Origin of the sequence: Micromonospora sp. NPDC005257, assembly GCF_042872445.1 — a bacterium.
In the GTDB taxonomy this organism is placed as follows: domain Bacteria; phylum Actinomycetota; class Actinomycetes; order Mycobacteriales; family Micromonosporaceae; genus Micromonospora.
In genome coordinates, this window is record NZ_JBIAKL010000010.1 from 278251 (window position 1) to 321835 (window position 43585).

36 protein-coding genes are annotated in these 43585 nt (G+C 73.5%); 13 read left to right on the forward strand and 23 right to left on the reverse strand.

The window, feature by feature from the left end; all coding sequences use genetic code 11:
- Window positions 1–395 precede the first annotated feature (395 nt).
- From ACFYO8_RS22480 to ACFYO8_RS22500, 5 genes are all read right to left on the reverse strand, one after another.
- On the reverse strand, window positions 396–734 hold the full coding sequence (locus tag ACFYO8_RS22480) for a phospholipase (RefSeq protein ID WP_354865035.1): 339 nt from the start codon (window positions 732–734) through the stop codon (window positions 396–398).
- Between the two features lie 13 nt (window positions 735–747).
- A complete protein-coding gene (locus ACFYO8_RS22485) occupies window positions 748–2145 on the reverse strand; it encodes a DUF4331 domain-containing protein (protein ID WP_354865033.1) in 1398 nt (465 codons plus the stop codon).
- 71 nt (window positions 2146–2216) lie between these two features.
- Window positions 2217–2510, reverse strand: coding sequence for a hypothetical protein (locus tag ACFYO8_RS22490; protein ID WP_354865032.1), 294 nt, complete (start codon window positions 2508–2510; stop codon window positions 2217–2219).
- A 151-nt stretch (window positions 2511–2661) separates the two neighbouring features.
- Window positions 2662–5187: a bifunctional FO biosynthesis protein CofGH gene (locus ACFYO8_RS22495; RefSeq protein ID WP_354865030.1), complete on the reverse strand. Its 2526-nt coding sequence runs from the start codon at window positions 5185–5187 to the stop codon at window positions 2662–2664.
- 182 nt (window positions 5188–5369) lie between these two features.
- Window positions 5370–6311: a hypothetical protein gene (locus ACFYO8_RS22500; RefSeq protein ID WP_354865028.1), complete on the reverse strand. Its 942-nt coding sequence runs from the start codon at window positions 6309–6311 to the stop codon at window positions 5370–5372.
- Window positions 6312–6410: 99 nt separating this feature from the next.
- On the opposite strand from ACFYO8_RS22500, the gene cofD reads away from it, so the two are divergent.
- Window positions 6411–7358, forward strand: a complete 948-nt coding sequence (cofD, locus tag ACFYO8_RS22505; protein ID WP_354865026.1) for a 2-phospho-L-lactate transferase — start codon at window positions 6411–6413, stop codon at window positions 7356–7358.
- Entirely contained in the window at window positions 7355–8440 is a 1086-nt protein-coding gene (locus tag ACFYO8_RS22510; protein ID WP_387257489.1) for a coenzyme F420-0:L-glutamate ligase, read from the forward strand. Before cofD ends, ACFYO8_RS22510 begins: the two co-directional genes overlap by 4 nt.
- Window positions 8441–8454: 14 nt before the next feature.
- Here the strand turns inward: ACFYO8_RS22510 and ACFYO8_RS22515 are convergent, their stop codons facing one another.
- Together ACFYO8_RS22515 and ACFYO8_RS22520 are read right to left on the reverse strand one after the other, a co-directional pair.
- A complete protein-coding gene (locus ACFYO8_RS22515; protein WP_354865023.1) occupies window positions 8455–9444 on the reverse strand; it encodes a winged helix-turn-helix domain-containing protein in 990 nt (329 codons plus the stop codon).
- Window positions 9445–9684: 240 nt separating this feature from the next.
- Entirely contained in the window at window positions 9685–10734 is a 1050-nt protein-coding gene (locus tag ACFYO8_RS22520) for a hypothetical protein (protein ID WP_354865021.1), read from the reverse strand.
- Between the two features lie 39 nt (window positions 10735–10773).
- Between ACFYO8_RS22520 and ACFYO8_RS22525 the strand changes: the two genes are divergently transcribed.
- The gene (locus ACFYO8_RS22525; RefSeq protein ID WP_354865019.1) at window positions 10774–11343 is read left to right on the forward strand and encodes an NUDIX domain-containing protein; all 570 of its coding nucleotides are present in this window, start codon (window positions 10774–10776) and stop codon (window positions 11341–11343) included.
- A gap of 60 nt (window positions 11344–11403) precedes the next feature.
- Here the strand turns inward: ACFYO8_RS22525 and ACFYO8_RS22530 are convergent, their stop codons facing one another.
- Window positions 11404–12495 carry a sugar phosphate nucleotidyltransferase gene (locus ACFYO8_RS22530; protein ID WP_354865017.1) on the reverse strand — a complete coding sequence of 364 codons (1092 nt, stop codon included), beginning with the start codon at window positions 12493–12495 and terminating at the stop codon, window positions 11404–11406.
- A 51-nt stretch (window positions 12496–12546) separates the two neighbouring features.
- Window positions 12547–13692 carry a glycosyltransferase family 1 protein gene (locus ACFYO8_RS22535; protein ID WP_354865015.1) on the reverse strand — a complete coding sequence of 382 codons (1146 nt, stop codon included), beginning with the start codon at window positions 13690–13692 and terminating at the stop codon, window positions 12547–12549.
- A gap of 150 nt (window positions 13693–13842) precedes the next feature.
- On the opposite strand from ACFYO8_RS22535, the gene ACFYO8_RS22540 reads away from it, so the two are divergent.
- The gene (locus ACFYO8_RS22540; protein WP_354865013.1) at window positions 13843–14532 is read left to right on the forward strand and encodes a TIGR03089 family protein; all 690 of its coding nucleotides are present in this window, start codon (window positions 13843–13845) and stop codon (window positions 14530–14532) included.
- A gap of 16 nt (window positions 14533–14548) precedes the next feature.
- Here the strand turns inward: ACFYO8_RS22540 and ACFYO8_RS22545 are convergent, their stop codons facing one another.
- Together ACFYO8_RS22545 and ACFYO8_RS22550 are read right to left on the reverse strand one after the other, a co-directional pair.
- Window positions 14549–16537 carry an acetoacetate--CoA ligase gene (locus ACFYO8_RS22545; protein ID WP_354865011.1) on the reverse strand — a complete coding sequence of 663 codons (1989 nt, stop codon included), beginning with the start codon at window positions 16535–16537 and terminating at the stop codon, window positions 14549–14551.
- Window positions 16538–16691: 154 nt separating this feature from the next.
- Window positions 16692–17207, reverse strand: a complete 516-nt coding sequence (locus ACFYO8_RS22550) for an acyl-CoA thioesterase (RefSeq protein WP_354865009.1) — start codon at window positions 17205–17207, stop codon at window positions 16692–16694.
- Window positions 17208–17230: 23 nt separating this feature from the next.
- Here ACFYO8_RS22550 and ACFYO8_RS22555 point away from each other — a divergent pair, with 23 nt between their 5' ends.
- Window positions 17231–17887, forward strand: coding sequence for a hypothetical protein (locus ACFYO8_RS22555; protein ID WP_354865007.1), 657 nt, complete (start codon window positions 17231–17233; stop codon window positions 17885–17887).
- Window positions 17888–17938: 51 nt separating this feature from the next.
- On the opposite strand, the gene ACFYO8_RS22560 is transcribed toward ACFYO8_RS22555, so the two are convergent.
- Window positions 17939–19102, reverse strand: a complete 1164-nt coding sequence (locus ACFYO8_RS22560) for an acyl-CoA dehydrogenase family protein (RefSeq protein WP_354865005.1) — start codon at window positions 19100–19102, stop codon at window positions 17939–17941.
- 248 nt (window positions 19103–19350) lie between these two features.
- On the opposite strand from ACFYO8_RS22560, the gene ACFYO8_RS22565 reads away from it, so the two are divergent.
- Window positions 19351–20778 carry a UDP-glucose/GDP-mannose dehydrogenase family protein gene (locus ACFYO8_RS22565; protein ID WP_354865003.1) on the forward strand — a complete coding sequence of 476 codons (1428 nt, stop codon included), beginning with the start codon at window positions 19351–19353 and terminating at the stop codon, window positions 20776–20778.
- A 163-nt stretch (window positions 20779–20941) separates the two neighbouring features.
- The gene (locus ACFYO8_RS22570) at window positions 20942–25849 is read left to right on the forward strand and encodes an SCO7613 C-terminal domain-containing membrane protein (protein WP_355014912.1); all 4908 of its coding nucleotides are present in this window, start codon (window positions 20942–20944) and stop codon (window positions 25847–25849) included.
- Window positions 25850–26318: 469 nt separating this feature from the next.
- Here the strand turns inward: ACFYO8_RS22570 and purE are convergent, their stop codons facing one another.
- The 6 genes from purE to mca form a co-directional block, all read right to left on the reverse strand.
- Window positions 26319–26810: a 5-(carboxyamino)imidazole ribonucleotide mutase gene (purE, locus tag ACFYO8_RS22575; protein ID WP_184682217.1), complete on the reverse strand. Its 492-nt coding sequence runs from the start codon at window positions 26808–26810 to the stop codon at window positions 26319–26321.
- Window positions 26810–27967 (reverse strand): 5-(carboxyamino)imidazole ribonucleotide synthase, encoded by a 1158-nt coding sequence (locus ACFYO8_RS22580; RefSeq protein WP_354864998.1) that lies wholly within the window; start codon window positions 27965–27967, stop codon window positions 26810–26812. Before ACFYO8_RS22580 ends, purE begins: the two co-directional genes overlap by 1 nt.
- Window positions 27968–28034: 67 nt before the next feature.
- On the reverse strand, window positions 28035–30071 hold the full coding sequence (locus tag ACFYO8_RS22585) for a thioredoxin domain-containing protein (RefSeq protein WP_354864997.1): 2037 nt from the start codon (window positions 30069–30071) through the stop codon (window positions 28035–28037).
- Between the two features lie 49 nt (window positions 30072–30120).
- Entirely contained in the window at window positions 30121–32652 is a 2532-nt protein-coding gene (locus ACFYO8_RS22590) for a putative bifunctional diguanylate cyclase/phosphodiesterase (RefSeq protein ID WP_387187270.1), read from the reverse strand.
- A gap of 199 nt (window positions 32653–32851) precedes the next feature.
- A complete protein-coding gene (locus ACFYO8_RS22595) occupies window positions 32852–33136 on the reverse strand; it encodes a hypothetical protein (RefSeq protein ID WP_354864995.1) in 285 nt (94 codons plus the stop codon).
- Window positions 33137–33184: 48 nt separating this feature from the next.
- Entirely contained in the window at window positions 33185–34066 is an 882-nt protein-coding gene (gene mca, locus ACFYO8_RS22600; RefSeq protein WP_354864994.1) for a mycothiol conjugate amidase Mca, read from the reverse strand.
- Window positions 34067–34307: 241 nt separating this feature from the next.
- Here mca and ACFYO8_RS22605 point away from each other — a divergent pair, with 241 nt between their 5' ends.
- The gene (locus ACFYO8_RS22605; RefSeq protein ID WP_355047160.1) at window positions 34308–34742 is read left to right on the forward strand and encodes a DUF4307 domain-containing protein; all 435 of its coding nucleotides are present in this window, start codon (window positions 34308–34310) and stop codon (window positions 34740–34742) included.
- Window positions 34743–34883: 141 nt separating this feature from the next.
- A complete protein-coding gene (gene greA, locus ACFYO8_RS22610) occupies window positions 34884–35384 on the forward strand; it encodes a transcription elongation factor GreA (RefSeq protein ID WP_354864991.1) in 501 nt (166 codons plus the stop codon).
- A 153-nt stretch (window positions 35385–35537) separates the two neighbouring features.
- On the opposite strand, the gene ilvA is transcribed toward greA, so the two are convergent.
- The 5 genes from ilvA to ACFYO8_RS22635 all read right to left on the reverse strand — a co-directional run bounded on the left by ilvA (window position 35538) and on the right by ACFYO8_RS22635 (window position 41412).
- Window positions 35538–36758 (reverse strand): threonine ammonia-lyase, encoded by a 1221-nt coding sequence (gene ilvA / locus ACFYO8_RS22615; protein WP_355014911.1) that lies wholly within the window; start codon window positions 36756–36758, stop codon window positions 35538–35540.
- Window positions 36755–37645, reverse strand: coding sequence for a DUF4328 domain-containing protein (locus ACFYO8_RS22620; protein ID WP_355047161.1), 891 nt, complete (start codon window positions 37643–37645; stop codon window positions 36755–36757). Before ACFYO8_RS22620 ends, ilvA begins: the two co-directional genes overlap by 4 nt.
- Before the next feature lie 50 nt (window positions 37646–37695).
- Window positions 37696–39108: an amidase gene (locus ACFYO8_RS22625; protein WP_355047162.1), complete on the reverse strand. Its 1413-nt coding sequence runs from the start codon at window positions 39106–39108 to the stop codon at window positions 37696–37698.
- Window positions 39109–39124: 16 nt separating this feature from the next.
- Complete coding sequence (locus ACFYO8_RS22630; RefSeq protein WP_387257491.1) at window positions 39125–40267, reverse strand: cystathionine gamma-synthase; 1143 nt, start codon at window positions 40265–40267, stop codon at window positions 39125–39127.
- A gap of 98 nt (window positions 40268–40365) precedes the next feature.
- Window positions 40366–41412, reverse strand: a complete 1047-nt coding sequence (locus tag ACFYO8_RS22635) for a YncE family protein (protein WP_387257492.1) — start codon at window positions 41410–41412, stop codon at window positions 40366–40368.
- A 249-nt stretch (window positions 41413–41661) separates the two neighbouring features.
- Here ACFYO8_RS22635 and ACFYO8_RS22640 point away from each other — a divergent pair, with 249 nt between their 5' ends.
- From ACFYO8_RS22640 to ACFYO8_RS22655, 4 genes are all read left to right on the forward strand, one after another.
- Window positions 41662–42075, forward strand: coding sequence for an HIT family protein (locus ACFYO8_RS22640; protein ID WP_387257493.1), 414 nt, complete (start codon window positions 41662–41664; stop codon window positions 42073–42075).
- A 76-nt stretch (window positions 42076–42151) separates the two neighbouring features.
- Complete coding sequence (gene msrA, locus ACFYO8_RS22645) at window positions 42152–42811, forward strand: peptide-methionine (S)-S-oxide reductase MsrA (protein ID WP_387257495.1); 660 nt, start codon at window positions 42152–42154, stop codon at window positions 42809–42811.
- Window positions 42812–42901: 90 nt separating this feature from the next.
- Entirely contained in the window at window positions 42902–43186 is a 285-nt protein-coding gene (locus ACFYO8_RS22650; RefSeq protein ID WP_387257496.1) for a type II toxin-antitoxin system Phd/YefM family antitoxin, read from the forward strand.
- Window positions 43183–43473 carry a type II toxin-antitoxin system RelE/ParE family toxin gene (locus ACFYO8_RS22655; protein ID WP_387257498.1) on the forward strand — a complete coding sequence of 97 codons (291 nt, stop codon included), beginning with the start codon at window positions 43183–43185 and terminating at the stop codon, window positions 43471–43473. The genes ACFYO8_RS22650 and ACFYO8_RS22655 overlap by 4 nt, the downstream gene beginning before the upstream one ends.
- The last annotated feature ends 112 nt before the right edge of the window (window positions 43474–43585 follow it).

A 43585-nucleotide genomic window follows, 5' to 3' on the forward strand; every position in this document is an offset into this window, starting at 1 on the left:
TGGCCGCACGGTCACCATTTGTTGCGTTCCGTGCGAACAACCCCATTCAAATTACACGCGTGTAATGCGTGCGCCGTCAAGCCAAACTTGATAATGGAGTCGCCCTCCCGACACGTCCGGGACGACCGCCGCGGTCGCCCGTAGCCTCGCAACCTGCCCTATCGATTCAGACCCCGGACGAGTAACGCCCTCCCCGGCGAGTTGCGGGAAGTTTTCTGCCGTGGCGCATCGCCGACAGGCCGGCCGGACGCCCCCGCCGGCCGCTCGTACCAAGATCAGAATTGGTGGGCCAAAGGGTAACGCGCCTCCCGCGGTAACGCCCGTCGAGCCGGCCAACGCCGACCGCGCCCCGTCCACCATGTGGACGGGGCGCGGGTTCCGGCACGACTGACGGATCAGTCCAGACGAGCTGGTTGGCTGGAGGGCCAGACGAATTCGGCGATCGACCCGCCGGTGACCGAGATCGCGCCGGCCGTCGTGTTCTCGTCCCACCAGACGGTATAAACACCCGCCTCCAGATCCGGGTAGACGGCACTGTGGAACACCCCGTCCCGGACATGCCGCTCGCGTACGGCGGAGTGGGTCCGCGGACCGTCGAGGTCCACGCGGCTGATCTCGATCTCCCGGCCGTGCAGGTCCCGGCCGGTGTGGATGATCAGTGCGCCCCGGTCGCCGCCGAGGTCGAGCACGACGCTGCCGACCTCCGACGGGCCGAGATCGTGGCGGTGTGACATTCGTCGGCTCCCGTCAGGACTTCTTCGCCTGCGGGTTGCCGAACCCGTCGTACGGCGTGCCGAGGAACGGGAAGTCGGCCAGGAACGGCGCTGTGACGTCGGCCGCACTCAGGCCCGGCGTCACGGCCGCCGCGGCGGCGTCCGGCCGGAACGTCTTGTCGACCAGCGGCACGGTCAGCCCGGCGATGGCGCGCAGCGCGATCGTCACCACGTCGTCGGCGACCCGGCGGCCGTTGGGGTATCCGGCCAGGTCGCCGCCGAGCACCCCGAACCGGTCCGGCGTGCGGGTGGGCCGGATCGCCGTGTTCAACCGCAGCATGTCCGCCTGCGTGTCGCCTGTGGTGTTGGCGAAGCCGTCGATCAGTCCGGCCGGGACGCCGGTGAGCAGGATCGCCACCAGATCGGCGCGCGGCTTCTTGGACTTGTTCAGCGCGTCCAGGTTTCCGAACACGCCCGGGTAGAGCGTCGGCAGCAGCGCGGCCAGCTCGGGCCGCTCGACGAACCCGGCGAACCGCTTGTCCTCCGACGGCGGCAGCGTGTTCCACAGGTCCTTCTTGGACATCGGCACGATGACCTCGTTGAACAACGGGTTACCGAGCCGCGAAACCTGGGTGAAGGGGCCGGCGGCGGTGTCGGCGGACACCCGGTCACCGAGCACCCGCACCTGCTGGCGGGACGCGCTGGTCCAGACCCCGATCGTCGAGGCACGGTCGGCGTAGCCGTAGCGGGCGGCCTTGCGGCGTACCTGGTTCAGCGGCACCTGCACGGCGAGGGAGTGCACGTTGAGCCGGTCCAGCGCGTTCACCGGCTCCCCCTCGCTCCGGAACAGCTTCTTGCCGGCGACGTGCAACTGCTGGAACGGCCGCAGCGTGCCCAGGTCGAACACCGCGCCCAGATCGACGAAGAAACCGTCGGCCCGCTGGCCGGCGAAGACCTTCTCGCCGGTGGACAGCTTGAACGTCGCCTGCCGGACCAGGTTCTGGTAGTTCGGGGTGGAGAGCGTGCCGACATTGCACGGCGGGCAGGGCAACCTGTGCGCCAGCACCCGGGCGCGGCCGTCGGCGATCCGGGTCAGCCGGTAGAACTGGCGCCGGTTCCAGTTCTTGCTCTCCAGCGACTCGATCGGCCCGGTGTTGTAGAGAAAACTGTTCTGGTTTGTGATCTCGGTAGTGAATTCGAAACGATAGGTGACGTCCGGATAACCGTCGCCGTCGTTGTCGATGTGAATCTCGTACCGGACGTCGTCACCGAACTCGAAGAAGTTCGGGCCGCCGGAGGGGAGCTGCACCGGCACGTAGTTGGCGATCAACGTCACGGTGTCCGGCTGGCTCGGTGTGACGAACGCGTACAGGTCGGAACTGTCGGCGACCGGATCCTTGGCGATCTCCGGGGCCTCGCGGTGAGAGGACATGGCGGACGCACCTTCGTCGGGGAACGGAAGTCGGAACCGGCACCGGGAGCCCGCGCCGGCGGAGCGTGGAATCAGCGCCGGCCGGCGGCGCGCACCAGGCGGTCGGCCAGGCCGCGGTCGCGTACCTCGACCCGGTTGGCGCCGACGAAGACGTCCATGACGCCGGCGGCGGCGTCGCGCAGGTGGACCACGATCGGTTCGTCGCGCCGGCTCGCCGTAGAGGCGTTCTGGGCGGCGGACAGGCCCGGCACGGTGAGAGCGGCGGCGCCCAGTGTCGCGCTCGCCGCGGCGGTGAGCGTCTGCCTGCGGGTCAACCGCGGCCAGGTCCGCCGTTTCGGCGCGTCGGTGGTCTCGTCAGTGCTCATCGGCAACCTTTCCGGACCGGCGCCGCAGCGCCGCAGCGGGCCGGGCACCCGGATGCCGCCGGGCCCCGGGTTCGGGGTCACCGGCGGCGGTCCTCGCCGAAACCGCCGCCAGCACCCACAGGTACGGCGCGCGGCGGGGAAAGGTTCGACCTCAGGCGCGGGCGTGACCGTACGCGGTCGTCCGCTTGCGGAACGGGCGCCCCGCGGCGGTGGCGATCGCCCGCAACTGCTCCTCGGTACGGGCCGAGCCGTTGCCCGAGCCGGCCATCCGGGAGATGGTCTCCTCCATCAGGGTGCCGCCCAGGTCGTTGCAGCCGCCGCGCAGCATCGCCACGGTGCCTTCGTCGCCGAGCTTCACCCACGAGCACTGGACGTTGTCGATCCGGCCGTGCAGCAGCAGCCGGGCCATCGCGTGCACCGCCCGGTTCTCCCGCCAGGTCGGCCCCGGGCGGGCGATGCCGGCCAGGTAGATCGGCGCGTTCGTGTGCACGAACGGCAGCGCCACGAACTCGGTGAACCCGCCGGTACGGTCCTGCACGCCGGCCAGCACCCGGAAGTGGGCGAGCCACTGGCCCGGGTGGTCCACGTGGCCGTACATCATCGTGGAGCTGGACCGGATGCCCAGCTCGTGCGCAGTGCTGACCACGTCGACCCAGGCGGCGGCCGGCAGTTTGCCCTTGGTGAGCACCCAGCGCACGTCGTCGTCGAGGATCTCGGCGGCGGTGCCCGGGATGGTGTCCAGCCCGGCCTCGCGGAGCTGGAGCAGCCACTCCCGCACCGGCACGCCGGCCTTCGCGGCGGCGGTGACGATCTCCATCGGGGAGAACGCGTGCACGTGCATGCCCGGCACCCGCGCCTTGATCGCGCGGACGATGTCGGCATAGCCGGTCACCGGCATCTTCGGGTCGATGCCGCCCTGGAGGCAGACCTCGGTCGCGCCGGCCGTCCACGCCTCCTCGGCGCGGTCGGCCACCTGCGAGAGCGAGAGCCGGAACGCGTCGGCGTCGCTCTCCCGCTGGGCGAACGCGCAGAACCGGCAGCCCACGTAGCAGACGTTCGTGAAGTTGATGTTGCGGTTGACCACATAGGTCACGTCGTCGCCGACCGCGTCCCGGCGTGCGTCGTCGGCCAGCCGGCACAGCTCGTCCAGCGCCGGGCCGTCCGCGCCGAACAGCGCCAGCGCCTTGGCCTCGTGCGCCGGCGTCAGCAGCGCGCCCGGGTCGTCGGCGGCCAGCCGCAGGCCCGCACGCAGGTCGGCGTCCGCGCCACCACCCAGGGGTACGCCCGCGCGCGCCTCCGGCGCCACCTTGCCGGCCACCTCGGCCCAGTCGCCGTAGACGCTGTCGAAGTCGCCCCGCCGGTCCTCGGTACGCCCGGTGACGTCGATGGTGGCGTGCAGGTCGGTCCGGCCGCCGTAGACCTCCTCCGGCTCCTGCCAGGGCCGTCCCACCGGGCGGGCCGCCTCGACCGCGAGCCCGGTGGCCGGGTCGGCGAGCGCGCTCACGTGCGGCAGCAGGCGCGGGTCCAGCCACGGCTCACCCGCCCGGACGTACTCCGGATAGACGGTCAGCCGCTCGCGCAGCGTGAACCCGGCACTCGCGGTACGCGCCGCCAGCTCCTCCAGGTGCGGCCAGGGCCGCTCCGGGTTGACGTGGTCGGGCGTGACCGGGGAGACGCCGCCCCAGTCGTCGATGCCGGCGCGCAGCAGCAGGTCGTACTCGCCCGCGATGAGGTTCGGTGGGGCCTGGATGCGCGCCTTCGGGCCGAGCAGCACCCGGGCCACCGCCACGGTGGCGGCCAGGTCGTGCAGCTCCGCATCGGGCATGCCCCGCATCGCGGTGTCCGGCTTCGCGCGGAAGTTCTGCACGATCACCTCCTGGAGGTGGCCGTACTCCCGCATCGCCCGGCGGATCGCGAAGATCGCGTCGACCCGCTCCGCCCGGTTCTCGCCGATGCCGATCAGGATTCCGGTGGTGAACGGCACGCCGACCCGGCCGGCGTCGTCGAGCACCCGCAGGCGTACCGCGGGCTCCTTGTCCGGCGAGCCGAAGTGCGGGCCGCCCGGTTCCGACCAGAGCCGGGTGGCGGTGGTCTCCAGCATCATGCCCATGCTCGGCGCGACCGGCTTGAGCCGTTGCAACTCCGACCAGGTGAGCACGCCCGGGTTCAGGTGCGGCAGCAGGCCGGTCTCCTCCAGCACCGCCACCGCGCAGGCGCGCAGGTAGTCCAGCGTCGAGTCGTACCCCCGCTCGTCCAGCCACCGGCGGGCCGCCGGCCACCGCTCCTCCGGCCGGTCGCCGAGCGTGAACAGCGCCTCCTTGCAGCCCTGCGCGGCGCCCTCGCGGGCGATCGCCAGCACCTCGTCGCGCTCCAGGTAGGCGGCGGGCAGCCGGTGCGGCACGGTGGCGAACGTGCAGTAGTGGCAGCGGTCCCGGCAGAGCCGGGTCAGCGGGATGAAGACCTTCTTCGAGTACGTGACCACGCCCGGCCGCCCGGCCTCGCGCAGCCCGGCGTCCCGGATGTCGGAGGCGATCCTCAGCAACTCGTCGAGCATCGTCCCGCGCGCGGCCAGCAACGCGCCCGCCTCGGCGGCGTCGAGCGCCCGGCCGGTGGCGGCCCGCCCCAGCGCCCGCCGGATGGTCGCCTCGGTCGGTTCGGGGTCGCTGCGATCAACCATTCGCCCAGCCTATGCGCTGCCGGACGTCCCGCCGCTCACGCCCGGTCACGGTCCGGGCAGCGGGACGCCGGCTGGCGACCCGCCGCACCGCAGCGGCCCCGGAGGCGTCGAGCCCGGCCGGGGAGGCCGCGCGCGCGACCCGGCGGCGGGCGACGGTCGTCCGTCGCCCGCCGCGACGGGGTTCAGCGGGGGTGGTTCGGGTCCTCGCGGTCGAACCGCTGGGTGCGCTCGTCGTCGGTGGCGGGCGACGGCGCGCCCGGCTCGGCGGACTGGCGCGGGATCGACTGCGTCGGGTCGGCCGACGGCGGCTGCCCGAACGGCGGCGCGGACTGCGGCGAACCGTACTGCGGAGAGCCGTACTGCGGACCGGCATACGGGACACCGGACTGCGGGTCGGCGGACGGCGGGCCGGACTGCGGCGCGTGCGGCGGGGCGGTGTTGAACGGCGGCGCCGACTGCGGCTGGCCGTACGAACCGGGCTGCTGCGGCCAGCCGGGCTGGGGCGAGCCGGCCGGCGGGTAGCCCTGGCCGGGCTGCTGCGGGTAGCCGCCCGGACCGGGGTAGCCACCGGGCTGACCCGGCTGCTGCGGCCAGCCGGGCTGGGCCTGGCCGTACACGCCCGGCTGCGCCTTGGGCTTCGGCACGTAGTAGAGCGTGCGCCAGATCTTGAACACCACGAACGCGGCGACCCCGAAGATCGCCAACCACGCCGCGCGGGTGAGCAGACCGAGGAACGCGTCCAGCACCTCGCCGTCGGCGAGCCGGCCGACCAGCCAGATCAGGAACGTCAGCGCGCCGAACACGACGGACACGGCGTACTCGACGAGCGCCACCTGCGTGATCAGCTTGGCCTTCGGGACGACCGGGAGGATCACGGTGGCGATCAGAACGGCGAGCAACGGCAGGACCGTCGCTTCCAGGCCGATGAAGGCGAAGTACGTGCTACCGGCCCGGCCGCTGAACGTGCTGTAGTCGTCGACCGGCACGAGCAGGCGCAGCAGGCCGACGAAGAGTAGGACGGCGTTGGCGCCGAGAAGGACGAGCGCTGCGAGTTCGCGCAGCGGCTTTATCAACTGGCTGGCCTGCGCGGCGTCACCGGACGCGGGCTCGGCGGGGCTGGTCACGGACTCCCCCAGGGGACGAAAGCGGACAGTTGCCGAAGTGAGCGTAGTCTCTCCGGCCACCGAACGATCGACGGCGGCGCGTGCGGAAGGATGGACGCCATGCGCATCGTGGTACTGACCGGCGGCATCGGGGGCGCCCGTTTCCTGCTCGGCGTGCGGGCGTACGCCCGCGAGGTGGGCGCCGAGGTGACCGCAGTGGTGAACGTCGGCGACGATCTGCTGCTGCACGGGCTGAAGGTCTGCCCCGACCTGGACAGCGTGCTCTACACGCTCGGCGGCGGCGCCGACCCGGAGCGGGGCTGGGGCCGGGCGGGCGAGACCTGGACGGTGAAGACCGAGCTGGCCGCGTACGGCGCGGAGCCGAGCTGGTTCGGTCTCGGCGACAAGGACGTCGCCACCCACCTGGTGCGCACCCAGATGATCAACGCCGGCTACCCGCTGTCCCAGGTCACCGAGGCGCTGGCGGCGCGCTGGCAACCGGGCGTACGGCTGCTGCCCGCCACCGACGACCGCCTGGAGACGCACGCCGTCGTCACCGACGAGCAGGGCCGCCGTGCGATCCACTTCCAGGAGTGGTGGGTGCGGTACCGGGCCGACGTACCCACCGACCGGTTCGTCTTCGTCGGGGCCGACGCGGCGAAGCCCGCGCCCGGCGTGGTCGAGGCGATCGCCGCCGCGGACGTGGTGCTGATCGCGCCCAGCAACCCGGTGGTGAGCATCGCCCCGGTGCTGGCAGTGCCGGGTCTGCGGGACGCGCTGACCGGCGGACCGGCCCCGGTGATCGGGGTGTCGCCGATCATCGGCGGGGCACCGGTACGCGGCATGGCCGACCGCTGCCTGGCGGTGCTCGGCGTGGAGTGCAGCGCGGCCGGCGTGGGCGCCCTCTACGGCGCCCGGCCGGCGGGCGGGCTGCTCGACGGCTGGCTGGTCGCCCCGGAGGACGAGCGCACCGTGGTGCCGGACGTGACGGTCCGCGCGGCGCCGCTGCGGATGACCGACGAGGCGGCGACCGCCGCGATGGTGCGCGCCGCGCTGGAGTTGATGTGAGGCTGGAGATCCTGCCGGTGCCGGGCATCGGCGACGTGACCGAGGGCGACGACCTGGCGGCGCTGATCACCGGCGCGGCGCCCTGGCTGCGCGACCACGACGTGCTGGTGGTCACCAGCAAGATCGTGTCGAAGGCGGAGGGCCGGCTGGTCGACGTGCCGGCCGACGGCCCGGAACGGCTCGCCGAGCGGGACCGCATCCTGGCCGCCGAGACCGCCCGGGTGGTGGCGACCCGGGGCGAGACCCGGATCGTGCAGACCCACCACGGGTTCGTGATGGCCTCGGCCGGCATCGACGCCTCGAACGTGGACAAGACCCGGCTGGTGCTGCTGCCTGCCAACCCGGACGCGTCCGCCCGGGCGCTGCGCGACGCGCTACGGGACAGGTACGGCCTCGACGTGGCGGTGATCGTCAGCGACACCATGGGACGGCCCTGGCGCAACGGGCTCACCGACGTGGCGCTCGGCGTGGCCGGCATGCCGGCGATCCGCGACCACCGGGGCGAGGTCGACCCGTACGGCAACGAGCTGTTCGTCACCCAGATGGCGGTGGTCGACGAGCTGGCCGGCGCCGGTGAGCTGATCAAGGGCAAGTGCGACCAGGTGCCGGTCGCTGTGGTCCGGGGTTACCTCACCGCGACCCGGGACGACGACAAGGGCGCCCGCGCGCTCGTCCGCGACGCCTCGATGGACCTGTTCTCGCTCGGCACCGCCGAGGCGCGCGCTGCCGGTCTGCGGGCGGCGGCGACGCTCGCCGACCGGATCGGCGCCGAACCCGCGGAGGCGGACGCGGTGCGGCGGGCTATCGACGCGGTGGCCGACGTGGTCGCGCCGGGCACTGTCTTCACCCACGTCACCGACGACGAGGTACGCGACGGGCTCGCCGCCACGGTGCCCGGCTGGCCCGCCTCGGCCACCGGCCTGCTGCTCGGCGCGGCACCCACCCCCGTCGACCGGCCGGACCTGGTCCGGTTCGGCGCGGACCTGCAACGCCTGCGCGCCGCGCTGGCCGCCGAGGGGATCGACTCGACGTTGCTTCCACCCCCGTCCGGCAGCACCGCGAGCGCCACGCTGGCGCTCTGACTCCGGCGGGCGGGTCAGGCGTCCAGGACGGCCCGGCCCAGCGGGGTCAGCGTGTGCAGGACGGTGTTGCGGTCGCGTTTGCTGACCAGCAGCCCCGCGTTGCGCAGCACTGTGGTGTGCTGGCTGGCCGCGGCGGCGGAGATGCGCAGCTTGCGTGCCATCTCGCCGGTGGTGCAGCCGCCGTCGGCGGCCTGGAGCACCCGGGAGCGGGTGCGGCCGAGCAGGGCGGCGAGCGCCTCGCCCTGCGGTGGTTCCCCGGCGGCCGAGCCGGACGTCAGGCCGGCGAGCCGGTCGACCGGGTAGACCAGCACCGGGGGCAGGGTCGGGTCGACGAGCGCCACCGGCGTACGCGAGCAGAAGAACGACGGCACGAGCAGCAGTCCCCGGCCGTCCAGGTGCAGTTCCCGGGTGTCCGGATAGTCGAGCACCTCCAGCACGCCCGAATCCCAGCGCATGTTCGGCCGCAGGCTGGCCAGCAGCCCTTCGGCGCCGCCGTCGAGCATGGCGCGGGCACGCCGGGCCCGGTCCGCCTCGACCGCCGCCTGCACCCGGGACCAGTACGGCGCGACGGCCAGCGACTGGTACCGCGCCATAGCGCCGGTCAGGTGGCGCAGCGTCTCCGGCTCGCCACGAGCGAGCGCGGTGGCCGAGGACGGCAGGGCGTTCTCCCCGGTCAGCAGCGTCAGGTCGCGGCGCAGCATGTCGACAGGGGTGCCCCGGATTGCCTCCAGACCGGCCTGGAGGCCGTCCCGGCTGGCGAACGGGGTGAGGAAGTCGGGGAAGTAGCCGCGTGGCGGGTTGAGCGCGAGCAGGAGGCGGTACCGCTCGGCGTTGGCGTCGGTGCGCAGTCCGTGCGCCACGGTGCGCCGCCACGTGGTCATCATCGGGTCACGACCGCGCCCCTGGAGCAGGTGCAGGCTGAGGACCAACTCCCACAGGGGGTCCGCGGCCGGGGCGACCCGGGTCCGCAGGACGTCCTCGCCGGAGAAAACGATCTTCAACATGGATTGCTCCCGTGCGGACGGCGGGGGTGCCAGCCACACTCCGACTGTACCCGTCGGCACTAATCTCCATCTTTAAGCGTCAGGTGAAAAACCTCGACGCTGAGCGGCGGGTTCGGCAAACTCTCTGTTGCCTGCCGACGCCGGGGAGCAACATCGATCCGGACGCCGGCTGACGGGCGTGGCCGGGCGGCACCACGAGGGTCTGCGGCATCAGTCGCAGGGGTGCCGCCCGGCCCTCGCTCATCCGATCCAGAGCGCCACCCGATGGTCCTCGTCGGTGACGTAATAGCAGCGTCCGGCCAGCTCGGCCAGCCCCTCCACGTGATGGAACGGCGCCAGCTCCGCGACCACCTCCCCCTCCACCAGCGCGTCCCCGCCCGCGTCGTGCCGGAACCGCACGTGCCGGGAGGTCACCTCGCCGCCGTGCGGGTGGTCGTCCAGCAGCACCGAACCCTTGCCCAGCGCGTCGATCGACCCGGTCACCGCCGCGTAGCCGCCGTCGCCGGTCGGCGTGATCGCGCGGAAGCCGGCGAGCGCACCGGGCGGGGTCACACCGGTCAGCGCGTACGCCCCGAGCGCGCGCAGGTCACCCGGCCGCTCCGGGCCGGGGTCGTCGAACATCTCCGGTACGCCGGCCAGCTCGACGTAGACCGGCTCACCCTCGGCGGTCACCGGGAAACGCAGGCCGAGCAGCGCCGTACCGGCCGGTGTGAACGCCGCCGCCTCGACGTTGATCGGCAGGTCGTCGGCGGCGAGCCGGGTCACCCAGCTCTTGGCGCGGGCGGTGCCCCGGGCCAGTGTCTCCACGATGAACCGCTGCCGGACCCGGTCACCGGGCGGCAGCAGCGCCAGCGGGGCGGTGGCGAGCGCGTCGTTGACCGCCCGGTGGAGCCGGAAACGGTTGCGCACCACGTGCAGCGGCAGCGGCCCGGCCACGGCGTCGTCCTCCCGGAACCGGGCCACGAAGGCGCGCCGGGGCCGCAACGGGCCGCCCTTGGAGCCGAAGTGCGAGCCGAAGACGTACACCCAGCCGTCGTGGTGGGCGAGCGCCTCGCCGTCCTCGGTGCGGCCGTTCTCCCGCCCGGCGTCGGCGGCCACGTGGTGCGCGTCCCAGTGGCCGTCGTCGCGTTCCAGCAGCAGCGCCAGGCACTGTTCGACAGGCCCCTCGTCCAGCACCGTCCAGAAGCCGCGGCGCGCGCCGTACGCCCGCAGCAGCGCGGCCGACCGCACCGGCAGGAGGTCGCTCGCCTCGTTGCCGGCCACCAGGAACTCGACGAGTCGCAGGGTCACCGCGCCAGAGTACGAAGCCGGCGCTCGTAGAGTGTCCGGGTGCCTGATCTGATCCCGTACACCGAGCTGCACGCCGACGCCGTCGTGACGCTGAGCCGCTGGACGGCGACCAGCCCCGCCGCCGACGCGGCCCGGACCCGGACCCTGGCGCTGCTGGCCGACGGGCCGGTGGCCATGAGCCGGACGCACCGGGCCGGGCACGTCACCGCGAGCGCGCTGGTGCTCGACCCGGACGGCCGGGTGCTGCTCTGCCTGCACGGCAAGATCCGCAGGTGGATGCAGCTCGGCGGGCACTGCGAGCCCGGCGACCGGACGCTGGTCGCCACCGCGCTGCGCGAGGCCACCGAGGAGTCCGGCATCACCGGCCTGACCGTCGACCCGGAACCGATCGACGTGGACATCCACCAGGTCGCCTGCCAGGGCGGGTCGTTCCACTACGACGTCCGGTACGCCGCGCTGGCCCCGGCGGGAGCGGTCGAGCGGGTCAGCGCGGAGTCCGAGGCGCTCGGCTGGTTCCCGCCGGACCGGCTGCCCGAGCCGCTGGCCCACGCCACGGCCCAGCTCGTACCGCCGGCGCTCGCGGTGCTGGCCCGCCACGCCGGCCGCTGAGCGACGGCGCCCGACGAGCCGCCGGACGCGTTCCACTCCGGCGGCGCGGCGCGCGGCAAATCAGACCAGGCCCTCCTCGCCGCGTTCCTTCAGCTCGTCCACGATCTTCTTCACGTCCTGCGCGCGGTCGCGCGGGCAGACCAGCAGCGCGTCGGGGGTGTCCACCACGATCAGGTCGTGCACCCCGACGGTGGCCACGAGCCGGCCGGAGTGCGACACCACGACGGTGCCGGTGGTGTCGTGCAGCAGCACGCCCGGCTTCGCGTCCCCGCCCAGCACCACGTTGCCGACGCCGTCGGCGGGCAGCACCTCGCCGAGCGTGTGGAAGTCGCCGACGTCGTTCCAGCCGAAGTCGCCGGGCACGGTGCCGACCCGCCCGGCCGTCGCCGCGCCCTCCATCACGGCGTAGTCGACCGAGATCCGGGGCAGCGTCGGCCAGACCCGGCCGAGCACGTCGTCCTGCTCCGGAGTGCCCCAGGCCGCCGCGATGGCGGTGATCCCGGCGTGCAGCTCCGGCTGCTGGCGGGCCAGCTCGGCCAGGAAGACGTCGACCCGCCAGACGAACATGCTGGCGTTCCAGAGGTGCCGGCCGGAGCGGACGTACACCTCCGCCACCTCGGCGGCCGGCTTCTCCTTGAACTCGCGTACCGGGCGCAGCGGGCCGTCCCCGACCGGCTCGCCGGTCTCCAGGTAGCCGTAGCCGGTCTCCGGGCGCGTCGGGGTGATGCCCACAGTCATCAGCAGCCCCTGCTCCGCGCCTCGGATGGCCTGCCGCACCACAGCGGCCAGCCGGGCCGGGTCGCCGATCAGGTGATCGGCGGCGAACGAGCCCATCACCGCGTCCGGCGTCCGGGTGGCGATCACCGCAGCGGCCAGCGCGATCGCCGCGCAGGAGTCCCGCGGTGAGGGCTCGACCAGGATGTTCTCCTCCGGCAGGCCAGCCAGTTGCCGAGCCACCGCCGCGGCGTGCGCGGCCCCGGTGACCACGAGCGTGCGCTCCGGAGTGGTCAACGGCGACAACCGGTCGACAGTGGCCTGCAACAGCGAGGCGGGAGTGCCGGTCAGCGGGTGGAGGAATTTGGGATGGCCGGCACGGGACAACGGCCACAATCTTGTGCCGCTGCCGCCCGCCGGGATGACGGCGTAGAACATCAGCACATCATGCCCGAAGCGGGCGAGCCGTCACGGTCGGTCGCCCGGGAGTCAGGAGCGGGCCCGTCGCCACGCCGCGATGTGCACCTCGGCGCTGGACTCCCAGGTGAACTCCTTGGCCCTGTCGAAGCCGGCCTTGGCCAGGGACAGCCGCCGCTGGTCGTCGTCCAGCAGGGCGCCCAGGTCCGTGGCGATCTGGTCCGGGTCCTCGCTGGTGTAGGCCACCGCGTCGCCGCCCACCTCGGGCAGGGACAGGCGCGGCGTGGTGAGCACCGGGGCGGCACACGCCATCGCCTCCAGGATCGGCAGGCCGAAGCCCTCACCGTAGGAGGGGTAGGCCGCCACGAGCGCGCCGCCGAGGAAGCCGGGCAGGTCGGCGTAGCGCAGGTAACCCGGGCGCAGCAGCCGCAGGTGCGACGGCACCTCGGCCACCGCGCGGTCGATGTCGTCGTCGTGGCCCTGGCCGCCGGCCACCACCAGCGCGGGCGGGTTCGGCCGGTCGGCCACCGCCCGGGCCCAGCCGCGGATCAGGTTGGGTACGTTCTTGCGCGGCTCCTTGGCCCCGAGGAACGCGATGTAGCTGCTGTCGCCCAGGCCCAGGCGCGCCCGCACGCGTGCCTTCTCCTCGTCGCCCGGCGCGTGGAACGCGTCCTGGTCGACGCCGTGGTAGGCGACGTCGATCCGGGTCGGGTCGGCGTCCAGCAGCCGGATCAGCTCGTCGCGGGTGGCCTTGCTCGGCACGATCACCCGGCCGGCGCGGCGCAGCGAGGTCTTGATCGCGCTGCGGAAGAAGGTCCGGCGCGACTTGTCGTAGTGCTCCGGCTCGGTGAAGAAGGTCGCGTCGTGCACGGTGACCGTCACCGGGCAACCGGCCCGCAGCGGGCAGGTGTAGAACGGCGAGTGCAGCACCTCGGCACCGACCTGCTGGGCCAGCAGCGGCAGGCCGGTCTGCTCCCAGGCCAGCCGCGCCGGCCGGTGCGCCACCGCCGCCGGGGCGGGGATCACCTCCGCGCCGGGCAGCATCCGGGAGTAGCGCTCCAGGTCGGTGCGGAGGCTGACCACAGCCAGGTCGACGTCGGTGCCGCAGACCCGGCCCAGCGCGCCGAGCAGTCCGTCGACGTATCTACCGACGCCGCCACGGTCGGCGGGGACACTCGTGGCGTCGATGAGAACGCGGGGCGGGCGACCGGCGGTCACGGGGCGACTCCTCAGGTGGCGCGGTTGTGGGAAAGAACACTCTCGGCAAGCCTACGCCGGGCCGTGCGCCAAGCGCTGACCGCGACCCGACGGTACGCCGACTTGTCGCTGTCATCGAGTACGCACGCGGGGCGCGTATCGTTCGCGCCGATGGCCGACAACATTGCCCGGGTGTTCGCCGACGCGATCGCGCCCGACCCCACCCGACCGCTCCTGACCTGGTACGACGACGCCACCGGCGAGCGCACCGAACTCTCCGGGGCGACGCTCGCGAACTGGGTGGCGAAGACCGCCAACCTGCTCACCGACGAGGTGGGCGCCGCGCCCGGCGACGCGGCCGGGGTGCTGCTGCCGCCGCACTGGCAGACCGCCGCCGTGCTGCTCGGCTGCTGGTCGGCGAAGCTGACCGTGGTCGACACGCCGGGGCCGGTGGAGGCGCTCTTCGTGGCCGTCGACCGGGTGGACGAGGCGGCCGGTTGGCCGGCCGGCGAGCGGTACGCCCTGGCGCTCGACCCGTTCGCGCTGCCGATGCGGCAGGCGCCGGCGGGCTGCACGGACTTCGTCACGGCGGTACGCGGACACGGCGACCACTTCACGCCGTACCCCGGTGCCGGGGACGGGGACGCGGCGCTGCTGGCCCGCGCGCAGGCTCGCGCCACCGAGCTGGGCCTGGCCCCCGGCGACCGCCTCCTGGTCGACGTGACAGCCCACCCCGACCCGGTCGACTGGTTGCTCACCCCGCTGAGCGCGGGCGCCAGCGTGGTGGCCTGCGCCCACCCCGACCCGTCCCGCCTGCCCTCCCGCGCCGAAACCGAGAAGACTACGCAAACCCTGACCTGACTCTTCCCCTCCCGGGTCAGGCGGGGGTGGGGTGGCCGGTGGCGGAACGGCGCTGGGCGAGGGCGGCGAAGGCCGTGAGGGACTCGGGGTTGGCCAGGGCGCCCTTGGCCGCCGCGCTGTCCACAGGGGTGCCCGTCAGGATCTTCTTGACCGGCACCTCCAGCTTCTTCGCGCTCAACGTGCGGGGCACGGCCCGGACCTGGTGGATCTCGTCCGGCACGTGCCGGGGCGACAGCGCCGTACGCAGCTCCCGGCAGATCGTGCGCCGCATGTCGTCGTCGAGTTCCAGGCCCTCGGCGAGCACCACGAACAGCAGCAGCTCACCCACGCCGCCCTCGTCGTCCTCCAGGTGCACGACCACCGAGTCGACGACCTCGTCCAGCCCTTCGACCACCGAGTAGAACTCCGCGGTGCCCAGCCGTACGCCGCCCCGGTTGAGCGTGGCGTCGGACCGCCCGGTGATCACGCACCCGCCGCGCTCGTTCACGGTGATCCAGTCGCCGTGGCGCCACACGCCGGGATAGACCTCGAAGTACGCCTCCCGGTAGCGGGCGCCGTCCGGGTCGTTCCAGAACCCGACCGGCATGCTCGGCATCGGCTCGGTGATCACCAGCTCGCCGAGCTGCCCGATCACAGCGCCGCCGTCGGCCGAGCGGGCCTCCACCTTCGCGCCCAGCGCCCGGCAGGCGATCTCACCGGCGTACACCGGCAGCAGCGGCACACCGCCGACGAATCCGGTGCACACGTCCGTGCCGCCGGACAGCGACTGGAGCTGCAGGCGGTCGCTGACGTTCTCGTACACCCAGGTGAAGCCCTCGGCCGGCAGCGGCGCGCCGGTCGAGCCGAGGCCGCGCACCGCGGACATGTCCGCGACCCCGCGCGGCACCAGGCCGGCCTTGCGGCAGGCCAGCAGGAACGGCGCGGACGTGCCGAAGTACGTGGTGCCGGTGTCGGCGGCCAGCCGCCACAGCGCGCCCAGGTCGGGGTGGCCCGGGTTGCCGTCGAACAACACGATCGCCGCGCCCACCGCCGGGCCGGAGACCAGGAAGTTCCACATCATCCAGCCGGTCGTGGTGAACCACAGGAACCGGTCGGAAGGACCCAGGTCGTGGTGCAGCGCCAGCATCTTGAGGTGTTCCAGCAGGATGCCGCCGTGGCCGTGCACGATCGGCTTGGGCAGGCCGGTGGTGCCGGAGGAGTAGAGCACGTAGAGCGGGTGGTCGAAGGGCACTGGGGTGAACGTCAGCGGCTCGTCGGTGGGCGCCGCGAGCTCCGCCCACGGCAGCGCGCCGTCGGGGGCCGGGCCGTCCGGATCGAGGTACGCGATGGCGACGGTGTGCCGCAGCGACGGCAGCGCGGCCCGGATCGCGGCCACCTCGGCGCGCCTGTCGACAGGCTTGTCGCCGTACCGGTAGCCGTCGACGGCGACCAGCACCGTGGGCTCGATCTGCTGCCAGCGGTCGGTGACGCTGCGGGTGCCGAACTCGGGCGCGCAGGAGGAGAAGATCGCGCCGAGGCCGGCGGTGGCGAGCAGCAGGACGTACGTCTCGGGGATGTTCGGCGCGTACGCGGCCACCCGGTCGCCCGGCCCCACGCCGAGGCGGCGCAGCCCGGCCGCCACCCGGCGGACCCGCTCGCGCAGCTCGGCGGCGGTGAGCGTCTCCGGCGCGCGGGTCTGCCCGTGCGCGATCACCGCCGGGTCGTCGTCGCGCAGCCCCGGCATGCGCAGCACGTTCTCCGCGTAGTTGAGGGTCGCGCCGGGGAACCAGCGGGTGCCCGGCATGGCCCGGCCGGTGAGCGTGGCGGTCGGCGGGGTGTGCGCGACCACGTCGAAGAAGTCCCAGATCGAGCGCCAGAAGGCGTCCAGGTCGGTCACCGACCACTGCCACAGCCCGTCGTAGTCGGCGAACTCCAGCCCGCGGTGCTCGGCCAGCCAGCGCAGGTAGTCACCGATCCGGGACCGCTCCCGCACGTCCGCCGGCGGCTTCCACAGCACGTCAGCCACTGTTCCACCCTCCCCTGGGCCCGCCACGACGGTGTGCCGGGGCCGTGGCGCCATCTTGCCCTACCTCGTGCCGCCATTGTCCGTGCCGGGTGCGCCGTACGGGGCGTGTCCCGCCCACACCCCGCACCCCCGGCCGGTGTGGGCGGGCACCGGCTCAACCGGCGCGGTGGGCCTGGATCGCGCGGCGCCGGGCGAGCCGGTGCGCGCGCCGGATCTCGGCCTCCCGGAACCGGCGCTCGTCCTCCGGCGTCTCGGGCAGCACCGGGCGGACCGGCCGTGGCGCACCGCCCACGTCGACGCCCACGAAGACCAGGTACGCGGTGGCGACCCGCACCGGCTCCTCCTCGGCAGAGTCCCAGCGCTCGGCGACCACCCTCACCCCGACCTCCATCGAGGTCTGGCCGGTCCAGTTGACCTGAGCGTGGGCGTGCACGAGATCGCCCACCCGGACCGGCTCGGAGAAGACGATCTCGTCGATGGACGCGGTCACCGCGGTGCCGCCGCTGTGCCGCGCCGCCGCCGCGCCGGCGACGTCGTCCACGAATTTCATCAGTACCCCACCGTGCACGGTCCCGTACAGATTGACATCGACCGCGGTCATGATGCGACTGAGCGTGACGCGGGAGTACGACGTGGGCTTACCCGACGGGACCGCGGGATGATCTGTCATGCCGAAAACGGTACGGTGCGCGGATGCGACATCTCTGGAGCTTCCTCGCCGGGTTGGCGGTGGCGCCCGTCACCTGGGTGCTCGTCACGCTCGGTCAGGACGGATCTGAGCGGACCGTCGACCGCTGGGTGGAGATCGGGACGTACAGCACACCGAACCTGATCGAGCCGGCCGTCTATCTGGGCGTCGCCGGCATCCTGCTCGGTCTGCTCGGCACGTTGCGTTTCTCGCCGTTCGGCCCGCTGGTGGCCGGCCTGCTGCTCGCCGCCCCCTACGTCGGGCTGTTCGTCGCGCCGTTCAGCGTGCGGGACCGGGTGCCGGACGACCTGAAGCTGCTCGGTGACCCGCTGCCGCTGCGCGACCCGCTGGACAACGGCACCCTGTTCCTCATCGGTGTGCTGCTGCTGATGGCCGTGTTCAGCACGAGCCGGTGGCGGCGTCCCGCCACACCCCCGCCGGCCGGGGCGGAGCTGACCCCGGCCGCCGCGCCGGTGGAGCACAAGCCGACGCTCACCGACTGGCCCCCGGCCGACGCGCCGAAGGACCCGGACACGGCCCCGCTCACGCTGGCCTACCCGGAGACCCCCACCGAGCCCCTGCCCCGCCGTACCGGCGGCGAGTCGCCGTGGTCAGCGCCCCCACGCGGCAGCGGCCGGTCGGAGGGCACCGAGACCCGTTGACGAGCGCGGGCGGGCAGGTGTCACCTGCCCGCCCGCCCGAACGCCCTGCGGTCAGCCCTTCAGAAGCTGACGGGCCATCACGATCCGCTGGACCTGGTTCGTGCCCTCGTAGATCTGGGTGATCTTGGCGTCGCGCATCATCCGCTCGACCGGGTAGTCGCGGGTGTAGCCGTAGCCGCCGAGCAACTGGACCGCGTCCGTGGTGATCTCCATGGCCGCGTCCGAGGCGAAGCACTTCGCGGCTGCGCCGAAGTAGGTCAGGTCCGCGTCGCCGCGCTCGGACTTGCCGGCGGCGGCGTACGTGAGCTGCCGCGCCGCCTCCAGCTTCATGCCCATGTCGGCGAGCATGAACTGGATGCCCTGGAATTCGGCGACCGGCTTGCCGAACTGCTTGCGCTCCTGGACGTAGCCCTTGGCGTAGTCCAGCGCGCCCTGCGCGATGCCAACCGCCTGGGCGGCGATGGTGACCCGGGTGTGGTCCAGCGTCTTCATGGCGGTGGCGAAGCCGGTGCCCTCGGCGCCGATCATGCGGTCGGCCGGGATACGCACGTTGTCGAAGTAGACCTCGCGGGTGGGCGAGCCCTTGATGCCGAGCTTCTTCTCCGGGGCGCCGAAGCTGACGCCCGGGTCGGACTTCTCCACCACGAACGCGGAGATGCCCCTCGACCGGGCTGTGGGGTCGGTCACGGCGAACACGGTGTAGTACTCCGACACGCCCGCGTTGGTGATCCACCGCTTCACGCCGTTGAGCACCCAGTGGTCTCCGTCACGTACCGCCTTGGTGGTCATCGCGGCGGCGTCGCTGCCCGCCTCCGGCTCGGAGAGGCAGTAGGAGAACATGCCGTCCCCGGCCGCGACCGGGGTCAGGTACCTGCGCTTCAGCTCCTCGGAACCGGCCAACAGCAGCGGCATGGTGCCCAGCTTGTTCACCGCCGGGATCAGCGAGGACGACGCGCAGGCCCGGGCCACCTCCTCGATCACGATGGCCGTGGCCAGCGCGTCCGCGCCGGCACCGCCGTACTCGACCGGGATGTGCGGGGCGTGGAAGTCGGCCGCGCGCAGGGCCTCGTAGGACGCCTTGGGGAACTCACCCGCCTCGTCCGCCTCAGCGGCGTGCGGAGCCACCTTGGCCGCACAGACCTCACGTACCGCCTCCCGGATCGCCTCGTGCTCCTCCGGCAACCGGTAGACGTCGAACGACTGCTCTGCGGCCATGTCGGCCCTCCCCTTCCACCGCTATCATGCGCAGTCTGTGCCGCCCGGGGGCCGACGACTGCCGCAAACTGAAGGATAGCCACCGGTCCCGGCCGAACCTTACCGGCGGGTAGGCTCGCGCCCGAGCCTCGCCCGCCCGACCCGATTACCCTCACAGCAGACATCCAGTTCCCTCGGTGCCCGGCCTCGGCGCCCCAGCAGAATGCGACGCGTGGAAGCGCCGCCCAGTGCGAGCGGAGAAGACAGGCGTGACGATTCCGTACCCGAACACCCAGCCGATGCCCGCCATCGCCGCGGTGACCCCGCCGTCCGGCGCCGCCCGCCCGCGGGTGACCTTCCTCGGCACCGGCTACCTCGGTGCGACCTACGCCATCTGCTACGCCGAGCTGGGCTACGAGGTGCTCGGGTTCGACGTGGACGCGGACAAGATCGCCAAGCTGAACGCCGGCGAGGTGCCGATCCACGAGCCCGGCCTCGACGAGCTGCTGCGCCGCAACCTGGCCGCCGGCCGGCTGCGGTTCAGCACCGACATCCAGGAGACCGCCGACTTCGGCGACGTCCACTTCATCTGCGTCGGCACCCCGCAGCGGGCCGACGGCATGGGCGCCGACCTGTCGTACGTCGAGGCGTCCGTCACCAGCCTCGCCCAGCACCTGACCCGTAAGGCACTGATCGTCGGCAAGTCCACCGTGCCGGTGGGCACCGCCGAGTGGGTGGAGCAGCTCGTCGGCAAGCACACGCCGGCCGACCTCGGTGTCGAGGTGGCATGGAGCCCCGAGTTCCTCCAGGAGGGCTTCGCCGTCGACGACGTGCTGCGTCCGAACCGGATCGTGGTCGGCGTCAAGAGCGAGTGGGCCAACGGCATGCTCTTCGCCGCCCACAAGGGCGTCTTCGACCTCGCCGCCACCGAGGACCGCGAGGTGCCGCTGGTGGTCACCGACTTCGCCACCGCCGAGCTGGTCAAGGTCGCCGCCAACGCGTTCCTCGCCACCAAGATCTCCTTCATCAACGCGATGGCCGAGGTCTGCGAGGCGGCCGGCGGCGACGTCACCCAGCTCGCCCGCTCGATCGGCTACGACCCGCGCATCGGCAACCGCTTCCTCCAGGCCGGGCTCGGCTTCGGCGGCGCCTGCCTGCCCAAGGACATCCGCGCCTTCCAGGCCCGTGCGCAGGAGCTGGGCGCCGGTGAGGCGCTGCGCTTCCTGCACGAGGTCGACCTGATCAACCAGCGCCGCCGCAGCCGCGTGGTGCAGCTCGCCGCCGAACTGCTCGGCCGCCGGTCCGGCCCGGCCGGCCCGGACCTGTCCGGCACCCGGGTCGCGGTGCTCGGCGCCACGTTCAAACCCAACACCGACGACGTACGCGACGCGCCGGCGCTCGCGGTCGCCTCACTGCTCGGCAAGGCCGGCGCCGACGTGCACGTGTTTGACCCGCAGGGGATCGAGAACGCGCGTCGGGCGGTGCCCGAGCTGGCGTACGAGGAGAGCATGAACGACGCGGTCCGCGGCGCCGACCTGGTCTGCGTGCTCACCGAGTGGGCCGAGTTCCGCAACGCCGACCCGGTGGCCCTGGGCGAGCTGGCGAACGGCCGCAAGGTGGTCGACGGGCGCAACTGCCTCGACTCCACACTGTGGACACAGGCCGGCTGGGAGTACCGCGGCATGGGCCGGCCCTGACCCGCTGACCGGCTCGACCGGCCCGCCGGGGACAGCTCCCCGACCGGGCCGGTCCTTTTTGTTGTCCGGAACGCGGCGGCAACTGTCGAAATCCCGGCCCACTCAAGGCATGCTGCCTCTGGGAGGTCCACAGTGCGAAGGCACGGGCGGACGGGAGACTGTCGTGGAAAGCTTCAGGTGCGCTTCGTGCGGGCAGGACATCAAGCCCGCCGTCGTCTGCCCGCACTGCGGCGCGCACCAGCCGCAGTGGGCCGAGCACCTGGCCGACATCGAACGCTCGATCGCCGAGATGAAGGCCCGCGACGCCGAGATCGCCCGGGAACAACGGCAGATCGCCGCCAAGATGCAGGCCGCCCTCTTCCAGCGGGACATCCTCGCGCACGCCGGTGAGGAACGGATCCGGCAGGCCACCCGGCCGCGCCGGGTGCTGCGCCGACGGGCCGGCCGCCGCCCGCCCACCGCCGCCACCGGCGCGCCGCCCCGGGTGCCCCGCCAGGGCACCCCGCCGCCCGGCCCGGAGGACCTGCCCCCGTCGCCGCCGCGCGGTCGCCCGCGCTGGCTCGACGCGGACGATCCGGAGCACCCGCCCGAGGCGTCCTCGCGGGAGGTGCAGAACATCCCGCTCGGGCTGGGCGCGCTCCTGCTCGGCGTCGCCGCGGTGGTCTTCGCCGCGGTCGCCACCAGCTCGATGGACGCGCTGGCCCGGCTCGGCGTGCTGCTGGTGGCAACGGCACCGATGCTGCTCGCCCCGCCGGTGCTCGCCCGGCGCGGGCTCACCTCCACCGCCGAGACCATCGCCGCTGTCGGGTTGCTGCTGGTGCCGCTGGCCGGGTACGCGCTCTGGGCCGTCGACCGGATCGGCGGCGACGGGTCGGGCGCCGCCTTCGCCGGGACGATCTTCCTGGTCACCACGCTCGTCGCGCTCGGATACGCGTACGGGACCGGTCTGCGCGCACCACGCTTCGCGACAGTGCTGGCCGCCCAGCCGGTGCTGCCCCTGCTGGCGTACGAGTGGATCACCGGGCCGGTCGGCTGGGCACTGGTGCTGACCGTGGTGGCGGTGCTCGACCTGACGCTGGCGCGTTCGGCGGTGGTACGCGAGCGGCCCGTCCGGCGTGACCTGCCCGCCACCGAGCCGGCGCCGCCCGGCCCGTCCCGGCAGCGCGCCGACGACGACCGACCCGAGTCGGCCCCGGAGGAGTCCGCCGAGGTGCTGGGCGGTGAGACGACGACGCCGGGTCCGGCCGCCACCGCCCGGCCGGTGCCCTGGCTGCCCGAGCTGACCTGGCTGCTGCACGGCGTGGCGGTCGCGTTGGCGCTGGCGTACGCGGTCACCGGCCTGCTGCGCGCCACCACCGTGCCGCCGGCCGCCGCAGCGGGCACCGCGCTGCTGCTCGCCGCTCTGGTCGCGCTGGCCGGGACGCTCGTGCTGCGCCGGCCGCCGCTGCCGGACGTCGGTGCCGCCATCCTCACGCTGGCGGTCATCGGCGCGCTCGGGCGGGTCGCCTCGGTGGCCCTGCCCGGCCGGTCCCTGCTCCTCATCTCCGCCGTCATCGCGCTGACCGGGCTCGCCGTCCGGGCCGTACCCGAGTCGGCCCGGCGCGGTCCACAGATCGCGTCGGCGGTGGCGCTCACGGTCAGCGGCCTGGTGGTCGCCGGCGGCGCGCTGCGCGCCGGGCTGGCCCCGGTCCGGGCCGCGTTGCCCGCCTGGTCGGCGGACCTGAGCGGATGGCACGCCGAACTGGCCCGGGCGGTCGGCCCGACCGGCTGGCAGCTGGCGGCCAGCGCGTTGCTGCTCACCATCGCCGCCGTGATCGCCCTGCCGGCCGAGATCCGGCGCGAGTTCGCGGTGGTCGGGGCGGCGCTGACCGCGCTCGCCGTGCCCGCCTCGCTCGGTCTGGGCTGGGCGGCGGCCTGCTGGCCGATGCTGCTGACCGCGGTCGCGATCGGCGTGCTCGGCCTGACCGCCCGCACCGAACGGGCCGCGGTGGCGCACGCGGTGACAGCGGCCGGCCTCGGCCTGGTCGGCGCGGGTGCGGCGCTCGCCCGCCCGGGGCTCACCGCCGCCGCGCTGACGGTGCTGTTCCTCGCCGGGGCGCTGGTGTCCCTCGCCCCCCGGGTCCGGCTCGCCGCCGCGGCGACCGAGACCGTCTGCGCCTGGGCCGCGGGCGGCGCGGCGTTCGCCCTGCCCGGCGCCGTCGCCGCGTTCGTCGCCGCCACGGTGCCGACGCCGCCGGTCGCCACGCCGGCGAACCTGCGCGAGATCACCGTGCCGATCCTCGCGGCGAGCTTCCTCGCCGTCTGCGTCACGCTCGGCTATGCCGCCCTGGTGCAGGTGGCGCAGCGGCACCTGAGCATGCCGCACGCGCTCGGTACGGTGCTCGGCGCGGTGGCAGTCGCCGCCGCCGCGTTCGGCGCGCCGGGCACGACCTCGGCCGACGCCTGGGTGGGCGGGCTGCTCCTGGTCGCCGCCGCGTTGCTGGCGCTCTCCCCGCGCATCGACGCCGGCCGTCGCGCCGACATGTCTCTCGACGGGTCCGACCTGGCGCTGGCCGCCACCACCGTGGCGCTCGTCGCCACGCTGGCCCGAATCGCCGCGGTGCTCGCCCCCGGTGGTCAGCTCGTGGTGGCCTCCGCGCTGGTGCTGCTGGTGGCGGTGGCCGCGCGTGCGCTGCCCGAGGAGTGGCGGCGCGGCCCGATCCTCGGCATCGCCGCCGGCGGCACGCTGATCGGCCTGATCGCCGCCTGGAGCGCGCTGCGCGGTGGGCTCGGCGTGCTCGCCACCCCCGGCCCGATCTGGGCCGGTGACCTGACCGGCTGGCCGGCCGCGCCGACCGGCGGTTCGACCTGGCAGGCCCCGGTCGCGCTGGTGCTGCTGGCGGTCACCGCGGCCATCCTGCTGCCGCCACCCTGGAAGTACGACGTCTCCGGCCTCGCCGCCGTGCTCGCCACGGTGGGCGCCCCGGCCGCGTTCGACCTGCCCTGGTGGTCCCCGGTGCTGGTCGGCTGCATGGTGGCCACCGTCTACGGCATGGCGGCCGCGGCCTCCGTCGATCCCCGGGCCGCGCTGTCCCGGGCCACAGTGGCCGGGGTGGTGGCGCTGCACGCTGCCGGGGCCGGGCTGGTACGGCCGTGGACCACCGCGCTGGCGCTGGGCAGCATCGCCCTGATCGGCGCGACGGTGGCCGCCGTCGCGCGGACGCTCGCGCCGTCGCTCGTCGACGACGTACGCACCGAGGGCATGCCGCCGCACCTGGTGCAGGTAGGTGGCGCGGGCGCCGGAGCCGCACTGCTCGCGGCGCCCGGCGCGGTGGCCGCGCTGGCGGTCGAGTACGGCCGCCCACCGCACGTGGTGCTCACCGCCGCGCTCGCCGCCGCCAGCATCGGTCTGGCCGCGATCGCGGCGGTACGGCGACAGGTGCCGCAGTACCTCCCGTACGCCAGCGTCGCCGTGGCCGGCGCGGCCACCGTCACCGCCGCCGCCGCGCTCGCGGTCGGGCTGCCGGCCGGCGTGTTCGCCGCCGCCGCCGCGCTGCTCGGTGTGCTCGCCGAACTGGTACGGGCCGCCACCGTGCCGCCCGCCGGTTCGGGCCGGCCGATACGCCGCTGGACCGTGCTGCTCAACGGGGCGCTACGGCGTGCCCCGGACGATCCGGAGCTGCGCTGGCGGGTCAGCCCGGCCGCCGGGGCGCTCGCCGCCGCGGCGCTGCCCGTCGCGCTGGCCCTGGCCACCCTGGCCCCTTCGCTCGTGGTGGCGTTGTTCTCGCCGTACGCGGTCCTGAAGCGGGTGTGGCAGGGACCGCCGCCGGAGTTGCTGACCCCGCCGCCGAGCGCGGTGAACCCCACGCATGTGCTCACCGCGTTGCTGCTGACCGTGACCGCGGCGCTCGCCGCCACCGGGTTCAGCGGCGGCCGGCGGTCCCGGGCGGTGCCGGTGATCCTGCCCGGGGCGGCGGTCACGCTGCTGATCACGCCGGTGGCGCTCGGCCGTGGCTGGCCGGTGACCGCGCTGGCCGCGCTTGCGGTGTTCACCATCTCGATGCTCGGGCTGGCGCTGACCCCGCCGCCGGCGCTGGCCGAGCCGGGCCGGTCGATCCGGGTGGCCCGGGTGCTGGTCTTCGCGCTCGGGCTCGCCGCCGGTGGCGCCGGGCTCGCCGGCAGCCTGGGCACGAGTGACATGACCGTGTTCACGCTCGGCGGGGCGGTCGGCGTGGGCACTGTCGCCGCGCTGTTCGGCACCACCCAGCGGGCCCGCATCCTGGGCTGGCTGTTCGGCTCGGTGATGGCGCAGCTGTTCGTGCTCACGATCGGTCTGAAGGCCGGGCTGGCGGCGGTCTGGTCCGCGTTCGGGGTGCTCGCGGTCGGCGCGGCGTTGCAGGTGTTCGCCGCCACGCTGCCCCGGCTGCGCCGTCCCGAGGCGTACCGGGAGGCGGCAACCGTCGAGTGGAGCGGCTACGGGGCGGCGCTCATCGCGCTGGCTCTGGCGTACGACTCGCCCCGGCACATCGCCGCGCTGCTGGCCGCCTGGGGCGCGGTCCTCGGGGTGGCGGCCAGCCGTCCGGGGCGGCGGCCGATGGAGCGCAACCTGCTGTTCTGGGCGGTGGTGGCCTGCGAGATCAGCGCCTGGTGGATCCTGATGCGGGTGGCCGACGTGGCGCTGCCGGAGGCGTACACGCTGCCGTTCGCCGCGCTCGCCCTGCTGGTGGGCGTGCTGCAACTGCGGCACCGGCCCGACCTGTCGAGCTGGGTGGCGTACGGCCCGGCGCTGGTCACCGCGTTCCTGCCCACACTGGCGATCGTGATCGCGACCGACTCCAGCATGCTGCGTCAGGTGCTGCTGCTGCTCGGTGCCGTCGCGGTGCTGATCTTCGGCTCGACCAGCCGGCAGCAGGCCCCGGTGATCGTGGGTGCGACGGTGACCGCGATCGCTGCCGTACACGCGCTGTTCAGCCTCGGCCCGTGGCTGGTGCTGATCCCGGTCGGCATCGTGCTGCTGGTGCTCGGCGCGAGCAACGAGCGCCGCCGCCGCGCTCAGGAGCGCCTCCAGACCGCACTACGCGGCATGCGGTGACCCGGTCGGGTCGGCCCTGGCCCGGCCGGGTCGCGTCGGCTCGCCGCGCGCACCCGCTGTCACGCCGACCGGCCTCGCTTCCTACCCCGGCCGGCGCGATGTCCCCGGGGGCTCGGGTTCGCCCAGGGTCCGCAGCGCCCCGCCCGATCGCGCGCAGCTCAGTCACAATCCGTGTCGGCGGGCCACGCCAGGGGCGGCTTTCCCTTCCGCCTTTGCTCTGCACCCACGGGCGCAACGATTACCCATTGTGACGAGAGCCGTCGCCGCTCCAATTTGCGACATCACCTGAACCGCAGGTCGGAGCCGTGCTGCGTCAATGGCGGCAGAGCAAAGTCGACGGAGGCACAAATAACCGCCAGCCCGGCCAGCCACTTTGAGTGACCGAGAGCCCTGAATACCCAGAGTGAGAAGACCCGCCGCCGAGCCGGTCGACTGCGGCGGCCACAGCCGGTGGCGTCGCGCCGCGCGGTCAGGTCAGGGAGGCGCGCAGCGCGGCTTCCTTCTCGGCGACCAGGTCCTCCAGGCTCGCCTGGTAGGCGGCCATCTTCTCGCGCAGCACCGGGTCGGAGGCTCCCAGGATGCGTACCGCGAGCAGGCCGGCGTTGCGGGCGTTGCCGATCGACACGGTGGCGACCGGCACGCCGGCCGGCATCTGCACGATGGACAGCAGCGAGTCCATGCCGTCCAGGTACTTCAGCGGCACCGGGACGCCGATCACCGGCAGCGGGGTGACCGAGGCGACCATGCCGGGCAGGTGAGCCGCTCCGCCCGCGCCCGCGATGATCACCTGGACACCACGGCCGGCGGCGGCCCGGCCGTACTCGATCATCTTGACCGGGGTGCGGTGCGCCGAGACCACACCCACCTCGTACGGCACGCCGAACTCGTCGAGCGCCTCGGCGGCGGCCCGCATGACCGGCCAGTCCGAGTCGCTACCCATGATCAGCCCGACGGTGCTCATCACTGCCCCTCCTGGAGCCAGCGGGCGGCACGCGCGGCCCGGGCCCGTACGTCGTCGAGGTCGTTCCCGAGCACCGTGACGTGCCCGATCTTGCGGCCCGGGCGGACCTGCTTGCCGTACAGGTGGACCTTGGCCCCGGGCTCGGCGGCGAACAGGTGGTGCAGCCGCTCGTCGACGGAGATGCCGCCCGGCTCGCCGCCGAGCACGTTCGCCATCACCACGACCGGCGCGGTCAGCGAGGTGTCCCCCATCGGGTAGTCGAGGACCGCCCGCAGGTGCTGCTCGAACTGCGAGGTGCGGGCCCCCTCGATGGTCCAGTGCCCGGAGTTGTGCGGTCGCATCGCCAGCTCGTTGACGACCAGCCCGGACGGCGTGTCGAACAGCTCCACCGCGAGCAGGCCCACCACACCGAGTGCGGTGGCGAGGTCGATGGCGAGCTGCTGCGCGGCGACGGCCTGCTCCTCGGGCAGGTCGGGCGCGGGCGCCAGCACCTCGACGCAGATGCCGTCGCGCTGCACCGTCTCCACCACCGGGTAGGCGGCGACCTGCCCGAACGGCGACCGCGCGACCTGTACGGCCAACTCCCGGCGCAGCGCCACCCGCTCCTCCACCAGCAGCGGCGTGCCACCGGCGAGCAGCGTGGCGGCCAGCTCACCGGCCTGACCGGCGTCGTCGACCATCCAGACGCCCCGACCGTCGTAGCCGCCCCGGGCGGCCTTGAGCACCACCGGCCAGCCGGTCTCCTCGCCGAAGGCGATCAGGTCGGCCGGAGACTCCACCGGACGCCAGGCGGGGTTCGGTGCGCCCAGCTCGCCGAGCCGTTCCCGCATCACCCGCTTGTCCTGCGCGTGCACCAGCGCGTCAGCCGGCGGGAACAGCTTCACACCCTCGTCGGTCAGGGTGCGGATGTGCTCGTTCGGGACGTGCTCGTGGTCGAAGGTGACCACGTCACAGCCCTTGGCGAACGTGCGCAGCGCGGCCAGGTCGGTGTGGTCGCCGTACTGGACGTCGGCGGCGACCAGCGCCGCGCCGTCGTCCGGGGCGAGCGCCAGCACGCGAAGCGACTGGCCGAGAGCGATGGCGGCCTGGTGGGTCATCCGGGCGAGTTGGCCGCCACCCACCATGCCCACGACGGGGAGACCGGTACGGGAGTCCATAGCGCCGCCAGCCTATAAGGGCCGATGCCGGGCCGGACCGTGAGGGCGTACCGGCCCCCCACTCGGCTCAGCCGAGCTGCGCGATCAGCTCCTCGACGCCGGTCACCGGGCGCTGACAGACGAAGCCCCGGCAGACGTACGCGGCGGGCTTCCCGTCCACGAACGGCCGCCCGGCCAGCAGCGGCACACCGGGCTGGTCCGGTGCGCCGGCCACCACCACCGCGCCGGGCGGGGCGTGCCGCCGGGCGGCGGCCACCAGCGGGTCGCCCTCCGGGTCGCCGGTCGCCACCGCGATCTCGTACGGCCCGGACAGCAGCGCCTCCCCGACGGTGGCCGCGTACCCGGTGAACCGGGCGTGCCGGTCGACGATCGGCGCGACTGTCGACAGCGTCTTCTCGGCCGCCTCCCGGTAGCGCGTCTCCCCGGTCAGCGCCGCGTACGCCACGAGCGCCGCGACGATCGCCGAGCGGCCCGACGGTGTCGCGTTGTCGGTCGGGTCGGCGGGCCGGGTGACCAGGCGCTCGGCGTCGTCGGCGGTGTCGTAGAAGGCACCCTCGGGCCCGGCGAACCGGGCCAGCGCCACGTCGAGCAGCTCACCGGCCAGTGTCAGCCACCGCCCCTCGCCGGTGAGCTGATGCATCGCGCAGAACGCCTCGGCGACGCAGCCGTAGTCCTCCAGCACCCCCGCCGGCTGACCCACGACCTTGTCCCGGGAGACCCGCCGCAGCCGCCCGTCCACGAGATGCACGGTGGCCAGGTGCTCGGCGGCGTCCCGCATCGCGCCGTCGGAGACGATAAGCACGCCGTCCATCAGGTTCGCGTCCTCGTCGTCGGGCGACACGAGGAGCGCCGCGACCTGCTGGAATTCGGCGATGGCGGTGATCGCGAGCCCGTTCCAGGCGGCCACCACCTTGTCGTCGCGGGCCGGCTGGGGCCGGGTGTCGCGGGCGGCCAGCAGCCGGCCCACCACGTCCTGCCAGCGGGCCCGCACCGCCGGGTCGGCGTCGTCGACGTCCCGCGCCAGCCGCAGCACGCTGGTGCCGTGCTCGAACGTGCCGTCGGTGGTGACGCCGAACAGGTCCGCGGCGAACCGGCCGTCGGCCTCCCCCAGCACCTCGATGAGCTGGTCGGGCGTCCAGGCATAGGTGAGCCCCTCGACGCCGTCGGTGTCCGCGTCCAGCGCCGAGGCGAAGCCCTCACCGGCGCGGTGCAGCTCGTCGGCGAGGAACCGGGCGGTGTCGCGGGCCACCCGGCGGGCCAGCCGGTCGCCGGTGAGCCGCCAGAGCTGGGTGTAGACCCGCAGCAGCAGCGCGTTGTCGTAGAGCATCTTCTCGAAGTGCGGCACGGTCCAGTGGCCGTCCACCGAATAGCGGGCGAAGCCGCCGGCGAGCTGGTCGTTGAGACCGCCGCGAGCCATCGCCTCGCAGGTGTGCCGGACGATCTCCAGGCTGCGCGCCGAGCCGGTGCGCTGGTGGTGCCGGAGCAGGAAGAGCAGGTTCATGTGCGGCGGGAACTTCGGCGCGCCGCCGAAACCGCCGTTCGTCTCGTCGTACTCCCGGGCGAGCTGACCGGCCGCGGCGTCGAGCAGTTCGGCGGTGAGCGGGGCGGTCACGCCGCCGACGGCCTGCGCGCCGCCGATCGCCTCGACCACGGCGGCGCCCTGCCGCAGCACCGCCTCGCGCTGGTCGCGCCAGGCGGTGGCGACCGAGCCGAGCAGGCGGATGAAGTTGGCCCGGGGGAAGTACGTGCCGCAGAAGAACGGCGTGCCGTCCGGCGTGGCGAAGACGGTCATCGGCCAGCCGCCCTGCCCGGTCATCGCCTGGGTGGCGGTCATGTAGACCGCGTCGACGTCGGGGCGCTCCTCCCGGTCGACCTTGACGCAGACGAAGTCGTCGTTCATCAGCCCGGCCACTGCCTCGTTCTCGAACGACTCGTGGGCCATCACGTGACACCAGTGGCAGGCCGCGTAGCCGACCGAGATCAGCACCGGCACGTCGCGCCGCTTCGCCTCGGCGAACGCCTCGTCGCACCACGGCCACCAGTCGACCGGGTTGTCGGCGTGCTGGAGGAGATAGGGCGAGGTGGCCTGGGCGAGTCGATTCACCACCCGACCCTATCCACCATCGCCTGACGACGCCGCCGGTGCGGCCGGGTCAGGAGACGCCGTCGGCGCGCAGCGGGAAGACGTTGCCGCGGGCGGAATCCCGCAGGGACGCGAGCACCGCGGCGATCTTGTCGGCCGGCATCGGCTTGAAGAAGTGGTAGCCCTGGGCGGCGGTGCAGCCCAGCTCGGCCAGCGCGGTGCGCTGCTCGGCGGTCTCGACACCCTCGGCCACCACCCGCAGCCCCAGCTCGTGGGCCAGGCCCACGGTGGTCCGGACGATCGCCGCCGCCTCCGGCGAGTCGGCCATCCGGAGCACGAACGAGCGGTCCACCTTCAACTCGTCGACGGCGATCCGGGTGAGGAACGTCAGCGACGAGAACCCGGTGCCGAAGTCGTCCACGGCGAGCTGCACGCCCATGGTGCGCAGCGTGGCCAGCACCTCGTCGATGACCTCCAGCTCGCTCATCACCACCGTCTCGGTGATCTCCAGGACGAGCCGGTGCGGCGGCACCTGGTGGCGGCGCAGCGCCTCCTCGATCTCGGCCGGCAGCCGCGGGTCGAGCAGGCTGCGCGCGGACAGGTTCACCGAGATCGGCACGTCCAGCCCGTCCCGCGCCCATCCGGAGGCGACCGCCAGAGCCTTGTCCAGCACGTACCGGGTGAAGCTGCCGAGCTGCTCGCTGTTCTCCACCGGGCGGATGAAGTCGGCCGGGCCGAGCCAGCCCCGGCGCGGATGCCGCCACCGGATCAGCGCCTCCACCCCGGTCGGCGCGCCGGTCGCCAGGTCCACCGCCGGCTGCAACGCCAGCACCAGCTGGTCGTCGGCGGCCAGCGCCTCCCGCATCTCCGCGAGCAACGCCAGGTGGTCGGTGCTCGCCGCGTCGCGCGAGCTGTCGTACGCGGCGACGCTGCCGCCGCCCTCCTTCGCCTGGTACATGGCGATGTCCGCCCGCCGCAACAGCTCGGTCAGGTCGGCCGCGCCCGCGTCGGCCACCACCACGCCCACCGCCACCTCGACGGACATGCGCACCCCGGCCACCTCGGTCGGTGCGGCGAGACGCTCGGCGACCTCCCGGGCCTGACGCAGCGCGTACGCCAGCGGGGCCGCGCGGTCCTCGACCAGCGGAACCGAGGTGAGCAGCAGGGCGAACTCGTCGCCGCCGAGGCGCCCGAGCAGGTCGCCCGGCCGGGTCAGCGCGGCGAGCCGGTTGGAGGTGAGCCGCAGCAACTGGTCGCCCGCCGAGTGCCCCAGCGTGTCGTTGACCTCCTTGAACTGGTTCACGTCGAGCAGCAGCAGGGCCACCGGGTGGTCGTGTGCGCGCTGCCGCAGCGCCTGGTCGCCCTTTGCGAGCAGGGCGGCCCGGTTGAGCAGGCCGGTGAGCTGGTCGTGCACCGCGTCGTACGACGAACGGGCGGTGACCAGCCGCAGCTCGCGGTGCGTGGCGGCGTCGTGCAGCGCGGCGGCCAGGGCGTCCCCGAAGGCGGCCACGCCGTCGCGTTCCCGCGCGCTCGGCGGGGCGGACCGGGCGAACCGCACCCGCAGGCGGCCGACCTCGGCCGACCCCACCGCGAGGCGCCGCACCAGTTCGTGCTCCCCCACGCCGACGCCGGCCGACGGTTCCACCTCCCGGTCGCGTACCTGGCCGCCGCGGTCGGCCCGGTAGCGGCGCCAGCGCCCCTCTCCCCGGACCACGTCGACCTCGACCAGTTCCGCGCCGAACAGGGTGAGCGCGCCGGTCACCGCGGCGGTCGCCACGCCGCGCTCGTCGAGCTGGTTGAGTGCGGCGGTGGCCTCGGCGAACGCCCGCCAGGTACGCCGTTCCTGGTCGGCCCGGAGCCGGTGGCGGTAGGTCTGCTGGAGCAGCCAGAGCGGCGGCGGCAGGAGCAGCAGCCAGCGCGCGTCGAGTTCGAGCAGCGCGACGACCACCAGGCCGACCGCCACGTTGCCGACGAACATGAGCAGCTTGCCGTGCAGCGCGGCGAGCAGCGGCGGGCCGATGGCGATGCCGTGCCGCAGGGCGAGCACGACGGCGCCCAGGAAGGCGGTGGTCAGCAGGTAGGTCACCGCGGCGGCGGTGAGCGTGAGCGCCAGCTCCGGGGTGGGCGCGGCGAGCAGCGGCGCGCCGAGTGCGGTGGCCACTGCCGCGGCGAGCGCGGTGGCGGCGGTGAGCGAACCGGCGATCCCCACCAGTTCCAGGGCGGGACGGCGGTCGGAGACCACTGACATCACGGTCCAGGCGGCGCCCACGCCGAGCAGGGCCGCAGCCGGGAGCCAGCCGGCCGGCACCAGCCAGAGGCAGACCACCAGCGCGGCCTCACCCCAGGTGATGCTCACCATGCCCGAAGCGCTGCGGAAGCGCAGCCGGGCGAGCTGGGCCACCGCGAACGCGGCGACGGCGATGCCGAACCGCGCCGGACCCGGCAGTGGATGACCGGCCGGCAGGTGCGACGGGACGGTGAGGCCGAGTACGGCGGCGAGCAGACCGGTCAGCGCGACCGCGACGGTGAGCAGGACCACGCCCGTCGGTGTCCCGCGCAGGCCGATCCGGTCGGGGGAACGGCCGACCGGCTCGGTGGTCACGGGGCCGCCCCGTCGACGGGTCGGGCCGGGGCGTGGCCGGGCGCCTGGGCATGGTCGGGGGCCGGTGCTGCCATCGACATCGGCGTACCCCTTCCGCACAGGGTCCCGGGGCCTGACGGTCCCCCCGGCGGAAGGCTAAGCCAAAGCCGGTGGTCGCAACAGAGGGCGACGACCGGCTTCGACGTGATTCACGCGGTGTTCAGCTGTTGCGGCGCTGCTCGGAGCCGGTTGACGCGTTCGTGGGTGAATCCTGCTCGACGAGCCCGTCTGTCGGATCGACGACTGCGGAATCGGCCCGTCCCGGGCCGCCCTGCTGCGGGAAGCGGTCGGGCAGCCGGCGCAGCCGGGCGTTCATGTTGCGGATCAGCAGGACGGTGACGGTGGCCAGCGCGACGATGAGGAAGAGGCCCATCGGACCGGCCAGACCACCCGTGCGGGTGTCACCGAAGTTGTTCTGCGCGAGCACCTCGACGGTGGTCAGCATGGTGTTCCTCCGATGTGCGGCTGCGCACCAGGGTAGACCCCGACCAGGTCAGTGGGCACGGCACGCCTCCCGTACGCCCGCGAACAGGTCGGACTCGGGCAGCGGGCTGTCGACCAGTGACCGGGCGAGTTGGAAGTCCTCCGTCGGCCAGGCGCGCTGCTGCAGCTCCATCGGCACCTGGAACCAGAAGCCGTCCGGGTCGATCTGGGTGGCGTGCGCGCGCAGCGCGTCGTCGCGGACCGTGAAGTAGTCGGCGCACTCGACCCGGGTGGTGATCCGGGCGCCCTTGTCGGGGCGCTCGTCCCACCGCTTCATCCAGTCGCCGTACGGCGATTCGAGCCCGGCGGCGAGCACCGCCTCGTGCAGGCTCATGATCTTGGCGCGGGAGAAGCCCACGTCGTAGTAGAGCTTCAGCGGCTGCCACGGCTCGCCCAGCTCGGGGTGGCGATCCGGGTCACCGGCCGCGTCGAACGCCGCCACGGTGACCTTGTGGGTCATGATGTGGTCCGGGTGCGGGTAGCCGCCCTCCTCGTCGTACGTGGTGACGACGTGCGGGCGGAACTGCCGCATCAGGCGCACCAGCGGCGCTGCGGCGACGTCCACGTCCTGGAGCGCGAAGCAGCCCTCCGGCAGCGGCGGCAGCGGGTCGCCCTCGGGCAGCCCGGAGTCGACGAAGCCGAGCCACGCCTGCTCGACGCCGAGGACGGCCCGGGCCGCGTCCATCTCGGCCCGCCGGATGTCACCGATGTTCGCCCAGACGTCGGGGCGGTCCATCTTGGGGTTGAGCACACTGCCCCGCTCGCCACCGGTCGCGGTGACGACCAGGACGTCCACCCCCTCGGCGACGTATTTCGCCATGGTGGCCGCACCCTTGCTCGACTCGTCGTCGGGATGGGCGTGCACCGCCATGAGACGCAGCTTCTCTGCCACCTTCGGCGCTCCTCGTCTGTGCCCGCCGACCGACCCGGGCCGGGCGGCTGACCTGCCGGAATCTTCCCCCGCGCCCGCGAAAGCCCCCGTGACGGCCGGTCGGGGGCCGCCACCGGAGTGGCCAGGGCCACGCCCGCCGGTCCAAGCCGACCTGCCATCCTTGACTCAGCGCCGGGCTGGGAAGATGGACCTAGCCATTCTTGCCGATGCCGCCGACAACAACGCCAGGAGACAGCCGCCGGTGAGCGAGACGCACGCCACAGTCGCCGCGGAGGCCCCGGCCTTCCCGCCGGGCCGCTACGGCCGCCGCCGGGAGCCGGGACGCCGCCGGCCGCTCCTGCTCGCCCTGACCGTCACGGTTCTGCTGGCAGTCCTCGGGCTCGGCGCGGCGAAGCTCTACTACCAGTACGGCGACCCGGAGTACCAGGGCGAGATGATCAGTTACTCCGACATCACCGACTCCCGGGTGATGGTCGACTTCCGGGTCACCGTGCCGCCGGGCGGTTCGGCCACCTGTCTGCTGCGGGCCCGCTCCCACGACGGGGCCCAGGTGGGCAGCGCGGAAGTCACCGTGACGGCGGAGCCCGGCCAGCGCCACATCCGTACCCGGCAGGAGGTGCCCACGAGCGCCCGGCCGTTCATCGGCGAGGTCCTGCGCTGCCGGCCGGCCGGCTGACCCGGACCGCCGGCGAGTCGCCGGCAGCCACACCCCGGCCCGCCGCCACCCGGGGTGATTGATCACACCTCGACGTGTACCGCACTGGTAGCCTTGCAAGTTCACCTGTCAGCCAGTCCGCACCAATCGAGGAGATCGCCTGTGTCCACACATGGAAACAAGGCGCCCGCCACCTGGCTGTCCCAGGACGCCTACGACCGTCTGCAGGCCGAGCTCGACGAGCTGATCGCCAACCGGCCGGTCATCGCCGCCGAGATCAACGCCCGGCGCGAGGAGGGCGACCTGCGGGAGAACGGTGGCTACCACGCCGCCCGCGAGGAGCAGGGCAAGGCCGAGGGCCGCATCCTCTACCTCAAGGAGCTGCTGCGCACCGCCAAGGTCGGTGAGGCTCCGGACACCGACGCGGTGTCGCCGGGCATGGTCGTGAAGATCTACTTCGACGACGACGCCGACGACAGCGAGACGTTCCTGCTCGGCTCCCGGGAGATCGCCGCCACCACCGACCTCACGGTCTACAGCCCCGAGTCCGCGCTCGGCAAGGCCATCCTCGGCGGCAAGGCGGGGCAGACCTGCACCTACACCGCGCCCAGCGGCGCCGATATCAAGGTGACCATCGTCTCCTTCGAGCCGTACAGCGGCTGACCCTTCCGGACCCGCGCCGGATGGCTCGGGTCCCGAACCCGACCGAGGCTGACAGGCCCTCCTCGGACCCGAGCCGCACACCCGAACGCCCCGACCGGATCATCCGGCCGGGGCGTTCGCGTTCCGCCGTGCGCCTCGCGTTTCGCCGAGGACTCAGCCCTCGCCGGTGAAGACCACCTGGTAGCCGCTGGCCCGCAACGCGCTGATCAGCGTGTCCGAGTGCTCCACCCCGCGGGTCTCCACGGACAGGGCCACCTCCACCTCGCCGAGGCGCAGGTGCGGGTTGGCGCGCTGGTGCACCACGTCCACCACGTTGGCGCGGTGCTCGGCGATCTCGCCGAGCAGGGAGGCGAGCTGGCCGGGCCGGTCCGTGCAGCGCACCGTGATCCGCAGGAAACGGCCGGCCGCCGCCAGGCCGTGCTCGATCACCCGGAGCATGAGCAGCGGGTCGATGTTGCCGCCGGAGAGCACCGCGACCACCGGCGTGGTCACCTCCACCGCGCCGGCCAGCAGCGCCGCCACGCCGACCGCGCCGGCGGGCTCGACGACCTGCTTGCCGCGTTCCAGCAGCATCAGCAGCGCCCGGGAGATGTCCTCCTCGGAGACCGTGACAACCTCGTCGACGAACTTGCGGACGTGCGTGAAGGTCAGCTCGCCCGGACGGCCGACGGCGATCCCGTCGGCGATCGTCGCGAACGAGGGCAGCCGTACCGGCTCGCCGGCCCGCAGCGAGGGCGGAAAGGCGGCGGCGCTCGCCGCCTGGACCCCGATCACGCGTACGTCGGGACGCAGCGCCTTGGCCGCCACCGCCATCCCGGAGACCAGCCCGCCACCGCCCACCCCGGTCACGATGGTGCGCACGTCCGGGCACTGTTCGAGGATCTCCAGCGCCACGGTGCCCTGCCCGGCGATCACGTCCGCGTGGTCGAACGGGTGGATGAACACCGCACCGGTCCGCTCCGCGAACGTCTGCGCCGCGACGAGCGACTCGTCGACCGTGTTGCCGACCAGCTCGACGTGCGCGCCGTACCCCTTCGTGGCGGCGACCTTCGGCAGCGGCGCGTTGACCGGCATGAAGACGGTGGCGTGCGCGCCGACCAGCCCGGCGGCGAGCGCCACCCCCTGGGCGTGGTTGCCGGCGCTCGCCGCCACCACGCCGCGGGACCGCTCCTCGGCCGAGAGCCGGGAGATCCGCACGTACGCGCCGCGCACCTTGTACGACCCGGCGCGTTGCAGGTTCTCGCACTTGAGCCAGACCGGCCCGCCGAGCGCGGCGCTGAGCGGCCGGGACGGCTCCAGCGGGGTGGTACGGGTGACACCGGCGATCAGCTCCCGCGCGGCCTGCACGTCGGCGAGGCCGACCAGTTCCGTCATGCCCCGATCGTGCCACCCGGACCCGGTGGGATTTGCGTCGACGTGGCCGACGGCGCGGGCGGCACCGGCGCGACGGGAGCGGCCCAGCCCGGGTGCCCCGGCCACGCCTGCTGACCGGGCCACGCCGGCACGGCCCGCGCGAGCCGGTCCTGCTGGGCGGACGAGATCCGGCGGATCAGCACGATGAACGCGATGCCGGCGACCAGGCAGGCCACCGCCGGCACCAGCCGGGGCGCGAGCGCCTGCTCGTAGAAGCGCACGTACGTGCCGAACTCCACGTCGTTGCGGGGCAGCTCGGTCAGCCGGTCGTAGCGCTGCTGCTCGGCCCGGGCGACGAACCGGTCACCGATCAGGAACACCAGCCAGCTCACCCACCACACCCCGACCAGCCACGACTGGCGGCGCCGCCAGACGCTGTTGCGGAGCAGGTCGGCGAGCACCCGGGCCGGTACGACGAGGTTGACCAGCGGCACAAGCCAGCCGGCGATCGCCCACGCCGGGCTGAGGTTCGGCACCGCGCCCGGGAAGGCGTCCAGGTTCTTGCGGGTCCGCCAGGTCCAGATCACCACGAGTGTCCCCGCGGTCAGGAGGGCGAGCAGGTAGGGCAGGGTGATCAGCACCTCGGCCAGCACCGCACCGAGCAGCACGTCCCGGTCGAGCTGCTCGGCGGCCGAGCGGGCCATCCGCACCCCCACCAGCGGGGACAGGACCGTCAGCAGGTAGCAGAGGGTGGCGGCGCCGACCGCGAACGCGCTGGCCACGGCCAGGCCGCGTACGCCGTACGTGGGCGCGCCGGGGGTAACGGCGGGCTGACCGACGCGGGTGCCGCAGCGCTGGCACTCCTCATAGGCCGGGGACGTGGCGTCCCCGCAGGTCTGGCAGTGCATCGGGGACCGTCCGAGGTGGTGTGCGACAGGGGTCCGCACACGCTAGACGATCAGGCGGTGGCCGGTGACCCCGTTCCGACACGGGGATAGCCGGGCGCGTGCCGGGCCCACGGCGCCTGCATCTCGAACTGGCCGGCCACGCCGAGCAGCAGCAGTTCGGAGCCGGGCGGACCGACGAACTGCACGCCCACCGGCAGGCCGTCCGGGCGGCGGCCGACCGGCACCACGATCGCGGGCAGCCCGGCGATGTTCCACGGCGCCGCGTACGGGGCGTACCTGATGTTCGCCGACATGTTCGCCAGCCAGGAGCGGCCGGACCACCCGACGGCCTCCGGCGGCGGCCCAGCCAGCGCCGGGGTGAGCAGCAGGTCGATCGAGTTGTCGGCGAAGAAGTTCACCGACCGTTCGCGCCAGGCGGCCCGGTCGGCCTCCCGCACGTACCCCCGGCGCTGCGCCCACTCGCCGAGCGTGACGTGCCGGCGGCTGCGCCGCTGGAGCTGACGCGGCGCCACCCCGGCGGCGCGCACGTCGGCGGCGGCGGCCGCGAACCAGGTGGCGATGCCCTGCAGGCCGAGCCGGGTCGGGTAGACCGGGTCGGTGGGCACCGTGTCGTGGCCGGCGGCGGCCAGCAGCCGGCCGGCGGCGGCGACCGCGTCCCGGTTCGGCGCGTCCGGCGAGACGCCGCGTACCGGGGAGCGCAGCGAGACGCCCACCCGCAGCCGCGCCGGCGGGACCAGCTTGTCCGGCCGGCGCCCGGCCAGCACCGAGAAGCCGACCACCGCGTCGGCGACCGTGCTGGTCAGCATGCCGTGCTCGGTGAGGCCGAACCAGTCGTCCGCGCCGAGCTGGCACGGCACCACGCCCCGGCCGGGCTTGAGCCCGACGAGGCCGCAGCAGGCCGCCGGGATGCGGATCGAACCGAGGCCGTCGTTGCCGTGGGCCATCGGCACCAGCCCGGCGGCCACCGCGGCGGCCGCGCCGCCGGACGAGCCGCCGGGGGTACGCGCCTTGTCCCACGGGTTGCGGGTCACTCCGGTGTCGTCGTCGGTGAGGGCCCACAGGCCCAGCTCCGGCATCCGGGTCACACCGAGGATGACCGCGCCCGCGCCGCGCAGCCGCCGGACCACCTCGTGGTCGGCCTCCGCCACCTCGGTACGCATCGCGGCCGACCCGTTCCAGGTGGGCAGGCCGGCCACCGGCGTGTTCTCCTTGACCGCCACCGGCACTCCGGCAAGCGGCAGGTTCGCCAGTTCCTCCTGCTCGTCGACCTTCTCCGCCTCGGTGATCGCCTCGCCGCCGCGTACGGTGCGGAACGCGCCCAGCTCACCGTCGACGCGGTCGACGTGGTCCAGATGGTCGGCGACGACCTGGGTGGCGGACACGTCGCCACGGCGGACCGCCCGGGCGATCTGTTTCGCGGTCGTCCCGACCCAGCTCGTCGGCAAGATCTCCGGCACTGCCACCCTCCCCAGCCAGCGGTCAGCCCAGGGCCTGCTCCAGATCGGCGAGCAGGTCGTCGACCGTTTCGATGCCGACAGACAGTCGCACGAGATCGGCGGGAACTTCAAGCGGCGAGCCGACAGCGCTCGCGTGTGTCATCCGGCCCGGGTGCTCGATCAGGGACTCGACGCCGCCGAGCGACTCGGCGAGCACGAACAGCCGGGCCCGGTTGCAGATCTCCACGGCGTGCTCCTCGCCGCCCGCCGCGCGGAACGAGATCATGCCGCCGAAGCGGCGCATCTGCTTGGCGGCCACCTCGTGGCCCGGGTGCGACGGCAGGCCCGGGTAGAGGACCTGGGCGACCTTGGCGTGCTTGTCCAGGTAGGCCGCGATCCGCTCGGCGTTGTCGCAGTGCCGGTCCATCCGTACCCCGAGGGTCTTGATGCCGCGCAGCGTGAGCCAGGCGTCGAACGGGCCGTTGACCGCGCCCATCGCGTTCTGGTGGTAGCGCAGCTCCTCGCCGAGCGCGCGGTCCGCCGCGACGAGCGCGCCGCCGACCACGTCGGAGTGTCCGCCGACGTACTTGGTGGTGGAGTGCACCACCACGTCCGCGCCGAACGCGATCGGCTGCTGGAGGTACGGCGAGGCGAACGTGTTGTCGACCACCAGCAGCGCGCCCGCGTCGTGCGCCACCGCGGCCAGCGCCGCGATGTCGGCGATGCCGAGCAGCGGGTTCGTCGGCGTCTCCACCCAGACGATCCGGGTGGCGCCCGGGCGGATCGCGGCCCGCACGGCGTCCGGGTCGGAGACCTTCGCCGGGGTGTACGCCAGACCCCAGCGCTCGGCCACCTTGGCGAACAGCCGGTAGGTGCCGCCGTACGCGTCGTCCGGGATCACCACGTGGTCGCCCGGCTTGCAGACGGTCCGCAGCAGCGTGTCCTCGGCGGCGAGGCCGCTGGCGAAGGCGAGCGCCACCGGGCCACCCTCCAGCGCGGCAAGGCACTCCTGGAGCGCGTCCCGGGTGGGGTTGCCGGAGCGGCTGTACTCGTAGCCCTCGCGGGGCGCGCCGACGGCGTCCTGGGCGTACGTGCTGGTCTGGTAGATCGGCGGAATCACCGCGCCGGTGCGGGCCTCCGGGTCCTGGCCGGCGTGGATGGCGAGTGTCTCGAAGCCGTGGCTCATGCCCGGAAGGCTAGTCCCTGCGGCTGGCCCCGGTACGTGATGTCCCCGTCAGGGGTGCCGCGCCGCCCCCACCCGGCGGCGGGAGCGGCGCGGGACGGTCAGGCCGCCGGCACCGGCAGCACGTGCAGGATGGCCGGCCGGGCGCCGGTCCAGTCCGAGGTGATCGCGTAGAGCCGGGCGCCGTTGGGAGACCAGGCCAGCCCTCCGGGTACGAGGTCCGCGCCCAGCTCGAACCGGGCCTGCTCGGTGCCGTCCAGCCCGAACACGAACACGTCCGGGTCGTAGGAGGCGTCGGCGCCGCCGGCCACCCGGGTGCCGTCCCGGGTCAGCTCGACCGCGTTGGGGTAGGCGCCGGTCCGGAACGTCGCCGTCGGGGCGGTGATGGCGGCGAACGGGAACGCCTGCACCTCGTACGGAGCGCCGGAAGCGGTGTAGACGGTGTCGCCCGCGGGGTTCAGGGCGATGTCCCGCAGGTTGCTGCCGACTGCCATGAAGTCGTTCGTCCGCAGGAAGCTGAGCGCGCCGCCGGTGCCGATGCCGTAGGCGTCGACCGACGCCGGGCTGACCCCCGGCTGTCCTGCCAGCAGCACGGTGCGGTTCTGCTGGGCGGCGGTCACGAACGGTGCGCCGTAGTAGCTCTCCCGGGCCAGGCCGGTGGTCAGGACGGCCGGCTGACGGCCCAGGTCGAGCCGGCCGATGTTGCCGTCCCACCCGCCGCAGCCGTAGCCGAACCACAGGAAGCGACCGGTCAGCGCGAGCGAGGAGGGACAGCCGGCCGCGCCGGTGTCGAAGCGGGCGAACTCGGTGAGCGTGCCGGTGTTCACCGCCGCGATCGCGTTCGCCGACGGCAACGCCACGTAGAGCGTCTGCCGGTCCGCGCTGAGCTGGAGGTCGGTCGGGCCGGGCAGGCCGGACAGAGTGCTGACCAGGTCGCCGTTCGCCGCGGTCACCACCACGTCGGTGGAGTTCCGGCCGCCGCTGACGAAGATCCGGTCGCCGGTCGCGACGACGTCGGCGGCGTCGGCGATCGGCAGGGGTACGGCCCGGGGCGCGGCCGCGGCGGAGGCGGACACGCCGGGTACGGCGGCGAGCAGCGTGCCGGTGAGCGCGGCCATGGCCAGCGCGAGGCGTCTGTCGAGGCGCAAGGGTGTTCCCTTCACGAGGTCGACCGCGGCGGTGGCCACGGCCGGGTGGGGTGCCGGAACGCCTTCGGAGGCGGGTCGGCGAGCACACCGGACGGGGACCGGGCCGGTCCCGTCGCGCGTCAGCACCATCGCCCCCGAGCGTGCTGATCCAGACCTGTGAATAGTTACCACACTCGCTGGGTGCCGTGGGGGCGGTGCGCCCGTCCGGGCCGCCGCGCGCGGCGGCCCGGACGGGCATACCCTGCCCGGATGAGCGGGTGCGTGTTCTGCGGGATCGTGGCGGGTGAGGTGCCGGCCTTCCGGGTGACCGACGAGCCGGACGGGGTCGCGTTCCTCGACACCCGGCCGGTGTTCAAGGGCCACGTGCTCGTGGTGCCCCGCACCCACCTGGTCACCCTGCCCGACCTGCCGGGCGACGCGCTGCCGGGCTACTTCCGGCTGGTGCAGCGGATCGCCGTGGCGGTGGAGACCGGTCTGGATGCCGGTGGGACGTTCGTGGCGATGAACAACCGGGTGTCGCAGTCCGTACCGCACCTGCACACCCACGTGGTGCCCCGGACCAGGGGCGACGGGCTGCGCGGCTTCTTCTGGCCGCGCACCCGGTACGCCGACGACGCCGAGGCGGCGGACTTCGCCGGCCGGATCTCGGCGGCGCTGGCCTGACTGCGGCGCGGGCGGGTAAGGAACCGAGGGCCGGCGCTGTTGCACACGCTGGGAAAGCCACGAGAGGAGTCCCACCGTGTTCCTCCGCCGCATGAAGGCCGAGATGATCTCTCCTGACCAAGCTCTGCCGGGCCGCCTGATCGCGATGCCGATCGCCGACCGGCACGAGGTGCTGCCCGCCTCGCTGAAGGGCCCGTTCCCCGAGGGCGCGCAGGTCGCCGTCTTCGGCATGGGCTGCTTCTGGGGCGCCGAGCGGCTGTTCTGGACCCTCCCCGGCGTGATCACCACGTCCGCCGGTTACGCGGGCGGCTACACCACCAACCCGACGTACGAGGAGGTCTGCTCGGGCATGACCGGGCACGCCGAGGTGGTCCAGGTGGTCTACGACCCGTCGAAGATCGCCTACGAGGATCTGCTCAAGGTCTTCTGGGAGAACCACGACCCGACCCAGGGCATGCGCCAGGGCAACGACGTGGGCACCCAGTACCGCTCGGCGATCTACACGACGACCGACGAGCAGCTCGCCGCCGCGAAGGCGTCCCAGGACGCGTTCGCGCCGATCGTGGCCCGGGCCGGCAAGGGTGAGATCACCACCGAGATCGCCCCGCTCGGCGACTACTACTTCGCCGAGGACTACCACCAGCAGTACCTGGCCCCGACGAAGAACCCGAACGGCTACTGCAACCACGGACCGAACGGGATGTCCTGCCCGGTAGGGGTCGCGAAGACCATCTAGCCATCACAGGCCACCGGGCGGCTTACGGCCCGGTGGCCTCGGCCGGAATTCTGTACAGACTTCGCGCCAGAATCTGCCTATGCTTCGAGCATGACTGCCGTGCCGTTCACTGATGCCCGCAACCGCCTTTCGGAACTCATCGACGAGGTGGTCTCGACCCATGAGCGGATAGAGATCACCAGGCACGGCCACGCCGCCGCTGTGCTCATTTCCGCGGACGACCTCGCCGCATTGGAGGAGACCCTGGAAGTTCTCTCCAGTGCCGAGGCCATGCGGCAACTTGGCGAATCCAAGGCCGCAGTCGAAGCCGGTGACGTCCTCGACGCCGACGAACTCGCAGCACTGATGGCAAAGCGATCGAAGCAGGCAAGGTGACCAGTCCGGACCCCGGCCGCTACCGACTTCAGGTCACCGGCCCGGCCGCACGCGCCTTAGCCGGACGGCTACCAGAGAAGATCTCCGCCGCCGTCTACGAGTTCATCACCACCGCCCTCCTCGACAACCCGCATCGCGTCGGCAAACGACTTCCTCTGCCGCCGTTCGAAGGCACCTGGTCGGCCAGGCGCGGCACGTACCGCGTCCTCTACGAGATCGACGAGGACGACCGCGTCGTGATCGTGACGGCCATCGAGCACCGCGCCGACGCTTACCGGTCGCGTTGATTCAAGGCGGGAATCAGTGAGCCATTTTCATCGTGATCAAGGGCTCCTGAGCAGGCGCTCAGCGGCGTGTCGCTGCTCCAGATAGGACGAAGCTCCCGGTAGGACAGCAGTC

What these genes read in the sequence shown, in the direction of transcription:
- ACFYO8_RS22480 (WP_354865035.1), bottom strand. Translation starts at nt 734, where the DNA reads ATGTCACACCGCCACGATCTCGGCCCGTCGGAGGTCGGCAGCGTCGTG.
- ACFYO8_RS22485 (WP_354865033.1), bottom strand. Translation starts at nt 2,145, where the DNA reads ATGTCCTCTCACCGCGAGGCCCCGGAGATCGCCAAGGATCCGGTCGCC.
- ACFYO8_RS22490 (WP_354865032.1), bottom strand. Translation starts at nt 2,510, where the DNA reads ATGAGCACTGACGAGACCACCGACGCGCCGAAACGGCGGACCTGGCCG.
- ACFYO8_RS22495 (WP_354865030.1), bottom strand. Translation starts at nt 5,187, where the DNA reads ATGGTTGATCGCAGCGACCCCGAACCGACCGAGGCGACCATCCGGCGG.
- cofD (WP_354865026.1), top strand. Translation starts at nt 6,411, where the DNA reads ATGCGCATCGTGGTACTGACCGGCGGCATCGGGGGCGCCCGTTTCCTG.
- ACFYO8_RS22515 (WP_354865023.1), bottom strand. Translation starts at nt 9,444, where the DNA reads ATGTTGAAGATCGTTTTCTCCGGCGAGGACGTCCTGCGGACCCGGGTC.
- ACFYO8_RS22530 (WP_354865017.1), bottom strand. Translation starts at nt 12,495, where the DNA reads ATGTTCTACGCCGTCATCCCGGCGGGCGGCAGCGGCACAAGATTGTGG.
- ACFYO8_RS22540 (WP_354865013.1), top strand. Translation starts at nt 13,843, where the DNA reads ATGGCCGACAACATTGCCCGGGTGTTCGCCGACGCGATCGCGCCCGAC.
- ACFYO8_RS22550 (WP_354865009.1), bottom strand. Translation starts at nt 17,207, where the DNA reads ATGACAGATCATCCCGCGGTCCCGTCGGGTAAGCCCACGTCGTACTCC.
- ACFYO8_RS22555 (WP_354865007.1), top strand. Translation starts at nt 17,231, where the DNA reads ATGCGACATCTCTGGAGCTTCCTCGCCGGGTTGGCGGTGGCGCCCGTC.
- ACFYO8_RS22560 (WP_354865005.1), bottom strand. Translation starts at nt 19,102, where the DNA reads ATGGCCGCAGAGCAGTCGTTCGACGTCTACCGGTTGCCGGAGGAGCAC.
- purE (WP_184682217.1), bottom strand. Translation starts at nt 26,810, where the DNA reads ATGAGCACCGTCGGGCTGATCATGGGTAGCGACTCGGACTGGCCGGTC.
- ACFYO8_RS22580 (WP_354864998.1), bottom strand. Translation starts at nt 27,967, where the DNA reads ATGGACTCCCGTACCGGTCTCCCCGTCGTGGGCATGGTGGGTGGCGGC.
- ACFYO8_RS22595 (WP_354864995.1), bottom strand. Translation starts at nt 33,136, where the DNA reads ATGCTGACCACCGTCGAGGTGCTCGCGCAGAACAACTTCGGTGACACC.
- ilvA (WP_355014911.1), bottom strand. Translation starts at nt 36,758, where the DNA reads ATGACGGAACTGGTCGGCCTCGCCGACGTGCAGGCCGCGCGGGAGCTG.
- ACFYO8_RS22620 (WP_355047161.1), bottom strand. Translation starts at nt 37,645, where the DNA reads ATGCACTGCCAGACCTGCGGGGACGCCACGTCCCCGGCCTATGAGGAG.
- ACFYO8_RS22630 (WP_387257491.1), bottom strand. Translation starts at nt 40,267, where the DNA reads ATGAGCCACGGCTTCGAGACACTCGCCATCCACGCCGGCCAGGACCCG.
- ACFYO8_RS22640 (WP_387257493.1), top strand. Translation starts at nt 41,662, where the DNA reads ATGAGCGGGTGCGTGTTCTGCGGGATCGTGGCGGGTGAGGTGCCGGCC.
- ACFYO8_RS22650 (WP_387257496.1), top strand. Translation starts at nt 42,902, where the DNA reads ATGACTGCCGTGCCGTTCACTGATGCCCGCAACCGCCTTTCGGAACTC.